50 protein-coding genes (2 of these 50 only partly in view) are annotated in these 57,413 nt (G+C 62.5%); 20 read left to right on the top strand and 30 right to left on the bottom strand.

All coding sequences use genetic code 11. From position 1 onward, the window contains the following. The 3 genes from QTJ18_RS02205 to QTJ18_RS02215 all read left to right on the top strand — a co-directional run. On the top strand, window positions 1-1,204 hold the 3' portion of the coding sequence (locus QTJ18_RS02205) for an alpha-ketoacid dehydrogenase subunit alpha/beta (protein WP_252752255.1). The gene continues 971 nt to the left of window position 1, outside the view; 1,204 of the gene's 2,175 nt are visible here — the last part of the coding sequence; its start codon lies beyond the left edge, outside the window; the stop codon is at window positions 1,202-1,204. A 47-nt stretch (window positions 1,205-1,251) separates the two neighbouring features. Further along, on the top strand, window positions 1,252-2,853 hold the full coding sequence (locus QTJ18_RS02210; protein ID WP_252752254.1) for an ABC transporter substrate-binding protein: 1,602 nt from the start codon (window positions 1,252-1,254) through the stop codon (window positions 2,851-2,853). A 130-nt stretch (window positions 2,854-2,983) separates the two neighbouring features. Further along, window positions 2,984-3,949 (top strand): aminotransferase class IV, encoded by a 966-nt coding sequence (locus tag QTJ18_RS02215; RefSeq protein WP_252752253.1) that lies wholly within the window; start codon window positions 2,984-2,986, stop codon window positions 3,947-3,949. A gap of 37 nt (window positions 3,950-3,986) precedes the next feature. On the opposite strand, the gene QTJ18_RS02220 is transcribed toward QTJ18_RS02215, so the two are convergent. The 17 genes from QTJ18_RS02220 to QTJ18_RS02300 form a co-directional block, all read right to left on the bottom strand. Beyond that, entirely contained in the window at window positions 3,987-5,291 is a 1,305-nt protein-coding gene (locus QTJ18_RS02220; protein ID WP_252752252.1) for a hypothetical protein, read from the bottom strand. Between the two features lie 80 nt (window positions 5,292-5,371). Further along, complete coding sequence (locus QTJ18_RS02225) at window positions 5,372-6,385, bottom strand: zinc-dependent alcohol dehydrogenase (RefSeq protein ID WP_252752251.1); 1,014 nt, start codon at window positions 6,383-6,385, stop codon at window positions 5,372-5,374. A 3-nt stretch (window positions 6,386-6,388) separates the two neighbouring features. Beyond that, on the bottom strand, window positions 6,389-7,717 hold the full coding sequence (hisD, locus tag QTJ18_RS02230; RefSeq protein ID WP_252752250.1) for a histidinol dehydrogenase: 1,329 nt from the start codon (window positions 7,715-7,717) through the stop codon (window positions 6,389-6,391). Window positions 7,718-7,765: 48 nt separating this feature from the next. Then, on the bottom strand, window positions 7,766-8,566 hold the full coding sequence (locus QTJ18_RS02235; RefSeq protein ID WP_252752249.1) for an ABC transporter permease: 801 nt from the start codon (window positions 8,564-8,566) through the stop codon (window positions 7,766-7,768). Next, window positions 8,563-9,507, bottom strand: coding sequence for an ABC transporter permease (locus tag QTJ18_RS02240; protein WP_252752248.1), 945 nt, complete (start codon window positions 9,505-9,507; stop codon window positions 8,563-8,565). The genes QTJ18_RS02235 and QTJ18_RS02240 overlap by 4 nt, the downstream gene beginning before the upstream one ends. A gap of 124 nt (window positions 9,508-9,631) precedes the next feature. Then, a complete protein-coding gene (locus QTJ18_RS02245) occupies window positions 9,632-10,747 on the bottom strand; it encodes an ABC transporter substrate-binding protein (protein WP_252752247.1) in 1,116 nt (371 codons plus the stop codon). A gap of 104 nt (window positions 10,748-10,851) precedes the next feature. Then, window positions 10,852-11,988 (bottom strand): ABC transporter ATP-binding protein, encoded by a 1,137-nt coding sequence (locus tag QTJ18_RS02250; RefSeq protein WP_252752246.1) that lies wholly within the window; start codon window positions 11,986-11,988, stop codon window positions 10,852-10,854. A 295-nt stretch (window positions 11,989-12,283) separates the two neighbouring features. Then, complete coding sequence (locus QTJ18_RS02255; protein ID WP_252752430.1) at window positions 12,284-13,051, bottom strand: SDR family NAD(P)-dependent oxidoreductase; 768 nt, start codon at window positions 13,049-13,051, stop codon at window positions 12,284-12,286. Window positions 13,052-13,257: 206 nt separating this feature from the next. Continuing rightward, window positions 13,258-16,734, bottom strand: coding sequence for a putative Ig domain-containing protein (locus tag QTJ18_RS02260; RefSeq protein ID WP_252752245.1), 3,477 nt, complete (start codon window positions 16,732-16,734; stop codon window positions 13,258-13,260). 148 nt (window positions 16,735-16,882) lie between these two features. Next, complete coding sequence (locus QTJ18_RS02265; RefSeq protein WP_252752244.1) at window positions 16,883-17,920, bottom strand: helix-turn-helix domain-containing protein; 1,038 nt, start codon at window positions 17,918-17,920, stop codon at window positions 16,883-16,885. Between the two features lie 256 nt (window positions 17,921-18,176). Then, window positions 18,177-18,725, bottom strand: coding sequence for a carboxymuconolactone decarboxylase family protein (locus QTJ18_RS02270; RefSeq protein WP_252752243.1), 549 nt, complete (start codon window positions 18,723-18,725; stop codon window positions 18,177-18,179). Window positions 18,726-18,832: 107 nt separating this feature from the next. After that, window positions 18,833-19,549 (bottom strand): hypothetical protein, encoded by a 717-nt coding sequence (locus tag QTJ18_RS02275; protein WP_252752242.1) that lies wholly within the window; start codon window positions 19,547-19,549, stop codon window positions 18,833-18,835. A 44-nt stretch (window positions 19,550-19,593) separates the two neighbouring features. Then, on the bottom strand, window positions 19,594-20,253 hold the full coding sequence (locus tag QTJ18_RS02280; RefSeq protein ID WP_252752241.1) for a MarR family winged helix-turn-helix transcriptional regulator: 660 nt from the start codon (window positions 20,251-20,253) through the stop codon (window positions 19,594-19,596). 391 nt (window positions 20,254-20,644) lie between these two features. Beyond that, window positions 20,645-22,009, bottom strand: coding sequence for an FAD-containing oxidoreductase (locus QTJ18_RS02285; RefSeq protein ID WP_252752240.1), 1,365 nt, complete (start codon window positions 22,007-22,009; stop codon window positions 20,645-20,647). Next, window positions 22,006-22,467, bottom strand: coding sequence for a DUF4126 domain-containing protein (locus QTJ18_RS02290; protein WP_252752239.1), 462 nt, complete (start codon window positions 22,465-22,467; stop codon window positions 22,006-22,008). Before QTJ18_RS02290 ends, QTJ18_RS02285 begins: the two co-directional genes overlap by 4 nt. Before the next feature lie 124 nt (window positions 22,468-22,591). Then, window positions 22,592-22,726, bottom strand: a complete 135-nt coding sequence (locus tag QTJ18_RS02295) for a hypothetical protein (RefSeq protein WP_489667191.1) — start codon at window positions 22,724-22,726, stop codon at window positions 22,592-22,594. 135 nt (window positions 22,727-22,861) lie between these two features. Beyond that, window positions 22,862-23,809, bottom strand: a complete 948-nt coding sequence (locus tag QTJ18_RS02300; protein ID WP_252752238.1) for a LysR family transcriptional regulator — start codon at window positions 23,807-23,809, stop codon at window positions 22,862-22,864. A 98-nt stretch (window positions 23,810-23,907) separates the two neighbouring features. On the opposite strand from QTJ18_RS02300, the gene QTJ18_RS02305 reads away from it, so the two are divergent. Next, window positions 23,908-24,228, top strand: coding sequence for a nuclear transport factor 2 family protein (locus QTJ18_RS02305; protein ID WP_252752237.1), 321 nt, complete (start codon window positions 23,908-23,910; stop codon window positions 24,226-24,228). Continuing rightward, window positions 24,228-25,007: an SDR family oxidoreductase gene (locus tag QTJ18_RS02310; protein WP_252752236.1), complete on the top strand. Its 780-nt coding sequence runs from the start codon at window positions 24,228-24,230 to the stop codon at window positions 25,005-25,007. Before QTJ18_RS02305 ends, QTJ18_RS02310 begins: the two co-directional genes overlap by 1 nt. Before the next feature lie 43 nt (window positions 25,008-25,050). On the opposite strand, the gene QTJ18_RS02315 is transcribed toward QTJ18_RS02310, so the two are convergent. Beyond that, entirely contained in the window at window positions 25,051-25,518 is a 468-nt protein-coding gene (locus QTJ18_RS02315) for a MarR family winged helix-turn-helix transcriptional regulator (RefSeq protein ID WP_252752235.1), read from the bottom strand. A 172-nt stretch (window positions 25,519-25,690) separates the two neighbouring features. Here QTJ18_RS02315 and QTJ18_RS02320 point away from each other — a divergent pair, with 172 nt between their 5' ends. Both QTJ18_RS02320 and QTJ18_RS02325 read left to right on the top strand, forming a co-directional pair. Further along, a complete protein-coding gene (locus QTJ18_RS02320) occupies window positions 25,691-26,500 on the top strand; it encodes an alpha/beta fold hydrolase (RefSeq protein WP_252752234.1) in 810 nt (269 codons plus the stop codon). Window positions 26,501-26,865: 365 nt separating this feature from the next. Continuing rightward, window positions 26,866-28,461 carry a GMC family oxidoreductase gene (locus tag QTJ18_RS02325; protein ID WP_289852031.1) on the top strand — a complete coding sequence of 532 codons (1,596 nt, stop codon included), beginning with the start codon at window positions 26,866-26,868 and terminating at the stop codon, window positions 28,459-28,461. A gap of 58 nt (window positions 28,462-28,519) precedes the next feature. Here QTJ18_RS02325 and QTJ18_RS02330 read toward each other — a convergent pair whose 3' ends face one another. Continuing rightward, the gene (locus QTJ18_RS02330) at window positions 28,520-30,376 is read right to left on the bottom strand and encodes a glycoside hydrolase family 15 protein (protein ID WP_252752232.1); all 1,857 of its coding nucleotides are present in this window, start codon (window positions 30,374-30,376) and stop codon (window positions 28,520-28,522) included. A gap of 110 nt (window positions 30,377-30,486) precedes the next feature. Beyond that, a complete protein-coding gene (locus QTJ18_RS02335; RefSeq protein ID WP_252752231.1) occupies window positions 30,487-31,209 on the bottom strand; it encodes an ROK family protein in 723 nt (240 codons plus the stop codon). 367 nt (window positions 31,210-31,576) lie between these two features. On the opposite strand from QTJ18_RS02335, the gene QTJ18_RS02340 reads away from it, so the two are divergent. The 10 genes from QTJ18_RS02340 (at window position 31,577) to QTJ18_RS02385 (ending at window position 41,357) form a co-directional block, all read left to right on the top strand. Further along, window positions 31,577-32,191, top strand: coding sequence for a cupin domain-containing protein (locus QTJ18_RS02340; protein ID WP_252752230.1), 615 nt, complete (start codon window positions 31,577-31,579; stop codon window positions 32,189-32,191). Between the two features lie 115 nt (window positions 32,192-32,306). Beyond that, on the top strand, window positions 32,307-33,248 hold the full coding sequence (locus tag QTJ18_RS02345) for an ABC transporter substrate-binding protein (protein WP_252752229.1): 942 nt from the start codon (window positions 32,307-32,309) through the stop codon (window positions 33,246-33,248). Window positions 33,249-33,320: 72 nt separating this feature from the next. After that, entirely contained in the window at window positions 33,321-34,118 is a 798-nt protein-coding gene (locus QTJ18_RS02350) for an ATP-binding cassette domain-containing protein (RefSeq protein WP_252752228.1), read from the top strand. A 38-nt stretch (window positions 34,119-34,156) separates the two neighbouring features. After that, complete coding sequence (locus QTJ18_RS02355; protein ID WP_252752429.1) at window positions 34,157-35,125, top strand: ABC transporter permease; 969 nt, start codon at window positions 34,157-34,159, stop codon at window positions 35,123-35,125. Between the two features lies 1 nt (window position 35,126). After that, a complete protein-coding gene (locus tag QTJ18_RS02360) occupies window positions 35,127-36,218 on the top strand; it encodes a phosphotriesterase family protein (protein ID WP_252752227.1) in 1,092 nt (363 codons plus the stop codon). 26 nt (window positions 36,219-36,244) lie between these two features. Continuing rightward, window positions 36,245-37,009 (top strand): glutamine amidotransferase, encoded by a 765-nt coding sequence (locus QTJ18_RS02365; protein WP_252752226.1) that lies wholly within the window; start codon window positions 36,245-36,247, stop codon window positions 37,007-37,009. Between the two features lie 9 nt (window positions 37,010-37,018). Next, the gene (locus tag QTJ18_RS02370) at window positions 37,019-37,960 is read left to right on the top strand and encodes a PfkB family carbohydrate kinase (protein ID WP_252752225.1); all 942 of its coding nucleotides are present in this window, start codon (window positions 37,019-37,021) and stop codon (window positions 37,958-37,960) included. A gap of 5 nt (window positions 37,961-37,965) precedes the next feature. After that, the gene (locus QTJ18_RS02375; protein ID WP_252752224.1) at window positions 37,966-38,799 is read left to right on the top strand and encodes a BtpA/SgcQ family protein; all 834 of its coding nucleotides are present in this window, start codon (window positions 37,966-37,968) and stop codon (window positions 38,797-38,799) included. Then, a complete protein-coding gene (locus QTJ18_RS02380; protein WP_252752223.1) occupies window positions 38,796-40,070 on the top strand; it encodes a Zn-dependent hydrolase in 1,275 nt (424 codons plus the stop codon). Before QTJ18_RS02375 ends, QTJ18_RS02380 begins: the two co-directional genes overlap by 4 nt. 171 nt (window positions 40,071-40,241) lie before the next feature. Then, entirely contained in the window at window positions 40,242-41,357 is a 1,116-nt protein-coding gene (locus QTJ18_RS02385; RefSeq protein WP_252752222.1) for an extracellular catalytic domain type 1 short-chain-length polyhydroxyalkanoate depolymerase, read from the top strand. Window positions 41,358-41,397: 40 nt separating this feature from the next. On the opposite strand, the gene mnhG is transcribed toward QTJ18_RS02385, so the two are convergent. Genes mnhG through QTJ18_RS02415 form a run of 6 tightly spaced genes read right to left on the bottom strand, consistent with a single transcriptional unit; the run spans window position 41,398 to window position 47,398 of the window. Continuing rightward, on the bottom strand, window positions 41,398-41,751 hold the full coding sequence (gene mnhG / locus QTJ18_RS02390; RefSeq protein ID WP_489667190.1) for a monovalent cation/H(+) antiporter subunit G: 354 nt from the start codon (window positions 41,749-41,751) through the stop codon (window positions 41,398-41,400). Next, window positions 41,748-42,029 (bottom strand): K+/H+ antiporter subunit F, encoded by a 282-nt coding sequence (locus QTJ18_RS02395; RefSeq protein WP_252752221.1) that lies wholly within the window; start codon window positions 42,027-42,029, stop codon window positions 41,748-41,750. Before QTJ18_RS02395 ends, mnhG begins: the two co-directional genes overlap by 4 nt. Beyond that, a complete protein-coding gene (locus QTJ18_RS02400) occupies window positions 42,026-42,502 on the bottom strand; it encodes a Na+/H+ antiporter subunit E (protein WP_252752427.1) in 477 nt (158 codons plus the stop codon). Before QTJ18_RS02400 ends, QTJ18_RS02395 begins: the two co-directional genes overlap by 4 nt. A 2-nt stretch (window positions 42,503-42,504) precedes the next feature. Beyond that, window positions 42,505-44,142, bottom strand: a complete 1,638-nt coding sequence (locus QTJ18_RS02405) for a monovalent cation/H+ antiporter subunit D (protein WP_252752220.1) — start codon at window positions 44,140-44,142, stop codon at window positions 42,505-42,507. Beyond that, the gene (locus tag QTJ18_RS02410; protein ID WP_252752219.1) at window positions 44,139-44,477 is read right to left on the bottom strand and encodes a Na+/H+ antiporter subunit C; all 339 of its coding nucleotides are present in this window, start codon (window positions 44,475-44,477) and stop codon (window positions 44,139-44,141) included. Before QTJ18_RS02410 ends, QTJ18_RS02405 begins: the two co-directional genes overlap by 4 nt. After that, window positions 44,477-47,398 carry a monovalent cation/H+ antiporter subunit A gene (locus tag QTJ18_RS02415; protein ID WP_252752426.1) on the bottom strand — a complete coding sequence of 974 codons (2,922 nt, stop codon included), beginning with the start codon at window positions 47,396-47,398 and terminating at the stop codon, window positions 44,477-44,479. The genes QTJ18_RS02410 and QTJ18_RS02415 overlap by 1 nt, the downstream gene beginning before the upstream one ends. Before the next feature lie 90 nt (window positions 47,399-47,488). Here QTJ18_RS02415 and QTJ18_RS02420 point away from each other — a divergent pair, with 90 nt between their 5' ends. Beyond that, window positions 47,489-47,788, top strand: a complete 300-nt coding sequence (locus tag QTJ18_RS02420) for a helix-turn-helix transcriptional regulator (RefSeq protein ID WP_252752218.1) — start codon at window positions 47,489-47,491, stop codon at window positions 47,786-47,788. A gap of 98 nt (window positions 47,789-47,886) precedes the next feature. Here the strand turns inward: QTJ18_RS02420 and secD are convergent, their stop codons facing one another. The 3 genes from secD to QTJ18_RS02435 all read right to left on the bottom strand — a co-directional run bounded on the left by secD (window position 47,887) and on the right by QTJ18_RS02435 (window position 51,596). After that, a complete protein-coding gene (secD, locus tag QTJ18_RS02425) occupies window positions 47,887-50,415 on the bottom strand; it encodes a protein translocase subunit SecD (protein ID WP_252752217.1) in 2,529 nt (842 codons plus the stop codon). A gap of 93 nt (window positions 50,416-50,508) precedes the next feature. Next, window positions 50,509-50,895, bottom strand: coding sequence for a hypothetical protein (locus QTJ18_RS02430; RefSeq protein ID WP_301557757.1), 387 nt, complete (start codon window positions 50,893-50,895; stop codon window positions 50,509-50,511). A 161-nt stretch (window positions 50,896-51,056) separates the two neighbouring features. Continuing rightward, on the bottom strand, window positions 51,057-51,596 hold the full coding sequence (locus QTJ18_RS02435) for a Pycsar system effector family protein (protein WP_489667196.1): 540 nt from the start codon (window positions 51,594-51,596) through the stop codon (window positions 51,057-51,059). A gap of 134 nt (window positions 51,597-51,730) precedes the next feature. Between QTJ18_RS02435 and QTJ18_RS02440 the strand changes: the two genes are divergently transcribed. Further along, complete coding sequence (locus tag QTJ18_RS02440) at window positions 51,731-55,411, top strand: FecR domain-containing protein (protein ID WP_252752214.1); 3,681 nt, start codon at window positions 51,731-51,733, stop codon at window positions 55,409-55,411. Then, window positions 55,411-57,222, top strand: a complete 1,812-nt coding sequence (locus QTJ18_RS02445; protein WP_289852016.1) for a CHASE2 domain-containing protein — start codon at window positions 55,411-55,413, stop codon at window positions 57,220-57,222. Before QTJ18_RS02440 ends, QTJ18_RS02445 begins: the two co-directional genes overlap by 1 nt. A gap of 66 nt (window positions 57,223-57,288) precedes the next feature. Here QTJ18_RS02445 and atzF read toward each other — a convergent pair whose 3' ends face one another. Continuing rightward, window positions 57,289-57,413: the end of an allophanate hydrolase gene (atzF, locus tag QTJ18_RS02450; protein ID WP_252752213.1), read on the bottom strand. The gene runs 1,696 nt beyond the window's last position; the window shows 125 of its 1,821 coding nt (coding positions 1,697-1,821); its start codon lies beyond the right edge, outside the window; its stop codon occupies window positions 57,289-57,291.

The following is a 57,413-nucleotide window of genomic DNA, read 5'->3' on the forward strand; positions in this document are numbered from 1 at the left end:
GCATCTCTCGCCGGAGGATTTTGACCGCATCGATGAGGTCGTGACGGATAGAGTGGCAGCAGCGGCCGCCCGGCTGACGGAAACCACGCCCGGCGGAAACGCGCTGCGCATTCCCGACCGCCTCTGGCCCGATCCGGCAAGCCGCGACGAAGGTATTCTGGGCGATCTGTCCGAATTGAGCGGCAGGCGGATGCTGGACCATGACCGGCTTGACGGGCGGGAAATGGAAAAGGTGAAATTCGTCCAGGCCGCGTCCGATGTGCTGGCGGCGGCCATGGAGCGCGATCCGACCATCATCGTGATGGGCGAGGACGTTCACCAGATGCGCGGGGGCGTCAGCGGCTTTACCAAGGGCGCGCTCGAGCGTTGGCCGGACCGCGTCCTGCCGATGCCGATTGCTGAAAACGGCTTTACCGGAGTGGCGCTGGGCGCGGCTCTGAACGGGCTGCGTCCGGTGGTGGAGATCATGTTCGGCGATTTCTGCTTCACCGCCGCAGATCAGATCGCCCATGGCGTGGGCAAGGTGCGTCACATGTTCGGCGGCGATTTTCCGGTTCCGCTCGTGATGCGGGTGCGCGTGTCGCCGCATACCGGATACGGATCCCAGCATTCCGGCGATCCGTCATCGCTGTTTGCCCTCTTCCCGGGTTGGCGCATCGTCACACCCTCCACCGCATTCGATTATATCGGTCTCATGAACTCGGCGCTGGCCTGCAATGATCCGGTGGTGGTGATCGAGCATACCGAGCTTTACCAGCGGGACTTCGAGGTGCCGAAGGGTGACCGCGATTACTGCATTCCTTTCGGCAAGGCGCACCCGGTTCGCGCCGGCGAGGCCTGCACCGTGCTTGCCACCTCGGTCATGGTGCAGCACGCCATCAAGGCAGCGGAAGAAACGGGCATCGATGCCGAGATCATCGATCTGCGCAATATCGACCGCCATGGCATGGATTGGGAGTTGATCGGTACCTCCATCGACAAGACCGGACGGGTCATCATCGCCGAGCAGACAGCCCGCAGCCTTTCGATGGGCGGCGCCTGGGCGGGTGAGATTCAGGAACGGTTCTTCGACAGTCTCGACCATGAAATTCTGCACGTGACCGGCGGGCTTGCAGCCCCCACGGTCTCGGCGGTGCTCAATCGCGCGGCGCTGGCGTCGCAGAGCGATGTACGTGAAGCCCTAATGAGAATTGCGGAAACATAGCGGAACGCGGGCATCCGCAGCCCGGACCAAAAACTGGAGGCATGACCATGAAGAAAGCCATTCTTGAGACATCGCAGTTTGCCCTCTTATCCCTTGCGCTTGCGACGACCGCATTCGGGGGTCTGGCGGGCCCGGCCTCGGCGCAGGAGCGGGCGCTGGTGATCGCCCGTGACATGGACGTCAACTCGCTCGATCCGGCGCGCGCCTGGTGCGATACCTGCCAGATCTACAACACATCCGTCTATGAGCAGCTTGTCACGCTCGACAAGGACAACAAGATCGTGCCGCTCCTCGCTTCAAGCTTCGAAGCGAACAAGGAACAGACGAAGTTCACGTTCAAACTGGATCCGGCCGCCAAATTTTCCGACGGATCGGCGGTGGAGGCGAAGGACGTGAAGTGGTCCTTCGAACGTCTGAAGAACATCAAGGGCAATGGTGCCTTCCTCGCCGATCCGATCACATCCATCGAGACGCCGGATGACAAGACCATCATCGTCACCCTATCGGCGCCGAATTCCGAATTCCTCAACCAGGTCTCGGCTGGCTTCCTCGGCATCATCAACAGCGATGTCGCCACCGAAAACGGCGCGCTGGCCGATGCGACGGCCGCCGACAAGGATAAATCGGAGAACTGGTTTCTCACCCAGTCTGCCGGCAGCGGACCCTTTGTTCTTGCATCCTACGAGCCCAATTCGGAACTGCGTCTGAAGCGCAATCCGGCTTACTGGCGCAAGGCACCGGCTGTGCCGGAAATCGTCTTCCGTCAGGTCAAGGATGCCGTGGCGCAGGCACAGATGCTGCAATCGGGATCGGCCGACATCGCCATGCAGATCGATCCTGAGACCGCCAAGACCCTGACCGGCCCGGATGTCGTGGTCGAGCAGGTTCCTTCGTTCAACTTCGTCTATATTGCCCTGTCTCCCGGCGCCAAGGCCAATACAGTGAAGCTCACGCCGGAGGTACGCGAGGCAATCTCCATTGCCATCGATCGCACCTCGCTGATCGACTTCACGCTTGGCGGCGCTGGCCGTCCGCTCGCCTCGCCGGTGCCGCTTGGCTTCCCCGGCGGCGATGGTCATGAGATTCCTGCCTATGACGTGACGAAGGCTAAGGAATTGCTGCAGAAGGCCGGTCATGAAAACGGCTTCACCTTGACGTCGATCTATCCCGACATGAATGTCTATGGCGTGGATTTCTCGCTGATGATGCAGAAAATCCAGCAGGATCTTTCGAAGGTCGGCATCAAGGTCGAGCTCTCGCCGGTGCCCTTTGCCAACTGGCGCGAAGCGGCCAATGGCGACCACATCCCGCTGACCGCAGTGTTCTTCGCGCCCGACTTCTTCGGCACGTCCCAGTATGTCGATGTCTTCGGTCTTTCGTCCGGCTCTGTCTGGGCCAAGCGTGCAGGCGAAGCGACCGACCCTTCCCTGGTGAACACCAAGACCGCGCCTCTGGCCAAACAGGCACTGGCCGCCTCGACGCCGGAGGAAGCCAACAAGCTCTGGTTCCAGGCCGCGCAGGAAATGGCGAAGGATCGCATCATCATTCCGATGGTCAGCCCGAACCTGATCCTGGCGCATTCAAAGGATGTCAAAGGCCTGCGCTACAGCGCTTGCTGCAACCTGCCGCTGGCGGAGCTGTCCAACTGAGCTGAGAGAGGAGGGGGGCTTCGGCCTCCCTCCGGCGACGCAGAGCCAAGTTGACTGCACGTCTCCCGGGCCGCCGCGACACGGGGGCCGTCACCTCCCATTTTATCCGGTCAGAACCAAGGGGCTCGCTATGTCCTATACAGATCATATCTTCAACGCCTATCGCCAACGCGTCGAGGCTCTGCAGGCCAGCAACAATCCGTTTGCCGACGGCATTGCCTATATCGACGGCGATTATGTTCCCTTGAAAGAGGCCCGGATCCCGATCCTGGACCAGGGTTTCCTGCATTCGGACCTCACCTATGACGTGCCGGCGATCTGGGATGGCCGCTTTTTCCGGCTGGACGATCATCTCGACCGGTTTGAGCGCAGCTGCGAGAAATTGCGTCTGAAAAGTCCGCTGCCGCGCTCGGAAATCCGCGACCGCCTTGTCGAAATGACGGCCAGAAGCGGCATCCGCGATGCCTATGTCATGATGATCGTCACGCGCGGTCTGCGCTTCATCCGTCAATACGCCCCGGAAGAGTGCGAAAACGTCTGCTATCTGATGGTCATGCCCTATCTCTGGGTGATGAATGAGGAGACGCAAAAGACCGGCGGCTCGGCCATTATCGCCCGCTCCGTACGGCGCGTCCCGCCCGGTGCCATCGATCCCACCGTCAAGAACCTGCAATGGGGAGATTTCACCCGGGGTTTGCTGGAGGCGCGTGATCGCGGCGCAATGTATCCCATCCTGACCGATGGCGACGCCAATCTTACCGAGGGCTCGGGCTTCAACATCATCCTTGTCAAGGACGGCAAGCTCTACACGCCAAAGCGGGGCGTGCTGGAGGGCGTGACCCGGAAGGCGGTTCTTGCCGCTGCCGAACAGCTTGGCTACCCCTATGTCATCGACGATGTGCCAGTGCAGCTCGCCTATAGCTGCGATGAGCTTCTCTTCGTCACCACGGCAGGCGGCGTGATGCCGATCACCACGCTTGACGGTCAGCCCATCGGCAATGGTGAGGTCGGCCCGATCAGCAAGGCGCTGTGGAAGGGCTATTGGGATGCCCATTACGACCCCGCCGTCAGCTTCGCGATCGAATATCGAGCCTGAAACGGTCGGATCTTCCGGCTCAGCTGATCCTTATCCATCAATCCCGATCGGGATCGATGCCGTCGAAGAAGCGGGACAGGGTGTCATCGGAGCCGACCGGCTCGCTGCCCGCCATGACGGCATTGGAAAAGCCGATCAGCGATGAGACCGGATTGTGCGTGGTCGCGCCGGCTCGAAGGTTCATGACGAGCGTCGGGCAGAGAAACAGGCCGAGGCGTATCACCCGGCGCCAATCGGCAGGCAGCATGCCGCGGGCTTTCAACTCGGCAAGGAGCGGACGCCATATCGCCTCGCCCTTGACGGCCAGCATGTCGCGACGGACTTGGCTCAGGGCATGGTTGCTGGTGATCCGCAGCATGTCGCCATCGAGAACGGCGCTTGCGGTATAGCGCCTTGCGGCCTCCGAGGGGTCATAAAGCCAGAGCGGATGCGCAAGGATATTGTGGAAGGTGGCCTTCACCTCTGCCAGCAAGGCCGGGATGTTTTCCCCGGCGAAGGCGGGATCGAAGAAGGAGAGACGGGCAGCATCGCCGCGCTCTTCGTACCAGACATTGGCATTATGCGCGTCGCCATGGGCTGTGGTTCCGCCTGCATCCGCCAGACGGCCAGGCGTCAACCGGTGATACGCTTCATCGAAAAGGGCACCCAGGCTGTCGCGGTAGTCGATGCCGTTGATCGAAAAGCGAAGTCCCGAGAGCGTCGGCCAATCCAGCCTCAAGTCCAGGCTCGGGCCCGGAAAGTCGAACTGCTGGTCGACATAGAAGTTTTTCAGGCGTCCGCCGGGATAGGTGCCGGCCGGCGGGTCTATCAACCGCTCGTAGAAAAGCCGATGGATCGGCTCTGCGGCAACCTCAGGCGGGGTGACCGGGTGCAGTGTGCTGCGATAGACCGCCAGAATGGTTTCGCTCAGCGCGCGTTCGGCTTGCACGGCCCTTGCGCGGGCGGCAGGATCGTCGTTCAGGTCAAGCGCTAGAAGCACGTCCGCGAAGCGCGGATCGGTGCGCCGGCGATAGACCAGGATCTGCTCGCCCGGCAGAACGGACATCAGCAGCGGCTGGTCGACCGGCAGGCCGGCCCGGGCAAGAATGTCGGCGCGATAATATTCGCCGCTCATTGCCTCTTCGCCCTCCTCCTGGTGAAACTTGAAGAAGAACTGGCCGTCATCGGTCTCGAAGAAACCGTTCAACGAATTCAGGCTGTACTGGTCGTGGTTGATGGCGACATTCCTCGCCTCGATCCTGAAAAGATCGCGAAGCAGGTCGGCAAGCACCCGCTCGGCCGCTCCGTCCTTGGCCTTGGCGATCTTTCGGATTTCCGCCGTGCGGCTCGTAGCCTGGGTCATTGCATGGGTTCCGTATTGGCTCTTCATCGGCCGCTGCCGAGATGGTGGCTGTCGAAGTCGGACAGCGTGGTGACAGGACCCTAATCCGCCACGTCGATAATGGTCTTGAGCGCCTTGCTCTCGCCGCGCAGCAACCGCTCATAGGCTTCGGGCACCATGTCGAGCGATGGCAGAACCTCCATGAACCTTTGCAGTGACGGCGCAAGCTTGGTCAGCAGGCTGACGGCTTCAGGCAGTTCACCGGCGAAGGCATGACAGCCGATCAGCGCGATTTCACGCTCGACGAGGCTATTCGGGTCGAGGTCGAGCCTGCCGTGACTGATGCCGACGAGAGCCAGGCCGCCGCCTCCGGAAAGGAGGTCGAGGGCGCGCCCGATTGCCTGGACACTGCCGGTCGCGTCGAGGCAATAGCGGAGACGGCTGCCGGAAAGCGCTTTTTCAATCTCGTCCTTGTCGAGCGAGACGACCTTGCCGCCGGAAACCTCTGCGACCAGCGCCGCCTTCGCGGCATTCAGGTCAAAGAGCAGCAGCGGGCCATCATGCAGGCGCGACAGGAGGAGGGCACACAGGCCGCCGATCGTCCCGCAACCGATGACCAGGACCGGCTCGCCCGCTGGAAGGGCCAGGCGACGCACGGCATGCAGTGCCACCGCCAGCGGCTCCGCCATGGCGGCGACATGCGGTGAAAGCTCGGGGTCGTGGCGAAGCAGAAGGCGTGCCGGAACCTGAACCGCACCGGCAAAGCCGCCATCGCAGACCTCGCCGACAAAGCCGAGATCTTCGCATACATTGGTGCGGCCGCTCTTGCAGGCCGGGCAGGTGCCGCACCAGACGCGGGAATCGCAGGATACGACATCCCCTATGGCAAGATCGCCGACACCCTCGCCGATTGCCGTGACGCGGCCGCAGAATTCATGGCCGGCGGTCGACGGACGGCGGGTTATCCATTGACCCGTGCGATAATTATGAAGGTCCGAGCCGCAAATGCCTGCGGCCCTCACCTGAAGATTGACGAAGCCGGCGGGTGGCGCCGATGGCGCCGCCACGTCTTCCACCCGCAAATCCTTCGCATCATGAAGCCGCACAGCCTTCATGGATCAGGCATCCTTCTTCAGGTAGGCGTCGCGCACAGGCGAAACGGCAAGCGCGTGCGAGGAAAAGCCCTCATAGATCGCCAGGTTGTGGGCGTGCCTGGCAAATTCCGGATAGGCCGGCGCCGTCACATAGCCGATCGAACTGCGCTTCACGAAATCCGCGACGGAAAGCGGACCGAACGTGCGCGCCCAGCGGCTCGTCGGCAGCACTGCATTCGGTCCCAGGGTGAAGTTGGCGATGCTGACCGGCGTATGGGTCCCCATCAGGATTTCGGCGGCTTCCGTAATATGACCCAGATGAAGGAAGGGCTCTTGCGACAGCAATTCCAGGTGTTCGGGAGCATAGGCGTTGACGAAGTCGTAGCTCTCCTGGATCGAGGAGGTCAGCACGATCCCGCCATTCTTGCCGGTGAGCACGGTCCTTGAAAAATCCACCCGCTGCTCGGTCATCTTGGCCCAGTGCTCGGGGAGAGCGGCGATGGCTTCTTCGACAACCCTGCGGCTATGCGTGACGAGATAGGCGGATGAATCCGGCCCATGCTCGGCCTCGATAAGCAGGTCCAGCGCAGCAAGCCCGCCATGCACCGTGTCATCGGCCAGGATCATCACTTCGGACGGACCGGCGGGCAGGCCGGTGTCGATCACGCCGGACAGCATTCGCTTGGCCGCAACGACCCATGGGCTGCCGGGCCCGACGATCTTCAGTGCCGGCTTCACGGTCTCCGTGCCATAGGCCACCGCCGCAACCGCCTGCGCTCCGCCGACCTTGTAGACGGTTTCCAGGCCTGCAAGCCGTGCGGCAACGAGGGTCGCCGCATCGACGGAGCCATCCGGAGCCGGCGGCGTGACGATGGCGAGGTTGGGAACACCGGCGACGACGGCCGGAACCGAGGTCATCATGGTGACGGATGGAAACGAGCCCTTGCCGCGCGGCACGTAGAGCGCCACCGACTGGATCGGGGTAAACCGGTCGCCGGCGAAGGCGCCAGGCCGGATTTCCTTGAGCCACATGGGTTCAGGCTTCTGTTCCTCGTGGAAATGGCGGATATTGTCGATACCGAAGCGTATGGACTCGATGACGCTCGGATCGACCAGCTTGAAGGCGGCGTCGAACTCGGCTTCGGTGACCTTGAGGTTGCTCTCCGTCACGTCCGCTTTGTCGAAGTCGCGGCCAAAACGGGCCAGCGCCCTGTCGCCTTCGGTGCGCACCGCCTCCAGGATGGGCGCGACCTTTTCGATGAAGGTCGAGATATCGGTTTCCGAGCGGCGCAGGAGCGCGGCCTTCTCATCGGCGTTCAACGTGGAATAGTCGTAGAAAGACACTGATGTCATCGTCTTGTCCTTGATGTCGCCCCGCGATGCGTGCTCCGGGGCCGCGGGTCACTTCGATTTGAGGAAGATGTCGAGACCGACGAGGCGATCGAGCAGCGCGATCGCAATCCCGGCGCAGAGGATGAAGACCACGGAAATCGCCGCCAGGTCCGGCGTTATGATCGAACGGATGGAATTGTAGATCTGCACCGGCAGCGTCACGCTTCGCGCATCCACCAGCAGCAGGCTGACCAGGAACTCGTTGAGCGCCAGGATGAACATCAGCAGCGAGCCGGTGATGACGCCGGGCAGCACGGCCGGCAGCGTGATGTAGAGAAAGCGCTGAAGCGGCGGTGCCCCGCAATTGGCGGCGGCGAGCTCGAGGTCCGGCGAAAGATTGCTGGCGCTCGCCGTCACCGCCCAGATCATGAAAGGCAGGTTGATGACGGAGCAGGCAATGCCGACCGGCCAGAGCTTGCCCGCCACGCCCATCTGGCCGAAGACGAGCATCATGCCGATACCGGAGCCGATCAGCGGGATTGTGAAGGGCAGGAGCAGGTAGATCTGGATCGACCGGGCAAAGCGGACACGGTATTTGGCCAGCGCGATGCCGGCCAGCGTTCCCACGGGGATCGAGACAAGCGTGCAGATCGCTGCGACGATCAGCGAGCGCAGGAAGGCCTGGCGCAGATCCGTCGCCTGGGCAATCTTGCCGTACCATTGCAGTGAGAAACCGTCCGGCGGGAAGGTGATGATATTGCCGGAGGTGAAGGAGGCGCCCAGCACGACGATCGTGGGCGCCGAGAGCATCACCAGCGAGGCTATGACAAAGGTCCAGATGACGATGGATTTGCTGCGGCTTCCGGTCATTCGCGATCGCCTCCCATGGCGAGTGTACCGGCCCCGAAAAGCATGAAGATGATGCCGACCAGGATCGAGCCGACGGCGACCAGCAGCAGCGACAGCGTTGCGCCGAGGCCCTGATCGGAGGTGCGGAAGAACTGGTCGTATATGGCGTTGGCAATGAAATCCTGGGTTCCGCCGCCGAGAATGGCGGGAATGGCGAAATCGGTGAGCGAGAGGGTTACCACCACCAAGCCGGCGCCAACCAGGCCGGGGCGCGAAAGCGGCAGGACAATGTAGCGGAACGTATGCACCCAGCTTGCGCCGAGCGAGGCGGACGCCGCCTCCAATTCGCCGGGAATGGCGGTCAGCGCCGGCGCCAGCATCAGTACCGCAAAAGGCAGCATGTATTGCACGAGGCCGAACAGGACGGCAGGATAATTGTAAAGCAGGCGCATGGGCGACACGCCGACGAGGCCCAGCGCCTCGTTCACCATGCCCTGATTGCCAAGGATGATGAGCCACCCATAGGCGCGCACCACCTGGCCAATGAAGAATGGCAGGAACAGCGCCACCAGCAGGAACTTGCGCAGCGCCGAGGAGGGGGTGCGCACCATGAGATAGGCATAGGGGAAAGCGAGGATCAGCGTGATGATGGTCACGATCAGCGCGCCCATGAGGCTGCGCCCGGCAACGGTCGCGAAGAATTTCTCCGTCAGTGCGCGCTGGTAATTGGCCAGCGTGTAGTTTTCCGACATCAGGAAGGTATTGGTATCCAGCGTTCTAAGACTGGTGTCGCCGATCTGGAGGAGACCAAGCACAAGCAGGCCGACCAGAACGACCGCCGGCAGCAGCATCAGATAGGGCAGGCCTTTCTGGAAGCTGGATGGCCATAAAGCCGCTGCAAGGCGTTCGAGCATATCCATGACGCGCCACGTCCAGGGATATGCGACACGGGAAGCGCGCATGGTCTTCTATCCTCGATCGGTTCCGGCAGAGCCACAACGCTCATTGGCCGGCACCGCTGAAATGCTGTGCCACGAAAGGGTTTGCCCGCCGCCGGATTAGGCTGCGGCGGGCGAGACAGGGCCGTCAGCCCTGCATGATTTCCTTGAACTTGGCGAACCACTGGCTCTCGTTCTCGACCTGGATGCGGGAGGAGATGCGGATCAGGTGTTTGAACTCTTCCTCCGTCGTCGGGTAGGAAGGATCCTTCACCAGGTCGGCCGGCGGGTTGACGCCAGGAATGACGCCGGGCAGGCCGAGCCCGTCGAGCCAGATCTGCTGCGCCTCCTTCGTCAGGGCGTGGTTGATGTATTGCTTGGCCCAGTAGAGTTCGTTCTCCGGCAGGCCCTTCGGAATCCAGAGGCCATCGGTGTCGAACTTGGCGCCTTCTTCCGGAACCACCCAGGCGATGTCGATGCCGTTCTTCTTGGCCTCGCGCGCATTGGTCGAGATGGTGCAGGCAGCGTCGATTTCGCCTTTCTGGAACCAGGTGGTGAAGTCCGGATCTTCGCCGAGCAGCGGCTGCTGCTCCTTGATCTTGGCGATGAAATCCCAGGCCGGCTGCATATTGGCGGGAATGTCTTCCAGCTTGCCGCCACCGGCAACCTGTGCCGGGAAATGGAAGCCGATGCCGTCATTATACAGCGCGATGCGGCCCTTCAGCTTCGGGTCGAGCAGGTCTTTCCAGGATTTCGGCGCACCGTTCGGAAAAGCCGAGGGACGATAGGCGAGCACGTAGACATAGCCGTAGGTGTTGACGATCGGATAGCCATCCAGACCGAGCGGCTTGGCAAGATCGGTGGCATTCTTCAGGTTCGGCAGGTCTGACAAGTCCTCGGTCACACCACGCAGCGCTGATTTGGTGGCATTTGTGGTGGTGTCCCAGTTGATATGGATCGGCGGAACGCGCTTCTGCGCAACGGCTGCCCATACTTTGGGTTGGATCTCATTGTCCTCCGTCAGGTCGTGACGGACCGCGATGCCGGTTGCCTCGGTGAAGCTGTCGGAGACGCCGGCCTTCAGGGCCTCGACCCAACTTCCGCCCCAGGCGCGGACGATGATTTCCGCAGGCTTCTCCGGCTCCTGTGCAAAGGCCCGGCTTACGCCGAGCGTCGACAGTCCGGCCGATGCGCCGGCTGCGGTCAGGGATGCCAGCAGCGTACGACGACGAAGCTGCGCGCTCAGAACTTTATCCTGTGACATGTATCATTCTCCTCTGGCTCGACCTTTTGGCGGTCTGGTTTTGACATTGGATCCTCGAGGTCGCCGCAGATGCGGAGCAAATGTCAAATCCAACCCGCTTATGGTCATTTTTGAAAGACATGCAGATCCCGGGCATTCCAGCCAAGGAGGACACCGTCGCCCGGGCTGAACTGCAGATGCGATTCAGGGTCATGATCGAACACGCGCATGAGCGCGCCGCCCAGCGCCGGAACCCGCACGGCGTAAACCACGCGCTCGCCCTCGAAGATACAGTCTTCGACCTGGCCGGTGACCAGGGTCGAAAGCCCATCCAGGCGGCTGTTCGCCGGGGCGATGCGGATCTGTTCTGCCCGGATGGCGCAGGCACAGGCGGCGCCGAGGGCCAGGTTTTCCGACGCCACGGTGCCGGCAAGGCGCGTGCCATTGGTTTCGACGGTAACCTGTCTCGTCTCGACCGCGACCGCTCTGCCTTCTATGAAGTTGGTGACGCCGATGAAGTTGGCGACGAAAGCATTGGACGGCGCACGATAGGCATCGACCGGCCGCGCCTTTTGCTGGATCTCGCCGCCATTCATCACGATGACCTCGTCCGAGACAACCAAAGCCTCGCGCTGGTCATGGGTGACGTTGATGGTCGTGACCCCAAGTTCTTTCTGGATCCGGCGAAATTCGAGCTGCATTTCCTCACGCAGTTTGCGGTCCAGCGCCGCGAGCGGCTCGTCGAGCAGGAGAAGGTCCGGTTCGAACACCAGGGCGCGCGCGATCGCCACGCGCTGCTGCTGCCCGCCGGAAAGCTCGTTGATGCGGCGATTGCCGTAGCCGCCAAGGCGGACGAGGTCCAGATAGCGCTCGACCTTTTCGGGAATGGTCCGGGCATCGTGGCGGCGCATCTTCAACGGAAAAGCGACATTTTCCGCGGCACTCATATGCGGGAAGAGGGCGAGCTTCTGGAACACCATTCCGATGGCGCGCTGATGCGGAGGGACGGCACTTACCGGCTGGCCATTGATGAAGATCTCGCCGCTGGTCGGGCGGTCAAACCCCGCGATCATGCGCAGGAGTGTCGTCTTGCCCGAGCCCGAGGGACCGAGAATGGTGAGAAAGCGGCCTTTGGGCAGTTCGAAGGAGGCGCTCCGGACGGCATGCACCTTGCCGAAGGTCATGCCGACATCCTTCACGCGGACGGCGATCCGGCCGAGGGTCGTGTCGGCCAAAGGGAGTTCGGCTGCAGCGGCGCCCATCACGTTTCCCCAATCTCGCCCCGTCGGCGGCAAGCCGCTGCAAGGCTTCCTTCTCTCACCTCGACGGACAAGATACCGATCGAGCCTCATTATGTTGTCTATACATATTCACACAAGAAGCGTCAACCAAATGTGCGTATTTTTTGCGCTGCAACCATGAGTGATCAATAATTGTGCGAATGCAAAGACAGGTGCTTTAGCGCCGCCTGTTTTGCCGGTCACGGATCGAAAAGGCAATCGCTCAAACGGGATATCCGGTACTGTTTCGCAAGGGCTGCCGGTTTTGGCTGGAACGTCAGATGGAGGCGAGATAGCCGCCATCGACAGGGATGCAGTGCCCGGTAATATAGGCTGCGGCGTCGCTGCAGAGAAAAACGGCCACGCCGCCAATATCGCTTTCCTGCCCGAAACGGCGCTGCGGGATCTTGTCCAGCATGCGCGACTGCCACTCCTCGTCCTGGTAGAAGACTTCGGTCATGGCAGTGCGGAAATAGCCGGGAGCAATGGCGTTGACGCGAATTTTGTGCGGCGCCCATTCCGCCGCAAGGGCGTGGGTCACGCCGAGAAGGCCGGATTTCGAGGCGCCGTAGGGAACGGCCGTGGGTATGCCGACATAGGAGGTGAGCGAGCAGAGGTTGACGATGGCGCCGCCACCTGTCGCGGCCATGATGCGGCCGGCGGCCTGGGCACAGAAGAAGGCGCCTTTCAGGTTCGTCGAGAGAATGGTCTCCCACAATGCCTCGTCCACCTCGAACGAAGACCGGACGTTTTCGAAGCCCGCGTTGTTGATGAGGATGTCGAGCCCGCCGAGCCCTTCTGCCGCACGCACCGAGACGCTGGCGCAGGCTTGGACGTCCCGGACGTCCTGCGCAAACATCAAGCAGCGGCGTCCGGCCTTTTCGACGAGGGCCTGTGTTTCTGCCAGTGCCTCGAGCGTGCGCGCCGTGATGGCCAGATCGGCGCCGGCTTCGGCGAGCGAAACGGCAATGGCCTGGCCAATGCCACGGCTGGCGCCGGTGACGAGCGCGCGGCGGCCGGACAGGTCGAAATTGGGGCGGGTCATCATGGCTCCTTGCTGCATCTCCTGATCATGTCTCTTCTTTCCGTCTCCCTCACGCCTGCTGTGCCAGTGCCTCGGCGGTGCCGCGGCCGGAGGGGATAGACAACGGATCGATGGAACATGCCGGACCTGTCAAGGGCCGGCATGTCCCGGAGGGCAAAGACAGCATGTTCGCCACCTTGCGTCCAGACATGGATGGGAGCGGCGGCTCAGAACTGTTTGCTGAGCGAGGTGCGCAGGCCGAAGGATGTATGTCCGCCTGCCTCCCTGCCGAGCTGCAGACCGAGGTCGAGGGTCCAGGATGTTGGCGTCGTCACGGAAAGCCCGGCGGCAAGCTCGGCAAACAGACCCTGACCGCCGAGGCCAGAAAAGCCCGCAGTGGCGCCGATCTTTGGCGAAAGCAGCGTCTCTTCGGCAAGCGGCAATTGCCAGGCGATCTCCGATCCGAGGCTGATGCGGAGTTGGTCTTGCTGCGAGGCGCCGATCGAGACTGCCTTTCCGGCGCTGTTGTAGACGGTGATCTGCCCGATGCGTTCCGACAGGTAGGCCGCCCGCAGTTTCGGTGTCAGAATGGTGGTTTCATCCAGCGCCCATTCGCCGGTCACGGCCGAATCGAGCATCAGACGCCTTGTCGTGAAGTCGCCGTCCCACAGGCCGGTATCGATCCTGTTCTGCGAAGCGCCGTAAAGCAGGCTCGTATCCCAGAAGACACCCTGGCCGATTTCCAGCGAGGCATAGGGTCCGGCCAGCCAGCCGTGACCGCTCGCAACGGCATCGCTGCGCAAGGGATCGATCATGCGGTCGTAATGGACGGAGAGACCGATCAGGACGCGATCGGTCAGGAGATAATCCATGCCGGCGGAGAACAGGCCGAACTTGCCCCAGGCATCGGCCTCCCGGCTCGCCTTGTGGAGCATGAAGCTACCGTCGAACCAGAGATCGAAGTGCGAGGGGGAGATAGTCTCGTCGCTTGCGCCTCTGATCTGTCCGAGGCTCGTCGAGATGGTGACCGTGGCGCCCTCGGAGGAGGGAAGAAACCGGGTCGAAACCGCTCGTCCTGCGCGCGCGGCCTGTCGGCGCTCCAGGAGGCCCGGAAGCCTGAGGGACTGGGACAGGAGGCTCTGCCGGGCGCGGACAAAATCCTGCACCAGCCCGCCCATGTCGGCGGCGACGAAGGCGGCATCATGGGAAAGCCGGTAGCTGACGGTGCCGATATTTGAGCGTCCCAGGGCGCTGGTAAGCCGGTAGCCGACGCGCGCCTGACCCGAAAAGGCGGGATTGGGCGTAAACTGAAGATACCATCCCGCCGGTGCGCTGCCGCCCACTTGGGCCAGTTGACCGCGGATGACGCGCGCCGTGCCGGAAATGGCGGGCTCGACAGAAACGACGTCTGCCGAAACGAAGGGTCCCCCCGTGGCATTCCTGTTGAGGTAGACGTCACGCGGCGTCGACCCTTCAGGCACATCCTGGATCACGTCCGCGACCGTCACGGCCCGGTCCCGGACCGTCAGGGTATAGGTCGCAGAGCCTGAGGCATTGGTGGCATCCTTAACCGAGACGGTGAAGGCATAGTCGCCCTTCGCCTCCCTGGCGAGCGGCCCGGTGAGCTCCCCGGTCGACACATTCAGCACCAGGCCTGCCGGAAGAGTGCCGGAGGAGAGACTGAAGAGCCGCGGCTCCTGCCCGCCCGTAACGGTGATCTTCTGTCTGTAATCCTCACCGGCCATCGCGTCCGGCAGGGCTCCCTGCGGCGAGAGGGTCATGGCAACGGCAATGGCGGGAGGGGCGGAGATCTCAATCGAATAGGATGCGGATGCGCTGGCGGTATTGGGAGGGCTTGCGCTGTCGCTGACGGTGATCGTGAAGGCATTGCGCCCGAGCGTCGTTGGCGTCCCGCTGATCGTACCCGCCGATGCGTCGAGCGACAGGCCGGCGGGGAGGGCGCCCGCAGTCACGGAATAGCGATAGGGAGCGGAGCCGCCGGTCGCGGACAGGTTGACCGCCTTATATGGCTTGCCCACCAGGCCGCCCTCCAGGCCACCTCCTGCCGGTGACAGAAGAAGCGGCGTCAAGGGCGGCGGGGGAGCGGACGGCGCCGAAATGGTGACCGTCACGGCATTGGATTGTGCCATGGCGTTGCTGTTGTCCCCGCTATAGCGAGCGACAAGGTCATAGCTGCCGACCGGCAGGCTGGTGGTCGAGAGACTTGCGGCGGACCCGGTCAGCGGCGAGGTGTTCAATACCGTCGAACCGGCACGGAACTCGATGCTGCCTGTCGGGGACTTGCCGCCGGACAGGCTCGCGATCAGGGTGATCTTCGTCCCAAAAACGGCCTGTGCCGGTTCCACGGATAGAGACAGAGCAGGTGTTGCGACGCCCACGCCGACGATCTGCTGGATGCGCGGCGCCGGCAGGTAAGTGGCATTGCCCGGCTGATCGGCATTGATGACACAGGAGCCTTTGGCAGTGAAGGTGACCGTGCTGCCGGAGACGTTGCCGGAGAGAGAGCAGACGGAGGCGCTTGCAGCATCGACCGCCAATGCCGGGGCAAGGCCCGATGTGGATGTGGCGGCAGGTGTGTAGGTTTCGCCGACCAGCGCGTTGGAGGGCGCCTTTGAGGTGAAGCTCAAGGATTGCGAAAGCCGACTGACGGCTAGCGTCTGCTGGGCGCGCGGCGCCGGCAGGTAGGTCGCATCGCCGGCCTGGTCGGCATTGATGACGCAAGCGCCTTCGGCGTTGAACTGAATTGTGCTGCCGGAGGCGTTGCCGGAGAGAGAGCAGACGGAGGCGCTTGCAGCATCGACCGCCAATGTCGGGGCAAGGCCGGACGTGGAGGTGGCGGCAACCGTATAGGACCCGTCAATGACCGGGGCCGCAGGCGGCTGGGAAGTGAAGCTGATGGTTTGCGCCATCCGCTCCCGCGTGACCGTGATCGCGTAGGTCTTGCGCGTCACGTCATCCTGGGCCGTCACGGCGACGGTGAGGGTGTTTGTGCCGATCGCGAGCGGGATCCGAATCGTATTGAAGGCGCCCCACGTCGACTGGCCGTTGAGCGAAAGCGTTGCATGGCTGTCCTTGGGAAGCGCGCTCACGTTTATCGATGAGACCGAGCCCGGCACGGTCGCTGTGTAGCTCGTCACATCGGGTGCAAAGGCAGGGGTGAGCGGCACGCCGGAGATGGCGAGAGTGGAAAGACTCGCATCCTTGGAATCGCTCGATGTCACGCAGGAGATTTTGATGATCCACGGCGCGTTTCCGTAACTTGCCGAGACGTAGAGCATCTTGTCGCCCAAGAAGTCCGAGCCCCTGATGACGGTAGACGGGCTGCCTCTGAGATAGGTACCGTCATCTTTGACATACAGCATGCTCTTTTTCATGGAACCGAACGTGAAATAGGCCCAAACTCCCTGGGCGGGCGCTTTGACGTTGAACGAAATCTCGTCGGCTGGATTGAAGAATCCGACGTGATACGACTTTTCCTTGGCGTTGATAGACCCGTTCCAATCGGCCATAAGGTTCCGGCATCCCTGTGACAGCGCAAAGGCCGGCTGGGTGAGGCCGTAGAGGACGATCAGGCAAGCAAGCGAGAGGATTGTCGTGATGCGTGAGAGGAAGGCCTTGGGGAATGCAGACACACCCTTGTCGAGACCGACTGATCCAACACAGAAGCCTTTTACACCCGTCATGCGATGATCCCTGCCAGTTTCCGTCTCTGCGACGTCTGGCCGATGCTTACGCAAAGGATCAAGCTGGCTTCAATGACATGCGGTGGCGCGGATGCAAACCGGTGGCTAAGTGCCAATCACTTGACCGATTGTGCCAGATTGCTGCCGGTCAGCGGCCGATCATGAGGATCCAGTTCGACCAGGCGGAGTTGTCCGAAGCCGAAGGCAGCAGGGCTCTGACATCCGAGGCGAGAGCCAGGTGGCGCAGCTCGCGCGGCGAAAGGCCGAATTCCCGACGAAAGGCGCGGCTGAAATTTTCCGGATTGGAAAATCCGTGCGCCACGGCGATCTCGGAAATAGTGAGATGCTGGAATTGCGAGGATCGCAGGCACGAAAAGGCGCGCTGCAGACGGCGGTGGTTTACATAGGACGAAAAGCCGCCAAGCGGTTCGAAGAGACGATAGAGGGTTCGGCGCGAAAGTCCGAATTCCCGCATGGCCCGATCCGCCGACAACTCGTCCGACAAAAGGTTCGCGTCGATGAAGCGACGCACCCGATCCCGCTGGGCGAGATTGACGCTTGGCGCGCGCTCATCGTCCATCCGGCCGTCCAGTGCCGCCGCCGCCAGGTTCAACAGGTTGGGAATGACGGCATCCGCCTGCCGCCTGTTCATCTGGCGCAGGTTCTGATGGAAGCTCATCAGGCTATCCCGGAACAGCGATTCAAGGGGCGATTGTGCCGGAAGAACCTGCAAATGCAGGTCGTCGGGGTTCTTGATGCGGCTGGACAGCATCTGCCTGGGGACGAGGAGGCTGATCTGCTCGTGATCCGTCGTTGCGGTGGCCAATGGCCGGGACATGTCGACGATGTACAAATCGCCCGGTCCAGCCACGCTTTCGCCGCTCCGGCTCGCACTCTTGCCGCTCAGATAGTATTGCAGAATGAAGCCGTCCATCCCGTCTCGGGCGATCTTGAAGCGCGACCGATCGAAATCCTGCGCCGTCAGCCGCAAATGGCCCATCGCCACATCACCAAGCAGGACCGCGTCGACTTTCGCGTAAAAGCCCTCATCAACCGGCCGGTGCAGCCTCGACTGGAAGACGACATTGATCGACTCGGTCCAGGTGGCATAAGCATGGTCCGGCGCCAGACGCGAGGTATCGAAGGTAGAACTTATCAGCGCGTCCGGAGATGTGTCTCCGCTCATTCGTGAAACCTTATCAATACATCAAGAGCCATAATATTGTTTCCATGGCGCCGATGATCGCGGAAAGCAATACATGAAATGCCGCGGCATTACTACCAAGGCTGGCGGTTGAGGCGAGCCGTTCAGTCTTCGATCTCGCCGATTGCCAGCCGCCGTCAGGCGTGGCTGCGCCAGCCCGAGCACGGCGGAGCAAGGGACGAGCCCTTTGTCAGCAGTCCGGGAGCGAACCGGGTTCCCCCGGTTCGCCCTGCTCGGGTCACGCTGCGCTGCGGGTCAGTTTGACGCCTGGAAAATCGACCGGGACATCGAGCGCGACGTTCACGTAATTGGTGAACAGGTTGAGTGCGATATGCGCCAGGATCTCGACGATCTCTCCATCGTCGAAGCCGTGCTGGCGCAACGCATCGACATCGGCCTGCGACACATGACCGCGCAAATCCACAAGCTTGACCGCAAAGGCCAGAGCTGCCGCCGTGCGTGGATCGCTTGAGCGGCCGGCCTGCGCCTCTGCCATTTCCTCAGATGTTGCGCCTGCCTTGCGCCCGAGGCCGGTATGGGCTGCGAGGCAGTAATGGCAGTTGTTGCGGTCGGCAATGGCGACAGCGATCTGCTCGCCAAGCTTTGCCCCGAGCCTTCCGCCGCCAAGGGCGCCAAACGAACCCCACATGCTGGCCAGCGCGGCGGGCGACGCCGCCACGGCCTTGAACATGTTCGGCACCATGCCGAAGGCGTTGCGGATCTCCGTGATCGGACCGGCCGTCTCGCCTGTTGCATTGGCGGGGTCGGTAAGTGTAACTCTTGTCATGTTCTTTCTCTCTATTAGCCTGGAGGGGAGAATATGCGGGTTCGACGATGGCTGTCGGCGAACCCGCGCCTTTGCATCATTGCTTTATCGAGACACGGGTTTTTGCATCACTTGGCGGGAACGACAGTGCCCGGCAGGCTCAGATCACCGGATGCGACCTTGAAGACATTGCTGACGCACAGGAGCGGTGCGTGCAGATTGCCGTTCACCTTCAGGCCGGCCGTCACGCCGTCGAACTTCGCCCCGGCAATTCCCGAGATCAGCGCAAGCGGGATCTCCACATCCACCGCTTCACCGGTGAAGCGCGTGGCATAGTCGGGACTGTCGATCAGCAGCGGCACGCCGGGCCAGGTCTTCGGCACCTTCGGCCTGGCCCCCTGCGGGATGTCGATGACCTTCAGGCCGCCGCCGCAGGCATCGTCCTTTGCCAGAACGACCCAGTGGGGATGCCATACATCCCGGTTCTTGGCGCCATAGGCCGCATCGTCGAAATCGGGATGGAAGGTCACGGCGAGCGCCAGGATACCCTGATCGCGATCGAAGCCCACATCACCGGAGTTCAACGATGTCGGCCAGACATAGGCATAGACATCCGAGCCTTCGAACTTGCCCGTCGCGGCCGGCTTTTCCGAACCTGCCTTGCCGCGCACGCGGGTGGTGAATATGGCCTTGTCGCCTTTCGTGACAATGGTCGTCTCGATAATGTCGAAGGCCGCCTGTACGGGCTCTGCGGGCTGTGCCTTCACCGGATGGGAAAGGCCTGCCGTTGCCCATAGAGATACCGTTCCGGCAAGAGCTGCGCCGGCCCATAATCTGCATGTCATGAGAGAAGTCTCCTTCTTGTTTCCGTAGCCTGGAGGGTTGCTGTTTATCCTTTGGCGAAAACTTCCCAGGTGGCTGCCCGGGAAGCAGGATCGGCGGTGTCGTGATCGCGGCATTCGATGCGGATGTCCCGCTGGCCAAAAGCTGCGTCGACGAAATGACAGTGATGCGGTCGCTCCGCATCCTGATGCGCGAACGGCGCGAAGTAGCGGCAGGTGGCGCACATGCGCTGGATCGGGATCGCGTCGATATCCTGCAGGCGCCGGATTATCTTGACGATGGAGATCAACAGCGCTTCCTGCTCGTCCTGCGCAAGACAATCGACCGCTTGCCGGGCAGCCCTGGCATCTGCCTGGTCCGGCGCGGCCAGGAGTGCGCGTCCTGCATCGGTGAGAAAGACAGTCACGGCCCGCTTGTCGGAACCCGCTCGCTTCTCGATCAATCCCTTGCGCTCAAGCGCATTGAGGGAATCCGTAGCACTCGGCTGCGAGACGGCGAGATAGGCAGCGATCGCCTTCACGCTCATGCCCTCCGGTCCGCCCTCCAGCGCCTCCAGGATCGAAAGCTGGGCGGGATTCACCCCGGCGCCTTTTGCCCGGCTCCAGTCATCGCTGCGCATGGCCACCGCAAGCCGCGCAAGCCCTTCGCGGATCCGGTGATTGAGTGAGGTGGGGTTCTTCGGCGTTTCCATATCCACAACATACATAGGACTCCTATGTAATACAAGTGGTCTTTTGTTTTTTCGAGATGCAGTGCAGAGACGCGAGGCGCGCAAGCGGGACGAACGCGCCTATCCCCTTGGAGACTGAAGCGCGCCTCACATCCTCATGTCTTTGCCGTCACGCCGTCTCGACCGGCAGATAGCGGGCAGCCGGTCTGTCACGGGAAAGATGCGGCGCAAGCGCATTGCGCAATAGGTCTGTTCATGGGAGGCTCCTGTTTCTGCGGCTGGGTTGACGATAGAGGTCGAGGGGCGGAGGCCTCGAGGATCAAGCCCGGTCCGCAGGAGCGGGGCCTCAGCCCGGTGTGCCTCGTTGATGTGCCTCGTCGGTATGCCTCGTCGGTGTGCCTCGTTAATGTGCTTGGCGGGCATGCCTTCACGGGACGATCGCTAGATCGCCAATCAGCGTCGGCACCAGTTCGGATACGGTAGGATGAATGGGAACGGCCCATTTCAGCTCCCGCGTCGTCGCCCGCAGGTTCATCGCGGTGAGGATGCTGTGGATCGCCTCGTCCGCGCCGACGCCGAGAATTGCCGCGCCCAGGATCTCATCGGAATCGGCATCGACGACGAGCTTCATGGATCCCTGGGTTTCGCCCTTTTCCACCGCACGGCCCACACGGCTCATCGGTCGGGTCGAGACCTTGATCCGGTGGCCCGCCTCCTTTGCCTGACGCTCGCTCATCCCGACGCGCCCGAGAGGCGGGTCGATGTAGAGCCCGTAGCCGAGGATCCGGTCGGAAAGGCTGCGATCGTCGCCATCGAGCAGGTTTGCGGCGGCAATCTCGAAATCATTGTAGGAGGTGTGGGTGAAGGCGCCACGCCCGTTGCAGTCGCCGAGCGCGAAAATCCCCTCGACATTGGTCTGCAGACGGTCGTCGACGGTAATGTAGCCACGGCGGTCCGTCTCGATCCCGGCCAGGTCTAGGCCGAGATCATCCGTATTGGGCTGGCGCCCGACGGCGACGAGGACATGGCTGCCGCGGATCTCGGTCTTGTCCGTCTGCACGGTGATATCGGAGCCCGACCTGGCGATGGACGACACCTGATGTCCCAGGAGGGACTGGATGCCATCATTCTCGAGAATGTCGGCAATGGCTTCCGATATGTCATTGTCTTCGCGCGAGGCCAGATGCTCTCCCCGCTCGATGATGGTGACATCCGACCCGAAACGCCGGTACATCTGGGCGAATTCCAACCCTATATAGCTGCCACCCAGAACGACCAGATGCCGCGGCAATTGCTCGAGCGCAATGATCGTCGTGCTGGTCAGATACGGAACCTTCGAAAGGCCTGGAATCTCGGGGATGAAGGGCCGGGCGCCGACATTGATGAAGATCTGCGGGGCGGTCAGGCGCAGTCCGTCGACGGATATGGTCTTTGCGGCGATAAAACGCGCATGACCGTAGATCACATCCAGGGTCTCAAGTCCGTCAAGCCATGAGGCAAGGCCGCTTCGCGCATCCAGCGTGACCTTGCGGGCACGGGCGGCAATCGTAGCCATATCGACGCTGACCGGACCGCCGCACTCTACGCCGAAGTCCGCAGCCCGCCGGGCGACCGCTGCCGTCCTGGCGCTGGCAACCAGCGTCTTGGTCGGCATGCAGCCGGCATTGACGCAGGTGCCGCCGAGGAATTTCCGTTCGATGAGCGCCACTTTGCGGCCCATCGCTGCCATCCGTGCGGCGAGGAAGGGACCAGCCTGACCGGCGCCGATGAAGATTGCGTCATACTCCCTCATGACACGGCCGCCACGGTCAGAAGGGCGACGGCGATGGCTAGCGCATCCTCGATGAGGGCGGCCGGAAGATCGCGACCGAACCGGCTTGCGAGATCGCGGCGAAAGGCCGAGCCGCCGAGAGTGCCGATCACGGCGCCGATTACCCCTGCCGCAAGGCCGGCTGCCAGCATGTCTCCGGCTGCGCCGATCGTCGCTCCGCTGAGGCCGCCGAGCACGATGCGCGCGGTAAATTGCATGGGCACCTTGCGTGATGGCGTTGCGGGAAGCTGGTCCGTGATCAGTTCGACGACCGCCAGGACGGTGAAGATCGTCACGGTCCAGACAGACGCCATGAAGGCGAGACTGCTTTGTGAAACATCGAACCAGGCGAGATAGGCACCCCAGGCAACGGCGGCAGGCGCCGTCATGGCGCGCAGGCCGGTAACGATGCCGATGATAGTGGCGAGAAGGACAAGCATGCGATTTCCCCCTTGGACTGTGATGCCCGAAGCCCGGGCCTTGCTTGCCGCAGACGGCGAAAGCAGCAGCAATGCATGCTATCGCACGTCGGCTCGTGGCACATCCTTTGACCTTGATGACAGATCAGGCCTCAATAAACGCCAGCAGATCGGCGTTGACCACCTCGGAATTGATCGTGCACAGGCCATGCCCCAGGCCAGTATAGGTCTTGAGCGTGCCGTATGTGAGCAGTTTGGCCGAAAGCGCGGAACCCGTCAAAGGCCGTGATCGGCCATTCGCCCGTATTTTTCTTCCGACTTCAGAGTGCCGGCGGAACCGCCCATGATGACGGCTTTGCGCTCCCGCCCCACTTCACCGCCCCGAACCAGCCTCCATTGATCCGCCACGCTGCCTTCAGGACGAGCCTTGCGCCGGCGGATGTGAAAGCGAGTGTGCAGAATTGGCATCGCGCCGGGACATCTCGCGCGCCAGCGCGAGAAAGGCCTGGAGGCCGGCGGAAAGATTGCGGCGCCCGGCATAATAAAGGCACAGGCCGGGATAGGGTGGTGTCCAGTCCTCCAGCACCCGCACGACCCGACCTGAGGCGAGATCCGGCTCTATATCCTGCTCGAAAATGTAGCCGAGGCCGATGCCGCTTCGTATGGCCGTCCGCGTAAGGCTTGCCTCGTCCAGCGTTATCGGACCCTCCACATCGATCCGAACCTGTTCCCCGTCCTTCTCGAACCGCCAGCTGAACAGCGACCCGTCCGGCAGGCGCACGCGAATGCACCTGTGCTGGAGAAGGTCGGTCGGAACCAGGGGCTTGCCGTGGCGCTCGAAATATTCGGGAGAGCCGATGACGGCGTGGCGCTGGGGGCGGCCAAGGGAGACGGCAATCATATCGCTCGGCACCAGGCCGGCAACCCGCACGCCCAGATCGAACCCGTCTTTCACAATATCCACCATCCGGCCCTCGGTGACGATATCGACCTGCATATCGGGATAGCGGCGCAAAAATTCGAGGACCAGGGGCGACAGGATCGCGCGTGCCGCAAAGGGTGCCGCATTGATGCGGATGGTTCCGGACGGCGTCTCACGCTGTGCCCGTACCTGCTCCAAAGCGGCCTTGAGATCCTGCAGCGAAGGGGCCACCTGCTGCATGAAGAGCCTGCCTGCATCCGTCAAAGACACGCTTCGCGTCGTGCGGTGAAACAGCCGCACCCCAAGATCGGCTTCCAGCCTGCCGATCGTATGGCTGAGCGCCGTTGTCGACATGCCGAGATCGATGGCCGCCGCCCGAAAGGTTCCCCGCTTGGCAATGGCAATGACGGCCGTCAACTCCTTCAGGTTTGCCTGATCCATTGTCCCGATTCCTTCAACACCACATGCCTGTTTATCCCACTTATGAGCGGAGTGGTCGAGGGGTAGAGTGGGATAACGCATCAACAAGGAGACGCGCGATGAATGTACCAAGGGTGATCAATACCTATTTCGATGCCGACACCCGGCAGGATGCCGAGGCGATGATGGCGAGCTTTTCAGACAATCCCGTCGTCGAGGACGACGCCGCTCGCCATCAGGGCGCAGATGCCATTCGCAGCTGGTGGATGGCGGCCAAGCGTGAGACGCAGTATCTCGCGGAACCGCTGGAGGGTCGCGTGGACGGCCCGAGCACCACGATCCGCGCCAGGGTCAGCGGACAATTTCCCGGCAGCCCGATCATCCTGACCTACACCTTCCTCGTCGAGAACGACAGGATTGCCCGGCTGGAGATCAAGTGATGACCGATTTCCTGCAACTCCAAGGCAAGCATGTCCTAATCACCGCCGGCACCAAGGGCGCTGGCGCTGCAACCGTCCGTCTGTTCCGCGACCTGGGGGCCAAAGTGCTGACCACGGCACGGACGCGTCCGGCGGACCTGCCACAGGATCTCTTCGTCGAGGCGGACCTGACCACCGAGGCCGGCTGTTCGCTCGTCGCGGATGCAGCGCGCCGACGTCTGGGCGAGGTGGATATCATCGTCCATATGCTGGGTGGCTCTTCGGCACCCGCCGGTGGGTTCGCTGCCCTGTCGGAGGAGGACTGGCAGAGGGAAATGTCGCTGAACTTCCTGCCTGCCGTAAGACTGGATCGTCATCTCGTTCCCGGCATGATTGCTGCGGGAAAGGGTGTGGTCATTCACGTCACCTCCATTCAGCGGGTCATGCCACTGCCGCAATCCACCACAGCCTATGCCGCGGCGAAGGCCGCGCTATCGACCTACAGCAAGGCATTGTCTAAGGAAGTCTCGCCGAAAGGCGTTCGTGTGGTGCGGGTTTCACCCGGCTGGATCGAGACCGAGGCGTCCCTCCATCTGGCCGAACGACTGGCGAAAGAGGCGGGAACCGATATCGAGGGCGGCAAGAGGATCATCATGGAGGGACTGGGGGGCATTCCGCTTGGTCGACCGGCGAGGCCGGAGGAGGTCGCCAATCTGATCGCTTTCCTCGCCTCGGACCGCGCCGGATCCATGACCGGCACGGAGGTTACGATCGATGGCGGGACTGTGCCTACCGCTTAAGGGCATCGCAGGCCGGGAACGGCCCCCGCGGCTCTCGTGGCCGTCAGGCGGGTGGGTCCCACCCGCCGATCTGCGAATAGATCGCATCCCGGAGCTCGCGCACATCCTGGTTCAGCTCTGCCAGCACCGGCGGCGTCTTGGTGGAGGCCGCAAGCAGGGTATCGCTGAGGCAACCTGCTTTGTGCTGCAAGGCGCGGCCTTCCTCTGTGAGGCCGATCACCACCTGCCGCTCATTGCTCAGATTGCGCGTCCTGTGCAGGAGCCCCGCCGCTTCCAGGCGCTTCAGGAGAGGCGTCAGCGTGCTGGATTCGAGCGCCAGCGCATGGGCAATGGCGCCCACGGTCTGCTCGTCCTTACTCCATAAGACGTTCAGCACGAGATACTGAGGATAGGTGAGGCCCAGTTCGTCGAGGAGGGGCTTGTAAGCCCTCTGGATGGCAATGCCGGCGGAATAGATCGCGTAGCATAGCTGCTGATGGAGGGGCGGCGGATCATTGGGACGGTCTGTCATGTCGAACTCCTGATGGAGGCAATATAACGATCGCGACAGCACAAACCAATATCGCGATAAAAAATATCTTGACGGAAATTCGAGAAGGTGCAATCAGTGAGTTATCGCAATAACGATTATTGCAATAACGATCATCGCAACACAGAATATCGCAACACAAGAGGAGATCATCATGACCAACACGACCCGTTCCACGCTTGCCACCCTTGCCGCAGCAGCCATCCTGTCCGGGGGAGCGAGCCTCTCGACCGCCGCGACAGCTTCGGCCGCCGGTCCCGCTGCAAAGGATCAGGCCATCCGCAACGTTGTCCTCGTGCATGGCGCCTTCGCCGACGGCTCCGGCTGGAAGGGCGTGCATGACGCGCTGACCAAGCGCGGCTACCGCGTCACGATCGTTCAGAACCCGCTGACCTCGCTGGCCGACGACGTTGCCGCCACCAGACGCGCGCTGGAGCGGCAGGATGGTCCGGTCATTCTCGTCGGCCATTCCTGGGGCGGCACCGTCATCACCGAAGCCGGCACGGATCCCAAGGTCAAGGGGCTGGTCTATGTCTCGGCTCTGTCCCCCGATGCGGGCGAGACGACCGCGCAGCAATATGAGGGTTTCGCGCCGGCATCCGAATTCGTCATCGAGACCACCAGTGATGGCTTCGGCTATGTCAGCCCGGAGAAGTTCAAGGCTGGCTTTGCGCATGATGTGAGCGATGCCGATCTTCCCTTCCTGCGGGATGCGCAGGTGCCGATCAATATGGCCTCCTTTTCGACGAAGCTGCAGAACGCCGCCTGGCGGACGCGGCCCAGCTGGGCCGTCATCGCCACAGAAGACAAGGCATTCGACCAGGCGATGCTGATCCATATGGCCGAGCGCATCAAGGCGAAGATCACCAAGGTCTCTGCAAGCCACGCCCTGTTCATCACCCAGCCCACGGTGATCGCCGATACCATTGATGAGGCTGCCAGAACCGTGGCCGCACAGAAGTAACGGTCAAGACAGCTGCGCATCGGGGCGACGCGAAAGCGGCCCCGATGCCTCCCAAGTCAATGGGCAGGCATGTCCGCGGCATGCCCGACAATCCGTCCTTTTTGCACAAGCCCCTGTCTCTGCGCCTGTCTCTGCGCCTGTCTCTGCGCCCGTTTCTGTCCCTGTCTCTGCCTTGGGCGCGGCGCCTTCAGTCCCGCCCGATTACCATTAGGAACCCGGTCGCCATCAGGATACCCACCGCCCGGATTCCGCCGGATCCCGCCGGATCGCTTTTCCGATCTTGCTCACCTTCATCATGTTCCAGCAACCCACGCACGGAGGATCACCACGTGAAGCCGAAAACCTATGACCATAGCTCAAACAGGATGCCGCCAAACCCGGAGCGCGAGGTTGAGCGCGTATTCGATTTCATCGTGTGCGGTGCCGGGTCCAGCGGCTCCGTCATCGCTGCCAGACTGGCGCAGGACGGCAAGGCCAGCGTGCTGCTGATCGAAGCGGGTGGAACCGATGCAGCCGAAACGGTTTCCGACCCGCAACAATGGCCGCTCAATCTTGGGTCGAGCCGTGACTGGGGCTTTGTCGGTGAACCGGCAGCGGGGCTGAATGGCCGCCGTCTGCCGCTGAGTATGGGAAAAGGGCTTGGCGGCGGATCGAGCATCAACGTCATGGTCTGGGCCCGCGGCCACAAGGCGGATTGGGATTATTTCGCCGCTGAAGCCGGCGATGAGGCCTGGGGCTACCAATCCGTCCTTGGCTATTACCGGCGCATCGAAAACTGGCAAGGCAGGCCGGATCCTCTCCGCCGGGGGGTGAACGGACCGGCCTATGTCGCGCAGCCGCACGCTCCGCAGCCTGTTGCGCAGGCCCTGCTGCGCGCTGCCTCCATGCTCGGCATACCTGTCTATGACACGCCCAATGGCGAGATGATGGAGGGGCCGGGCGGCGCATCCATCGCCGAGCTGCGCATTCGGGACGGCAAGCGCGAATCCCTCTTCGACTCGTATATGCGACCGCTTTTGTCGCAGCCCAATCTGACCGTTCTGACGGAAACGCTGGTGTCGCGGCTTGTCTTTGACGGCAAGCGGGTGACAGGGGTCGAGGTCCTGTCCGGCAACGGGGTTGATCGCTTCGCTGCTCGCTGCGAGACAATCCTCTCCATGGGTGCGATCCAGACGCCGAAGGTCCTGATGCAATCGGGGATAGGGCCGGAAGAGGAGCTTCGGGCGCATGCTATTCCCGTTGTGCAGCACCTGCCGGGCGTGGGGCGCAACCACCAGGATCACCTCGCCTTTGGCTGCACTTGGGCCTACCGCCAGCCGGAAGCCATAGGGGGCAGCGGCTGCGAGGCGAAGCTTTACTGGAGGAGCCATTCTCATCTGGAGCAGCCGGATATTCTGCAGTGCCAGCTGGAATTTCCCGTTCCATCGCCGCTCGAGACGGGACTTTCAGTGCCGGATCATGGCTGGACGATGTTCAATGGCCTCGCCCAGCCGAAGAGCCGCGGACGGCTGCGGCTCTCCGGTGCCGATCCGGCAGACCGCATCCTGATCGAGCCGAACGCCTTGAGCGAGCCGGAAGATATGGCTGCGGCCCTTGCCGCGGTGGAACTGTGCCGGGATCTCGGAAACAGCAATGCGTTTTCCGCATTGGTGTCCGGTGAGACGGCGCCGGGACCGGGCGACAAGACCGCCCTGCAGGCCTTCATCCGGAATTCTGCCGTCACCTATTGGCATCAGTCCTGCACCGCGAAAATGGGCCGCGACGCCATGTCGGTGGTGGATGGCGAACTCCGGGTCTACGGGATCGACGGCCTGCGCATCGCCGACTCCTCCATCATGCCGCGCATTACCACCGGCAATTCGATGGCGCCCTGCGTCGTCATTGGCGAAAGGGCGGCCGACTTGTTGCTGGCCCGTCATGGTCTGGCAGAGGTCGGAGAGCCCGTCTCCCGGTCCGGCTGATCGGAAGCAGGAAGAATGCGAGGCGGGCGATTGCTCGCGGGGGATGACCGGCCGTCGTCTAAGGGCGCCATTGCTGCGGGCTTCTCCCGTCAAGCTCCCGATCAAGGTAGAAGGCGGCGCTGATCAGGGCCAGATGCGTGAAGGCCTGCGGGAAATTGCCCAACAGGTGCGATTGCGAGTCGAATTCCTCGGCATAGAGGCCGAGATGATTGGAATAGTTGAGCACTGCTTCGAACACCGCGCGCGCCCTCTGAACATCGCCAGCGCGCGCAAGGCATTCCGCATACCAGAATGAGCAGGCGGAAAAGGATCCTTCCTCACCGCTCAGTCCGTCCTCGCTCCTGTAGCGGTAGACCAGTCCGTCATCGGCCAGGGTCCTGCCGATGGCATCGAGGGTCGCGAGCCAGCGCGGGTCCGTCGCGCTGACGAACCGGACAAGCGGCATCAGGAGCAGGGAAGCGTCCAGGCTCGTGCCCCCCTTCGTCTGGACGAAATGCCCTTTCTCCTCGTTCCAGAAATTGGCCCAGATATCCTCGTAGAGCTGGTTGCGGACCTCAATCCAGCGACCGAAGGGCGCCGCAAGCGAGCGTTTGCTGGCGAGCCGGATGGCGCGGTCCACCGCCACCCAGCACATCAGGCGCGAGTGCAGGAAATGCTGGGGCTCGCGCCGCATTTCCCAGATGCCGGCATCCGGCTCTTCCCAATGCTCGCACACATAGTCGATGACATCCCGGACGCCGTTCCAGCCATCATGCGAAATGGCATGGCCGTATTTGTTGCTGAGATAGACCGCGTCCATGAGCTCGCCATAGATGTCCAGCTGGATCTGATCCACGGCATCATTGCCGATGCGCACCGGCCGGGCGCCGCCATAGCCGCGCAAATGATCGAGAAAGGTTTCATTTGGCACCGGTCCGCCGTCAACGGCATACATGATGTCCAATTTGCCGCTGGCTTCGCATTTGGTTGCGCGCTTGCCGATCCAGCTTGTAAAGGCCTGGGCCTCCTGCTGGTAACCGAGCCGCATGAGCGCATAGACGGTGAAGGACGCATCGCGGATCCAGGTCGCGCGGTAATCCCAATTGCGCACGCCGCCGGGTGTTTCCGGCAGGCCGAACGTGCCCGCTGCAATGATCGATCCGTGCCGGCGGGAGGTCATGAGCTTCAGTGTCAGCGCAGACCGCGTGACCATTTCCCGCCAGCGCCCGCGATAGGAGGATTGTGCGGCCCAGTTCTGCCAGTAGGTGATCGTGGCATCCTCGAATTCCTGAACGCCGGACATATCGATCCGGTCCTCATCGACGCTGGCAAGGAGGAATTCGGCCGTCTCGCCTGCGCGCAAACGGCCGCTGCTGGCAATATCGTCGCTTGCGCGTACCAGCGTCCTGTTGGAGACGAGCCGGATGCCATGACCCGTCTTCGGGCGCCAGACAGCCATGGTATCATCCAGCTCGGGTACGACCTGTTCGCGCGCATAGTCGAAACGCGGCGCGCATCGCATGGTGAAGCCAACTTCGCCGCGGGTCACTTTCAGCCGCCGCGCCAGGGTGGTGCGGCTGTCGAAGGCGCCCTCCTTCACGGCCATGAAATCCGTCAGTTCAACACTCGAATCCTTGCCCATCCAGCGGGTTACCAGCACATTCGTATCCGGCAGATAGTGCTGGACGACCCGCGCGTCGGGCATGTCGGGCGAGAGCTCGAAAAGTCCGCCCCGGTCGGGATCGAGAAGGGCCGCGAAAATCGTCGGGCTGTCGAAATTGGGCCAGCACATGAAATCAATGGCACCGTCTTTGGCAATCAGAGCCAGGGTGGCGAGATCGCCGACGATGCCGTGATCGGCGATCGGCCGGGGAATCCTGTCGCCTGTGGTCGCTTCACCGTTCACCTTGGCACCGGCGTCTGTTCGGAAATCCATCTGCTACTCCGCATTGCAACGTCTCTGTTTGATCGGCGAAAGCCACAGGCCTCGGACCGATCGATGATAGGGGGCGCAGGGATTGGCCGCCGGGCGGTGAATGGCAGCGGTCAGCTCACCACAAAGGTTCCATCCCACAGTCTGAACCCACCCCTGAAGGCAAACGCGTTATCGCCGCGTCGGCAATTCGCGGGCAGGGTTTCAAGTTCATCGACATTGCCGCCGCCGATGACGATGTAGTCGGGCAGGAGCGCCGCCATCAGCCGTTCGGCGACGTCGTTAACGCTCTTGCGCCATTTCTTCTTTCCGCGACGCTTGATGCCGCGTTCGCCCACGTAATCCTCGATGGTCTTCTTGTGGCGATAGGGAAGATGCGCGATCTCGAGCGGATGGGCCACATGGTCCAGGATCAGGGCAGCGCCCAGGCCGGTGCCGAGGCCGAGAAACAGCATGCGGCCGCCGTCATAGCTGCCGATCGCCTGCATCAGCGCATCATTGACAACCTTCACCGGCTTTCCGAATTGCAGCGAAAAATCGGCGCCGGACCAGCCTTTGCCAAGGTTCATCGGCTCCTGGAGAATCCGGTCGGCACGCACCGGACCCGGATAGCCGATCGACATGACATCGTAGGACAGGTCCTGCGTCAGAACCTTGACCGCAGCCACCATTTCCTTGGCCGTCATGGTCGAGCCGGACGAAATGCGACGGAGCTTGTCGCCCGGCCGGTTCGTCAGGACCTTCACGTGCGAACCGCCGACATCGACGCTCAGCACCACCGGCGTCTCGCTCTGTCGCCCATGCTCCGGCAGCGCGTGCGGGGCAGCATCACGCATGGGTCATGCCCGGTCGCGCTGCAGGGCAGCGCCTGACAAGATCTGTCTGAACCATGATGCGTTCCTGCCTCCTCCAAAGGCCTGCGCCGGCTGTCCTGCCGGCCGGCCAAAGCGCCTTCATCCATGACATAGTCCCGACAACGTGATGACAACCCGGGGTGTTCCTCGCATCGCACAGGCTGAGGCAACATTTCCGTGAGCGGGAGGCGGCCAGCCGCTCAACCCTTGCGAACCCGGCCGTGGGAAAGGCGCCCGTCTGCTCTCTCGGAGCGTCCTGCAGGCGGGCGTCAGGTGCCCTTGCTGGACAGGCTTGCGGCGAAGCCCCTATAGTGGCCGGACGAACCAATGCGATACAGCAAACATGAATATGGCTAATCCGACTCTCGCATCCGAAAATGCTCGAGAGGATAAGATACACTCGAATCCGCAAAGGCTGGGCGCCCGTCTCAGGCTTGCCCGCCAGACGCGAGGGCTGACCCTGAAGGCGCTTGCCCTTTCCGCCGACTGTTCGGAGAGCCTGCTCTCGAAGATCGAGAACGGCAAGGCCTCGCCCTCTTTGCCGATGCTGCATCGGCTGGTGCAGGCGCTGGATTGCAATATCGGCTGGATGTTCGAGGAGACGGATACGGATGAAGGCGTCGTGTTCCGCGCCGGCAAGCGCCCGCTGATGTCGCTCGATCCGCTCAGGCGCGGGGAGGGGATCTCGCTCGAGCGTGTGATACCCTATTCTCCGGGCCATCTCCTCCAGTGCAATATTCACCATATCGAGGTGGGCGGAGAAAGCGCGGGTCCCATTCAGCATGTCGGTGAGGAGGTCGGCTATGTGCTCGTCGGCGAGATCGAGTTGATGATCGCCGACAAGACCTTCCGGCTCGCATCCGGCGACAGCTTCGTCTTCAATTCCGAACTGCCGCACTGGTACCGCAATATCGGCGGGGAACGCGCATCCATCTTCTGGGTCAACACGCCGCCGACCTTCTGAGCTCGACACCCGACCGATTTCAAATTCAAGTTGCTTGACAAGAGTTCAAGTAGCTTGAATATTTCTTCCCGTCAGATCGGTGCCGGAACACGGCGCCATACAAGGGGAACCAAAAATGGGTCGGACTCGCTTTCTCTTCAGCTGCGCTGCCGCAGCTGCCATGACGCTTTCCATGGGCGTAACGCAGGCGCTCGCAGAAACCTTCGCGCTCGTCACCATCAACCAGCAGGCGCTGTTCTTCAACCAGATCAACGACGGCGCCACCGCGGCGGCCAAGGCGGCCGGTGCCGAACTGGTGATCTTCAATGCCAATAATGTGCCCTCCGCACAGAATGACGCCATCGAGAATTACATCACCCAGAAGGTCGACGGCATCATTCTCGTTGCCATCGATGTCAACGGCGTAAAGCCGGCGATCACGGCGGCCAAGAATGCCGGCATCCCGGTCATCGCCATCGATGCGCAGATCCCGGACGGCGACAATATCGCCTTCGTTGGCGTGGACAATACGGCCGCCGGCCGCGAGATCGGCAAGTTCTTCTCCGACTATGTCAAGAGCGACATGGCAGGCGCTGCCAAGGTCGGCGTCGTCGGTGCGCTGAATTCCTTCATCCAGAACCAGCGTCTCGACGGCTTCAAGGCAGCCGTTGCGGAGAGCGGACAGAAAGTCGAATTCCTCAACACGGTCGACGGACAGAATGTCCAGGATGTCGCCTTGTCGGCGGCTGAGAACCTGATGACGGCCAATCCGGACATGACCGCCCTTTACGCGACCGGCGAGCCGGCGCTGCTCGGCGCAGTATCGGCCGTTGTCAGCCAGGGCAGGACGGATTCCATCAAGGTCTTTGGCTGGGACCTGACCAAATCCGCCATTGACGGCATAGATCAGGGCTTCGTCACCGCCGTCATCCAGCAGGATCCGGCCGGTGAGGGCAAGGCCGCGGTGGAGGCGCTCATGAAGGTGAAGAAGGGCGAAACCATCGACAAAATCATCAACGTCCCCGTTACCATCGTGACGAAGGCGAATGTCGATCAGTATCGCGACATGTTCAAATAAGCCGGACTGCCGCCGGCTGCCCGATCTCCGGTACGGGATGGGCAGCCGTCTTCAACGCAAGGGCTATCGAACATGAGCGAAACGCATGTCAGCCGCGTCCGCATGACCGGCATTACCAAGCGCTATGGCGCACTCCAATCGCTTGACAATGCTTCCCTGGAGCTGAAGCCGGGAGAGGTTCTCGGCCTGGTCGGCGACAATGGGGCGGGCAAGTCCACCCTCAGCAAGGTGCTGTCGGGTGCGGTCATTCCCGATAGCGGCACGATCGAAATCGATGGAAAACCGGTCTCCTTCACCTCGCCCGCCGATGCGCGCGCCGCCCATATCGAAATGGTCTATCAGGATCTTGCCCTCTGCGACACAATCGATGTCGCCGGCAATCTTTTTCTGGGGCGTGAGCCCAAGCGTCGCCTGGCCGGTTTTCCCATGCTGGACAAGCGGCTGATGCATGCGCGCGCCCGCGACATGCTCTCCAATCTCGGCATTGTCATCCCCGACACCTGGATGAAAGTGGAGAACCTTTCGGGTGGCCAGCGACAATCCATCGCCATCGGGCGGGCTGCCTCCTTCGATCCCTCCGTGCTGATCATGGACGAACCGACAGCCGCGCTGGCGGTTGCGGAAGTGGAAGCCGTTCTGGAACTGATCCGCACGGTCTCGCGGCGCGGCGTCTCGGTGATCCTGATCACCCATCGCCTGCAGGATCTCTTCCTCGTTTGCGACAGGATCCAGGTCATGTACGAGGGACGCAATGTCGCCGAGCGGCGGATCGAAGAGACCAATATCGAAGAGGTCGTCAATCTCATCGTCGGGCGCAAATTTGCCGCCCGTTCTGCGGGCCATCATGCCGAAAGGAACCTCTCCGCATGAGTTCCGAACCGAATGCCTATGCCGGCCACGCGCCGCGGATGCGCCAGGCGACCCTTCTCGACAAGATTATCGCCAATGGCGGCGTGATGTCGATCGCGCTGTTCTTCGTCGTCTGCTGCCTGTTCTTCTCGGTCACGACCAGCGCCTTTTTCTCGACGCCGAACCTGCTCAACATCATTCGACAGTCCGCGCCGCTGTTGATCGTTGCCGCCGCCATGACCTTCGTGATCACAACGGGAGGCATCGATCTTTCCGTCGGCTCCGTGCTGGCGCTGACGGCAACCCTGTCCGCTGCGGCCCTGCAGGCCGGCATACCCTGGCCGGCGGCGATCCTCCTGATGCTGCTGCTCGGCGCCCTGGTCGGTGCCATCCAGGGCTATTTCATCGCCTATGAGCGCATTCCGGCCTTCATCGTCACGCTCGCCGGATTGTCCGTCATACGCGGCTTCGCTCTCCTGATCACCGGCGGATATTCCATTCCCATCGAACCGACCAATCCCTTCGTATCGATCGGTCGCGCCTGGGTCTTCGGTGTTCCGGCGCCGGCACTGATCGCAATCGTGGTTCTGGTCATCGCCTATATCGTGTTCAACGAAACGCATCTCGGCCGCTATGTCACGGGCGTGGGTGCCAACAATGAAGCGACGCGCCGCGCCGGCGTCGATACGAGGCGCATCATCCTGTGGGTCTATGTCCTCTCCGGCACCTCGGCGGCCGCGGCCGGGATCATCCTCGCGGCCCGCCTCGGCTCCGGCTCCTCCAATGCCGGGCAAGGTTTCGAACTGGATGTCATTGCGGCCGTGGTTCTGGGCGGCACCAGCCTATTCGGCGGCCGTGGATCGCTGACGGGCACAATTCTCGGGGCGCTCACCGTCGCTGTGCTGGCGAATGGATTGATCCTCTCGCATCTGTCGCCATTCTTCACGCCGATCGTGACCGGTCTGATCATCCTGGTGGCCATCTGGCTCAACTTCCGCCTCTTCCGGGGCGGCGCGAGAGGTCGCTGAAATGCTCGATCATCTGTTTGCCGACAAGCCCCGGCAGCGCCAGCCGATCGGCGTTCGATCGGGATGCGCCATGACCGTGACGGGTCCGGTTGCGGTGGATGATCTCGGCGTGACGCTGATGCACGAGCATATCTTCCTCGACGGCGCCAGCAGCTGGATCTGCCCCTGCCATCCGGACGAGAAGGCTATTGCCGAGCAGAAGGTGACGATCGACATCATCGGCGAGCTGCGCATGAACCCTTACATGAACCACGACAATGTCTCACTGGACGATGGCGATCTTGCGCTCAGCGAGCTCAGCCGGTTCCAGGCGCTTGGCGGCTGCACCGTGGTGGAAACGACCAATTTCGGCATCGGCCGCGATGCCGAGGGTCTGGCCCGGATCGCGCGAATGTCCGGACTTCGCATCGTCATGGGCACGGGCTTCTATCTTGAGCACACCCATCCCGATTGGCTGAAGGCGATGGATGTCGATGCTGTGACGGAATTCATCGTCAACGATGTCGGCGGGGGCGATACGCAGCCCGAAATCATGGTCGGCATTATCGGCGAGGTGGGTGTCAGCCGGCATTTCACTGCGGAAGAGGAAAAATCGCTTCGGGCCTCGGCGCGCGCTTCGCGCCTGACCGGGCTGCCGCTCTCCATCCATCTGCCGGGCTGGGAGCGGCTGGCGCATCGTGTGCTCGATGTCGTCGAAGAGGAGGGGGCGGATCTGCGCCACACCGTTCTCTGCCACATGAACCCCAGCCATAACGACCTCGACTACCAGACAGCGCTCGCACGTCGTGGCGCCTTCCTCGAATATGACATGATCGGCATGGACTATTACTATGCCGATCAGGATGCACAGTCGCCTTCCGACGAAGAGAATGCCCGGGCCATTGCGGCGCTTGTCGAGCGCGGCTTCGCCGACCGGCTGCTTTTGTCGCAGGACGTGTTCCTGAAGATCATGCTCACGCGCTATGGCGGCTTCGGCTACGGCTATATCCTCAAGCATTTCCTGCCGCGCCTGAAGCGTCACGGCGTCGAACAGGCCGCCATCGACCAGATGCTGGTCGACAATCCAAAATCCGTCTTTTCCGCCGGCTGCTGAGCACCGGTATCCTTCAAGGAGTTTCCATGACCAAGAAGAAAGTGCTGCTGGCCGGGGAATCCTGGGTTTCCACGGCAACCCATATCAAGGGTTTCGACCAGTTTCCCACTGTCACCTATCACACCGGCGCCGATGAACTTCTAAGGGCGCTGAAGGACAGCCCCTTCGACGTGACCTTCATGCCGGCCCATGAGGCGCAGCGGGATTTCCCCTCGACCCTGGAAGGCCTGCAGGCCTATGACGCTGTCATCCTGTCGGATATCGGCGCCAACACGCTCCTCCTGCATCCGGACACCTGGATCCATTCGCGCAGGACCCCAAACCGGCTGAAGCTCATCAAGGACTACGTCGAAAAGGGCGGCGCACTCCTGATGTTCGGCGGCTATTATTCCTTCCAGGGCATCAATGGCGGCGCGCGGTACCGCAACACGCCTGTCGAGGAGGTCTTGCCCGTTTCCTGCCTGCCGGTGGACGACCGCGTCGAGGTTCCGGAGGGATTCACGCCCGTCATCACCGGCAATGCAGGCCATCCGATCCTGAGCGGTCTGCCGGGCGAGTTTCCGTACCTGCTCGGCTTCAACGAGGTGACGCTGAAAGACGGCGCGGAACTGCTGATGAGCGTCTCGACCGAGTATCGCTCCCTGCCGCTCCTGGTGACCGGCACCTACGGCAAAGGCCGCACCGTGGTGTGGACCTCGGATGTCGGCCCGCACTGGCTGCCGCCGGAATTCATCGCCTGGCATGGTTACGGCCCGCTGTTTCAACAAATGCTCACCTGGGCCACGGACTGATTGTCATCCATGACCGTTCACGTTGTCGGCAATGTCTGCGTTGACACCGCTTTTCGCCTGGAGCGCCTGCCGTGTCCGGGGGAAACCCTGAATGCCATCGCCACCACCGAAGGTCTGGGCGGCAAAGGCGCAAATCAGGCGGTGGCCGCCGCGCGCGCCGGTGCCAGCGTCACCTTCTGGGGAGCGGTTGGCAAAGATGCGGCCGCCGACAGGATGCTGGCGCTTCTGTCGGCGGAGCTTTCCGATGTGAAGCTGTCGCGGTTCGACCTGCCGAGCGACCATTCCGTGATCCTGGTCGATGGCAAGGGAGAAAATCTCATCGTGACCGCAGCGGCCTGCGCCTTCGCCTTCCATCCGTCCGCCGAAGGCGTGCTGGCGAGAACGTGGAAGAGCGGTGACTGCCTTCTGATGCAGGGGAATCTCTGCGTCGAAGAGACAGCCTCCTGCCTGCTGCAGGCGCGGGCAGCGGGGCTGTTTACCATCCTCAATCCGAGCCCGCTGCCGCCATCCACTCTGGACCTTTCGGCGGTCTCTCTGCTGATCGCCAACCGGCTGGAGGCGGAAGCCCTGGCCGGCACGAGCGATCCGGCTGCGGCGGCCGAGCGGCTCTCTGCCATGGGCGCGGGCCAGGTCGTGATCACCCTTGGCGGAGAGGGCGCGCTGGTGCATGACGGTGAACGCTGCTTTGCGGTGGACGCTTCCAGGGTTGACGTGATCGACACCAGCGGAGCCGGCGACTGTTTTGCCGGCGTACTTTCTGGTGCATTGGCCGGTACATTGGCCGGTACATTAGCCGGTCAGCACCGCGGCGCCATGCCGCTCGAACGGGCGGTACGACTTGCAACAGCGGCGGCAGGTCTTTCTGTCGGCCGTCTCGGCACGCTTGCCGCCATTCCCACCGGGGCGGAAATCTCCGCCCTTGCCCTATCCCAGACATCGGACACTGCGTGAACGCCATGAGCAAACCCATCGGACGCCAGGATAATGCGATCTTGAAGACCCTCTTCGGCCGGGACAAACCCATCATCGGCGTCGTGCATCTCATGCCTCTGCCGGGTGCACCGCGCTATGACGATGAAGGCGTGGCAGCCATCTACGATCGTGGTCTGTCGGACGCCAAGGCCTATCTATCGGGCGGCTGCGATGCGGTGATCATTGAAAACCATGGGGACGTTCCCTTTTCAAAGCCGGACGATATCGGCCACGAAACCACCGCCCATATGGCGGTTATCGCCGATCGCATCCGCCGTGAACTGGGCCGGCCCATCGGCATCAATGTGCTCGCCAATGCCGCCATTCCCGCTCTGGCGATCGCCTCCGCCGCCTCCGCCGCCTTCATCCGCGTCAATCAATGGGCCAATGCCTATGTCGCCAATGAAGGCATTGTCGAGGGCGAATCGGCCCGCGCCATGCGCTACCGCGCCCATCTGCGGGCCAGGGGGATCCGCATCTTCGCCGACGCACATGTCAAGCACGGCGCCCATGCGATCGTCGGCGACCGGCCGGTCGAGGAACAGGTGAAGGATCTCGTCTTCTTCGACGCCAATGTCGTCATCGCCACCGGCCAGCGAACCGGACATGCGGCCGATCTGGAATATATCCGGATGATCAAGGAGGCGGCGTCGCTGCCCACCCTCGTCGGCAGCGGCGTGACTGACGAGAATGCAAACGACATCCTGTCCGTCGCGGACGGCGTCATCATTGCAAGCGCGCTGAAATATGACGGGGTCTGGTGGAATGCCGTCGAGCCGGAGCGGGTCACGCGTTTCATTGCAGGCCTTGATCGATGAGCCGCGCGCCGCAGGTTGACGGCGCCCGCCTGCTGCGGTCTCTGGCGGAGTTCGCGAAGATCGGCGCCACGCCTGCCGGTGGGGTGAACCGCCAGGCCCTGACGCCGGAGGATCGGGCGGCACGGCGACTTCTGGCTGAACGGGCGCTGGCCCGCGGTTTCTCGCTCCATCAGGACGCGGCGGCCAATCTTTTCATTCGGCGCGAGGGGTATGATGCGAGCTTGTCGCCGGTGCTGATCGGCAGCCATCTTGACAGCCAGCCGACGGGCGGGCGCTTCGATGGTGCGCTCGGCACGCTCAGCGCCTTTGAGGCATTGGAGGCGCTGGCGGATGCGCAGCACCCCACGCGGCGCGCGGTGGAAGTGGTGGCCTTCACCAATGAAGAGGGCAGCCGCTTTGCGCCGGGCTGCATGGGGTCCATGGCCTTTGCCGGCGCCGGTTCGGTCAGCGATTGGCGCTCGGCATCGGCCCCCGACGGCAAGCGTCTGGAAAATGAGCTCGCCGCGACATTGTCGGCGCTGCCCGAGGCCCGGTTACGGGAGCGGCAGCCGCCCCTCTTCGCCTTCGTCGAGCTGCATATCGAGCAAGGCCCGATCCTCGAACGCGAAGCTGTGCCGATCGGGGTGGTGACGGGCGTGCAGGGAACGAGATGGCTCGAAGTCGCCTTTACCGGCGATGCGGCCCATGCCGGCACGACGCCGCGAGAGTTCCGCAAGGATGCCATGGCCGCCGCCGCCTCTGCTATCGCCGTCCTGCAGGCTGAAATCATGCCGGTCGATCCACAGGCGCGGCTGACGGTCGGGCGTCTCGCGGTCGAACCGGGTTCGATCAATGTCGTCGCAAGCCATGTCACTTTCACGGTCGATATCCGCCATCCGGATCCGATGGCCCTGGCAGAGCTGGAAAGCCGCGTCCGGCGCGTCTGCGCCCAGTCAGGCGAGACATGGGGATGCGGCCTTGCAATCGAGCGGCGTCTCGATATGGCTCCCGGCCAGTTCGCTCCATCCATCACCCGGACAATCGAGGCCGCCTGTGACCGGCTGGGCATTGCCAGCCGCAGGATGATTTCCGGTGCCTTTCACGATGCTTTGTTCATCAGCCGTGTCGCGCCGAGCGCCATGATCTTCGTGCCGTGCCTCAACGGCATCAGTCATAACGAGGCGGAATTCGTGTCTGACGAGCATGTCGTCCTGGGCGCCCGCGCAATGCTGCAGGTGGTTCTCGATCTGGCCGATCGGCGGGAAGTGTCGCTCGCCGACCACCAAGGCTGAAGGCCGGACCACGCGTCGAAATCTGCAGCCAGAATGGGCGCCTGCCAGGTTCCGGAAGGCTTGCACCTTGCAAGCGCAGGCCCGACCCTCCACATTGTTTGTGCAGTGCAGCAACATATCGGCCCACCGGCGCGTTAATGTGTGCGGCGCGGCAATTCAAAGGATAATGCGATGCGATCGATGTCTGATACCCTGGCGCGCCTGTCGAAGTTGCGCGGCATGCACGGCAATAGCTGGCCGTCATCATCGACACCCTCATCGACACAATCGTCGCTTGCCGAGCTTGCCGACTTCGGCTCCAATCCCGCAGGCCTGGAGGCAAGGCTATTTGTGCCGACGCAACGGCAGCAAAGAGCCGGTCTGGTGGTCGTGCTTCACGGCTGCACGCAAAATGCGGCGGCCTATGACCACGGCTCGGGCTGGTCAAAGCTCGCGGAAGATTATGGTTTCGTCGTTCTCTATCCCCAGCAGACACGGCAGAACAATGCCAATACGTGCTTCAACTGGTTCGTTCCCGGCCAGATACGCCGCGATGAGGGCGAAGCCTTGTCGATCCGCCAGATGATCGATGCCGCGGTGAAGCGGCACGATATTGATCCGTCGCGGATTTTCGTGACCGGCCTCTCGGCTGGCGGCGCCATGGCCAATGTCATGCTCGCGACCTATCCGGAAGTTTTTGCCGGCGGCTCGATCATTGCGGGCCTCCCCTATGGCTGTGCCGGAACGGTGCCGGAAGCCTTTGACCGGATGCGCGGCCATGGCCTGCCAAAGCCGGCAAGTCTGCAGGCGCAGCTTCGCCAGGCCTCCCGGCACAAGGGCCCCTGGCCGACCATTTCGGTCTTTCATGGAGCGGACGACAAGACGGTCGTGCCGGCAAACGGCGATTCGATCGTGACGCAGTGGCAGGGCGTGCATGAGATCCGGCCGGGCGAGGCCACCGTCGAGCTGCGGGATGGCCACCGCATGTCCTCATGGAAGAACAGTGACGGCATGGTGGTCGTCGAACAGATCGTCGTCGCCGGCATGGGGCATGGAACGCCGATCGATCCCGCCGAAGGTTACGGACACAGCGCCCCTTACATGCTCGATGTCGGACTGTCCTCCACGCTCCATTGCGCGCGATCCTGGGGCTTGATGCCGTCTTTCGACAAGCGCAGCCGCAAATCTCCCGACAGGGCGCCGGATGTGCATGCGTCGGCTGCGACAGACGATTTGCCGCCTGCACAAGGCAACGGGATCCAGAAAATCATCGAGGATGCGCTGCGGTCGGCGGGGTTGATGAAGTGACCGCCCGGATCGAACGGATGAAAATGTGGAAAGCGAACCACTAGTCGCTCGCCTTCTCCGGCACATCGGGATTCTGCTCCGCCCTGTCGCGGTGTAGTGCTGCACGCGCCAGCAGCATGAAAGTCACCGGCGTGGTCACCGTCACGAAAAGGCCGATAAGGATTTCGTGCAGCACCAGACGGTCGGCGGTGACCGAGAAATACAGGATGGAGGCGAGCATGATGGCGCCGACACCCCAGCTGGTGCCGAGCGTGGGGGCATGCAGCCGCTCATAGAAGCTTGGCAGCCGCAGAAAGCCGATCGTCCCGATCAGGTTCAGGGCGGCGCCCAGCAGCAGGAAGATCGACACTACGATGGCCGCCCAGAGCGGCATGTCGGAAACAGGCTGCATCATTCGATCACCTCGCCACGCATCAGGAATTTTGCCAAGGCGACCGTCGCTACGAAGCCCAGCAGGCCAATCACCAGCGCCGCCTCGAAATAGATGGTGCGGCCCGTGCCGATGCCGAACGTCACCAGCAGAAGCATGGCGCAGATATAGATCGTGTCGAGAGCGATGATGCGGTCCTGCGCCCGCGGGCCGATGAAGATCCGCACGGATGCCAGGGCCATGGCCAGCGCCAGCATGAGCTGGGCCAGCGAGATGGCGGTGAACAGAATGATCGCACTCATGCGAAGATCTCCATCAACAAGACCTCGTAACGTTGCTTGATGGTCGCGGTCCATTGCTCCTGGTCAACGAGATCGAGGACATGGATCAGCACTGTCTTGTCGCGGCTGTCATATTCGAGCCAGGCGGAGCCGGGCGTGCTGGTGAGGATGACCGCGAGAATGGCGAGTGCCGTCGGATCCTCGATCTTCAAGGGCAAAAGCAGGAAACCGGATGTATGGCGGCGGCGCTTCCCCTTCAGGATCAGGACGGCGACGGCAAGATTGGACCGGGCGATGTCGAGGAAGACGATCACGAAAAGCTTGGGCAGAAGATACCATTTCTTCAGCCTGGGCTTGTCTGGCCTCAGGGCCGCCTGCGCCCAGCCGGCGAAGACGGCCACCATGGAGCCGAGGACGACATGGCCGAGGCTGATGCCGCTGAGCAGCAGCCACAGGATCAGCAGGCAGGCGGAGAGGATGGGATAAGGCAGCATCATCAGCTTCCTCTTCCGGCGGTGTCAGGCGTCTCGGCCGGCGTCCAGCCTTCGACGATCGTCGCGTTGCGGACGGCATCGATATAGGTAGCAGGCGAGGACAAGGTGCGGATGGTGGTATCCATGTAGCGCATGGCGGGTCCTGCCTGGATGGTGAGCGCAAGCGTCAACAGCAGGAGGAACATGATCGGTACGAGCTCGATGACCAGCACCCGTGGAACGGTGCCCTCCAGCGAACTCCAGAAGGTGCGGATGCCTGCGCGCGTCATGGCGATCAGCGCCGCGACCCCGGACAGGATGACCAGCACGATCAGCGTCCAGGTCGCCGCATCGGGCGGCGTGCCGATCGCGCCGGTGCCCATCATGGCCGACAGCATTGCGAACTTGCTGATAAAACCGGAAAGCGGTGGCAGGCCGGAGAGAAGAATGCCGCAGGCGGCAAAGCAGGCACCGAGAACGGCCATAGTGCCGGGCATCGTCACGCCATCCTCCTGTTCGAGCGGCTCATCCTCGCCCTCGCCATAGGCTTCCATGGTGACGGCAATGACATTGGCGCCGGCATCCTGGCCGCGCTCGACAAGCTCGATCAGCATGAAGAATGCGCTGAGCGTCAGCGTCGAGCTGACGAGATAGAGAAGCGCGCCCGAGGAGATGACACCCTGATTGATGCCCAGCACCATCAGCATGGTTCCCGAGGAGACGAGCACCGAATAGCCGGCGAGCCGCCCCAGCGCCTGCGAGGCAAGAACGCCGACGGTGCCGAAGACAAGCGTGACGATGCCGCCGAAGAGGAGCACTGTTGAGCCGAAGCCGGCCAGCGTGCCTTCGCCGAAAAGGAGCATTGTCAGGCGCAGGATCACATAGATGCCGAGCTTGCTCAGAAGCGCGAATATGCCGGCAACCGGCGCGGCGGCAACGCTGTAGGCGGTCGGCAGCCAGAAACACAGGGGCCACATGCCGGCCTTGATCAGGAAGGCGACGCCGAGAACGCCGAAGCCGGCCTCCATCAGCATGCTGCGGTCCGGCTCGATCTGCGGTATGCGCGCCGCAAGATCGGCCATGTTGAGCGTGCCGGCCGTGCCGTAGATCAGGCTCACGCCAATCAGGAAGAACAAGGCCGCCACGAGGTTGATCGCGATGTAATGCATCCCCGCCTTGACGCGCGCCGGGCCGGAGCCGTGCAGCATGAGGCCGTAGGAGGCCGCCAGCATGACCTCGAAGAAGACGAAGAGATTGAAGAGGTCGCCGGTGAGGAAGGCCCCGTTGAGGCCGACCAGCAGCAGCTGGAACATGCTGTGGAAATGGGCGCCGACGGCATGCCAGCGCGCCAGAGAAAAGATCAATGTCGCAATGGCCAGCAGGCCCGCCAGCAGTAGCATCAGCGCCGAAAGCGGATCGAGCACCAGCACGATGCCGAAGGGCGCCGCCCAGTTGCCGAGCAGGTAGACGCCATCGAAGCTGTTGGGCGCGCTTTCGATGCGAAACAGCACGATTGCGATCGCAAGCAGGATCAGGCTCGAGAACAGGCTGATCAGCGCCTTCAGCGTGCGCTTGCGCTCGTCGAAGAAGAGCAGCAGCGCGGCTGTCGCCATCGGCAGCAGGATGGGCGCGATGATGAGATGATGGCTCCATTCGATCATGTGGTTTCGTTCCTCCCGTCCACATGATCGTTGCCGGTCAGGCCGCGCGAGGCCAGGAGCACGACGAGGAAGAGCGCCGTCGTGGCAAAGCCGATGACGATGGCGGTCAGCACCAGCGCCTGCGGCACAGGATCGGAGAGGGTCGATGGGTCGATCCCATCTTCGAGGATCGGCGGCCTGTTGCTCTTGACGCCGCCGACCCCGAAGATGAACAGGTTGACGGCGTAGGAGAGGAGCGACAATCCGACGATGACCTGATAGGTGCGCGGACGCAGGACCAGCCAGACGCCGCAGCTGGTCATAATGCCGATGGCAATGGACAGAACGAGTTCCATCAGCCTTCCTCCGCTCGTGAGGCATCAATGGCGCGCAGCCGGTTGATGCGGATAGACTGGTGGGCAAGCGCCACCAGGATGAGGACGGTCGATCCGACCACCAGGAGGAAGACGCCCAGATCGAAGAGAAGTGCCGTGGCAGCCGGGACCTTGCCGATCAATGGCAGATCGAGATAGCGCGTGTGCGAGGTGAGGAAGGGATAGCCCAGGACCCAGGCGCCGATACCGGTCGCCGTTGCCACCAAAAGCCCCGCGCCCATCCAGCGCAGCGGCAGGATGCGGATCCGGTCCTCCGCCCAGCGGGTGCCGCCGGCGAGATATTGCAGGAGAAATGCGATCGACAGGGTCAGGCCGGCCGAGAAGCCGCCGCCGGGCATGTCATGGCCGCGCATGAAGAGATAGACCGAAACGGTGAGGATGACGGGAAACAGCCATTGCATGATGACCGAGGGGATCAGGAGATAGTCCTTCACCGTATCGCCCGGCCGGCGTTCCGGCTGTTCCTCGTCGAAGCGGTTCTGGATCCGTTGCTGCTCCGGCATGTCAACGCTATCCGGCGCCGGGCGGAAGCGGCGCAGAAGGGCATAGACCGTGAGGGCCACCACGCCCAGCACGGCAATTTCGCCAAGCGTGTCGAAGCCGCGGAAATCGACCAGAATGACATTGACGACATTGCGCCCGCCGCCCTCCTGATAGGCATTGTCGAGGAAATAGGTGGCGATGGCATCGGGAACCGGCATGGTCATCACGGCAAAGGCGATGAAGGACATGCCGATACCGCAGGCGATCGCCAGAAGCAGGTCGCGAAACCGGCGGAACCGGCTGCGCAGCGTAATCACCGCGCCCAGATCCACATTGCGCTTGGGCAGCCAGCGGAGGCCGAGAAGGATGAGTACGGTGGTGACGATCTCGACCAGCAATTGCGTGATCGCAAGATCCGGCGCCGACAGCCAGACGAAGGTGACGCAGACGACCAGTCCGACGCCGCCCAGCATCACCAGGGCCGCCAGCCTGTGATATTTGGCGTAGAATGCGGCGCCGAGCGCAAGGCTTGCGCCGATGACCCACAGGACCGCAAAGGCCGGATCGACCCCGGAAAAGGCAAAGGGCCGCGGCTCGAACCCGGACAGATAGAGCGGCATCAGGCCGGCGAAGAAGCCGGATGCCACAACCCAGCGCAATTGCGGCTGAAGATTGCGGGTGCCGATGCGGCTTTCGGCAAGGCGCGCCCAGCGCCATGACACGACCACCAGCACGCGCTCGAAGATGCGCTGCCCGCGCAGCCGGCGGAAGATGGGCGGACCGTCCTCGCAGCGCGAAAGATAGCCGCGCAACATGATGTAGAGAATGATGCCGCCGACAAGCGCGATCAGGCTCATCAGCAAGGGCAGGTTGAAACCATGCCAGACGGCGAGGCTGTATTCCGGCGTATCGGCGCCGAGAACGCTTTCGACCGCGACGCTCAGGAAAGGCGCGATCGACAGCGAGGGCACGATGCCGACAATGAGACAGACCACCACCAGGAATTCGATCGGAAAGCGCATCCAGTGCGGCGGTTCATGCGGGTTTGGCTGAGGCAGGCCGACGGGCGGCGGACCAAAGAAGACGGTGTGGATGAAGCGCAGGGAATAGGTGACGCTGAAGGCGCCGGCCAGGGTCGCGACATAGGGCAGGATCGTGTCGAGCACGGAATCGGCATGCGTCTCCACCGCCTCGGCAAAGAACATCTCCTTTGACAGGAAGCCGTTCAGCAGCGGCACGCCCGCCATGGCGGCGCTGGCGACCATGGCAAGCGTGGCGGTAAAGGGCAGGTAGCGGAACAGGCCGCTCAGCTTGTGCATGTCGCGCGTGCCGGTTTCGTGGTCGATAATGCCGGCGGCCATGAACAGCGAGGCCTTGAACGTGGCGTGATTGAGCATGTGGAAGATGGCGGCCACCGTTGCCAGCGGGCTGCCCAGGCTCAAAAGTGTGGTGATGAGGCCGAGATGGCTGATCGTCGAATAGGCGAGCAGGCCTTTCAGATCGCGCTGGAACATGGCGAAATAGGCGCCGAGCAGCAGGGTCAGCATGCCGGCCAGCCCCACCAGGAAGAACCATTCATAGGTGCCCGACAAAGCCGGCCACAGGCGCACGAGAAGGAAGACCCCGGCCTTCACCATGGTGGCCGAATGCAGAAAGGCCGAGACCGGCGTGGGAGCCGCCATGGCATTGGGCAGCCAGAAATGAAAGGGAAACTGCGCGCTCTTGGTCAAGGCGCCGAGGAGGATGAAGACGAGCGCTGGCAGATAGAGCTCGTGGCTCTTGATCAGCTCGCCCGAGGCCAGAACCTTGTCGAGATCGTAGCTGCCGACGATATTGCCGAGGAGGAGCATGCCGATCAGGAGACAGAAGCCGCCAATGCCGGTGATCGTCAGCGCCATGCGTGCGCCGTCGCGCGCTGCCGGGCTGTGGTGCCAGTAGCTGATCAGCAGGAAGGAGAAGATGCTGGTCAACTCCCAGAAGATCGACAGAAGGATGAGGTTGCCCGAAACGATGATGCCGATCATCGCTCCCATGAAGGCGAGCAGGAAAGAGAAGAAGCGCGGGATGGGATCGTCGTCGCCCATGTAATAGCGGGCATAGAGCACGACCAGAAAGCCGATCGACGTCACCAGCATGGAAAAGATCCAGGCAAAGCCATCCATGCGCAAGGTGAAATTCAGGCCGAACTGGGGAAGCCATTCCGCCTCGAAGCGGATCACATTGCCGCCGGTGACGGAGAAGTAGGCAAGCGTCGTCAGCGCCAGCGTCATAAGCGTGACGGCACCGGCCACCAGGACCGGCAGATCCCTTGATGTCGTATTGAGGATCAACCCCGAAAGCAGGCTGCCCAGGAAGGGCAGCGCGGGCAGACCCACGAGAAGATAGGGTTCAAACGTTATCCCAACACCCGTATTCCTTTTAGACTCGGCACGAGAGTGCTTCTCGCGACTGAAAAACAGTCCCTAGAAATTCCCGCAGAAACCACATATATGATCAATATCGACCAATATGGGCAGCTTCGACCGATGGGTCAACCCGAGAACTCAACATTATTGACGCCGGCGCTCTGTCGCGCCGCACGCGGTTTTCTTGATTGGACGCAAGCCGATCTGGCGGACCGATCCGGCGTGTCGCGCAGCACCATTCGCGATTACGAAGGCAGCAGGCACGGTGTCCATCGGGCAACGGAAGCGCAGCTCCGTCTCGCCTTCGAACGCGCCGGCCTCGACTTTATCCGCAGCGAGGCCGACACGATCGGCGTTTATCCGGTCCGGCAGCAAGATCTGTAGAGCCGATCTCATCCCATTGGCGCTCCGTCTGCCGGTCCTGACTTCGCCACCACTGTTCGGCGACCAGATCCGACGCCCTTATGTCCCAGAGCGGGTTGTCACAGACTCTGGGAAGGCGAAGCGGCGGCCGCATTCTCTGTGCCGCGGCTAAGACGGCGGCGATTTCGCCAGTCGCCGAGGAACAGCAGGATCGGTGCGGCGATGAAGACCGAGGACGAAGCTGCGATGAAGATGCCGAACACCATCGGCACCGCAAAGCTTTCCACGGCGCTGCCGCCCCAGATCGCCATTGGCAGCATTGCCAGGAAGGCTGTGGCGGAGGTGTAGAGGCTGCGGGCCAGTGTCTCGTTGATCGACAGGTTGATCAGATCGCGGAATGGCATGGCCTTGTAGAGGCGCATGTTTTCGCGCATGCGGTCATAGACCACCACCTTGTCGTTCACCGAATAGCCCACGAGCGTCAGCAGGGCCGCGATGGCGGTGAGGTTGAAGTCCAGTCCCGTCACCGCAAAGAAACCAACAGTCTTGGTCACGTCCAGGATGAGGGTCACGATGGCGCCCACGGCGAAGGGCCACTCGAACCGCCACCAGATATAGATGAGCATTGCGAGACTGGCGAGAACCACGGACGTTATGCCGGCCGTGGCGAGCTCGCCGCTCACCTTCGGCCCCACCACTTCCGTCCGCTCGATGGTCGAGCTGGGATCGATCCGGACGATTTCGCTGCGCAGCCTCTCCACCGCCTGGGTCTGGGCGCTTTCCGGTCCCGGTTGCCGCTCGAGGCGCAGGAGGAGATGATTGCTGTCGCCGAACTCTTGCAGCGACACTTCGCCCAGGCCAAGGCCCTCCAGACCCGTCCTGAACCGGGAAAGATCCGCCGGCGCGGCGGTCGAGATCTCGATCTGTATGCCGCCCTTGAAGTCGACGCCGTAATTGAGGCCGGGCGTGACGAAGAGGATGATGGACGAGATGGAGAGTACGGCCGATATGCCGATGCCGACCAGTCTTGCCTTCATGAAATCGATCCTGGTGCCGTCGCGGATGATGTGAAGCGGCACGAGAGGTCGGATATTGATCGTCTTGAGCTTGCGCCGTCCGGCAATGGCCACCATCGCCACCCGCACGACCGAGACGGCGGTGAACATGGAAATCGCAATGCCGAGGCCCATCGTCACGGCAAAACCGCGCACCGGGCCGGAGCCGAACCAGAAGAGAAGAACGGTGGCGATGAGTGCGGTGACATTGCTGTCGATGATCGTCGAATAGGCCTTGCTGAAGCCGAGATCGATGGCGGCGAAGGCACTTCGTCCTTTGCGGCTCTCTTCGCGAATGCGCTCGTTGATGAGGACATTGGCATCCACGGCCAGTCCAATGCCGAGGACAATGCCGGCAATGCCGGGCAAGGTCAGCGTTGCACCCACCAGGCTGAGCCCCGCAAATGTCAGAACCACGTTCAGCGTCAGCGCAATCACGGCCAATATGCCCCATGCGCCGTAGAGCAGCAGAATGAAGCCGACAACCAGTGCAAAGCCGACGAGGCCGGAGGTTATCCCTCTTTCGATGGCGTCGCTGCCGAGATCGGCGCCGACGGTCCGCTCCTCGATGACCGTCAGCTTGGCCGGCAGGGCGCCGGCACGCAGCAATGCCGAGAGCGTATTGGCCTCGGAAACCGTGAATGAACCCGAGATCTGGCCGGCGCCGCCGGTGATCGGCTCCCGGATAACCGGCGCGCTGAGTACCTTGCCGTCCAGGACGATGGCAAAGGGCTTGCCGACATTCTGCTGCGTGACTGTGGCAAAGCGCGCAGCGCCTGTCTGGTCGAAGCGGAAACTGACAACCGGCTGGTTGGTCTGCGGCTCGAACGCCACCCGCGCATCGGTCAGGCGATCTCCGGAAAGAAGCACGCGATCCTCGATCGGATAGGCGCGCCCTTCGTCATCTTGCATCATCCGAACCCCCGGATCGCCCTCGCGGCCAAGCAGGTGGAAGCTCATTTTAGCGGTGGAGCCAAGCAGCGCGCGCAGGTTGGACGGATCCTGCTCACCGGGCAATTGAACAAGGACGCGATCGGCGCCGACGCGCTGGATCGTCGGCTCCGCGACGCCCACCTGGTCGACACGCTGGCGGATGATTTCGAGGCTCTGTTCCACTGCATTGCTCATGCGATAGGTGATGCCGGCCGGGGTGGGAGACAGGAGAATCTTGTCACTGCCGCTTGTGGTGACAGCAAGTTCGGCCGTGCCGGCGCCGAGGCCGGCCGGAATGGGCCCGCCAAGCTTGTTCAGCACCTCCTGGGCAGCGCCGCGCTGCGCCGGATCCGCCAGCGTGACGGTAACGGCATCTGCCTGCCGCTGAACGGCGCGCGTCTCCACGGAAGCCTCGCGCAGGCTGGTTCGTGCCTCCTGAACGAGGTTCTGCAGCCACTCGCTTTCGAGCGATGAGCGGTCCACTTCCAGGACGAGATGTGAGCCGCCGCGAAGATCAAGGCCGAGCGAGACTCTGTGGCTCGGCAGGAATGACGGCCACTGCGAAAGGGTCTTGTCGGAGAGCATGTTGGGCAGGGCCACAAGCACGCCGATGATGATGACGAGCAGATAGCTCGCCACCTTGAAGGGGGAGTTTTTCAAAATCAGGTTCCAGCATAGGGGCAGGCCGGCCTGTCGAGGGAGAGGCGGCTGCCGCGCAATTCGTCTCACCGAGCGAGGTTCGGCGTCGAGCGTTCAGACAAACGCGCGGGGCGGTGCCCGCGGCTGGAAGGCGCAGCAATCGGAAGAGGCAGAACCCTCGGCCAGACCCGCAGCGGGTCTATCGCCGGAGCCAGTGGGCAGTGGCATGCAGGATGAGGCGCAGGCCGCCAGATCGGGCGGATCGAGCGAGCGCGCCTTGCGCCTTTCGCCCGGATCGGAGGCCAGGATCTGGCGCAAACCGTCCTGCTTACTGGTGGCGCCTGCCGGAACCGCAAGGCTCGCCTGCGCAAGGGCAAGCCGGCGCTCGCCGGCCGGTTCACGCGCGCCGTCATAGGCCGACAGCAGAAGCAGCATGGCAAGGCAAAGGCTCTGCATCGCCGCGGCGACCGCAACCATCATGGCACCTTTGCCTGTATGCATCCTGTCGTTCTGCGTCACAGTCTTTCCTTCGCGAGCGAAAGGCTTACAGGAAATTCATCGCCGGGCCAAGGCAAGCCGGTGCGGCAAGCTCCACCGCTTCGGGACAGGGGCTCCGGGAAGACCTCGTCACGAGCGCGCATTTTCCATCGCCGAAGGTGCCGTCACTTGGTCATCAGCACCAGGACATAGCTGATCAATGTCAGAAACAGGCATTTGAAGGAGATGGAGACGAACTTATACTTGCGCCGCGCAATGTCGGAGAGAATGTCCGCATTTTCCAGGTACTGGTTGAAGAGATAGTTCGAATCGGACGCCTTCACCGCCTTGAGGAGAAGGGGACGGTGCCTTGGCCACGATCCCCAGAACAAAGTGGTCGAGCGGCCCATGCTCCTGGGAAGAACGACCATGATGGCGCAGATGAGCGCGGCCAGTGACGAGCCTGCAAGCAAAGCCGAGCTGATATTCATGAAAATCGTGCCCGTCAGGTACCGGCCGGGGGAAAACACGTCGCGTCCATCGCTCGAGGAAACGATGAAGGCAATCAGAAAGGTGAAGATGTAGGCTGCCTTCTGATCGGAAATCTTGATCTGATCATAGAATATGTCGTTCACTTTTTTGACGTGAGAAAAATACTCTTTCTCTACATCGTCTATGACATGATTATCTTCGATCAAGGCCGTCGTTTCGGCGGTCAAATCCATCATTCTCGAGCCCCCTCGCTCCGACTGTGCTTCCTGCGTAATACAGCGCAATAGAAAATAAGGATACATGCACAAGCCGGTCTTGACACCAAGTTGTGAATTATACAATGCAATGTCAGGTTGGGGGAACGATCTTGAAGAGGCAAGCATTCCTGATTCTGCCGCTGGTGCTGGCCGGCCTCGTTCCAGATGCCCTGGCCGAGCCGCGCCCAAGGGCAGCGGCCGCCGCTGGCGCCGTGATCGCCCGCAAGGCCGGCGAGGAGATTCGTTTCATCGACATCTCGGCCTGGGAAGTCGTCGACCTGAAGCAGGATCTGCTGTCGGGTGATGTCCTTCGCACCAATGCCAATGGCCAGCTCGCCATCCTCTTTTCGGATCGGACCCAGGTCCGCCTCGGCCGCAATTCGTCCCTCCTTGTAAGACAGGTCGCCGGCGGTCGTGATGCCGAGCTCGAACTGCAGTCGGGAACCATCTGGGCGAGAGCCGAGCGCGGCGGGCCCGGCGTTTCCGTCCAGACGCCGGCGGCGACGGCCGCCATCAGGGGCACCGACTGGACGATGACGGTGGAGGGGGACCGCACGACGCTGACGGTTCTCGAGGGCAAAGTGGAGCTCAGCAATTCCCTCGGACGGGTCGAACTGTCGCGGGGCGAGGCGGCCGTCGCCTCCATCGGGCAGGCGCCGCGCAAGATCGCCATCGTCGAATCGGATGATCGCGAGCAGATGCTGTTCTATCTGCCGCCGCGCGAAGCCTTTGAGCGCATGCCTCCCTCCGCCTTGCCGGTGGCCGATATGCGGCGGCAGGCGGATCGCATCCGGGCCATACCGGAGGCCGAGCGCAGCGCTGAGGACAGAGTCCTGCTGGCTGAGGTCGCGCTCTCCCTGGAAGGTCGCGCGAAAGCCAAGGCGGCACTGGCTGCCGCACAGCGATACCCGCTCTCGCGGGAATTGCGCGCCCGCGTGCTTCTGATAGAAGCCGTGATCTCGGCGACAGAGAACAGGCATGCGCAAGCCGCCTCTCTGTTTCAACGCGCCGCACCCGGGCTGGACAAGAAGCGTCGCGCCATTGCGCTTTACGGCGGCTATTATGCGCGCGCGCTCGCCGATCCGGACAGGGTGGAAACCCTGCCGCCGCAAGGTGGGGGCTCGGATGCCGCTTTCCTCAGGGCCTATGCCATCGGCTTCCTGCAGGATCTTCCCGCGGCCATCAACGTCTTGAAACAGGCCGAAGCGCAGTTTCCCGATGATCCGGAACTGCCGGCCTATCGGGCCTGGCTGGCTCTTCTGCTGAATGACCGCGACCAGACGCAGGAGGCGATGTCACGCTCTCTCGCCCTCGATCCGCAGGAGCCGACGGCGCTCGAAGTGCGCGCCCATGTCCGCTCGGGGCTTCAGGGCGATCTCGACGGGGCGCTTGCCGATCTTGAGGCCGCCGTCTCGGTGGCTCCGGCTTCCTCCACGGCGTGGAACGGGATCGGCAATGTCCAGTCGGCACGCGGGGCCGTCCGAGAGGCGGAGGCCGCTTTTCTAAAAGCGATCGATCTCGATCCGCAGGACCCGGTCAGCCACGCCAATCTGGCGATCTTCTATTTGGACAATTCCAGGGTCGAGGATGCGCGCCGGCACATTGATCTTGCGCTTGCTGCCGACCCGGCTTTCGATATCGCCCTTGTTGCCCGCGGTCGCTATCATCTGCAAACAGGCGAACTCGACAGTGCCCTCGACGACCTGCTGGCCGGCACCGTATCGAACCCTGCTTATGCGCAGGGCCAGGTCCTGCTGGCAGCCGCACATTACGAACGCGGCGATCGATTGCCCGCCGAACAGGCCCTCGACAATGCGCAGCGGCTGGATGCCAACGACCCGGTCATTTACTCGTTCCGGGCGGCGGCGGCCATTGACGACTATGACTCGGTCGCCGCAATCCGCAATGCGCAGGAATTCGTTCGTCGATCGCGCGACCAGGGCGGCAATTTCGCCTCTCTCGGCGCCAACCACCTTGCCGGCTCCGCCCTCAACAGTGCGTTTCGCCTGCAAGGGATGAATGCCTGGGGTGAATATTACGGCGATGTTGTCTTCAACCCGCTGGTCGCGACCTCGTATATCGACCAGAGCCTTCGCGGCAGTGCCGATCCCTTCGCCAATGACGAGACCTTCGGCGGCGATCCGATCAACAATGCCCCGAACGGCGAGGCCTTCTCCTCGCTTCTCCAAGGCCTCATGCTCGATCCGCACATTATCTCCGGCCGTTCCCGCTCCGCCAATCTGTTGCGCCGCCCCTTTCTGGAATCCGCGATCGGCGGCGGGTTCATCCGCAGTGACGGGGAGACCGGCTATGTCGGCGAAGGCGAGATCCAAGGCTATACGAACCTGCCAATTCCGATGAGCCTGTTCGGCAATCTGCAATGGAGCAAGGCGCCGGACCGGCGCGACATCGGCGCGCTGAGCCCGCTCGACAGCGAGCTCGAAATCCTCGGGGGCAATGGCTACGTGACGGCAAGCCCGACGCTTTATGATCGCGTCGTCCTCTATGCCAATCACGGGAAGAACGAGCTGGAGCGCAGCTTCGGCGTGGAAGCCAATTTCGCGCCCTTCGTGGATCCGACGGATCTTTCCGTTCTCCCGCTTCCTCTGAATACCGAGCAGGAGGTTCATTCCAGAGCCACGAATGCCGGGATCGGCTGGAGCCATACGCTCGGCTATCGCAATGTGCTCAGTGCCGCCCTCTTGTATAGCGGCGTGCGGCGCGAGGATGAGACTTATTTCGAATTCGACGTCTTCGGCCTGCCGCTTGCCACGGCGCAAACGCGCAGCGTCTTTGAGGAGGAGACCTATGTTGCCGCCGTCAACCACACGATCGGCGACGGCGATCTGACATGGCGATACGGGATGGAGGGCGGCTGGGTGAAGGCGCGCCAGTCGCAATCCTATCAGAATCTTCTGGTTCCTCCCCTCGATCTTGTGCCCTCCACATTTGAAGAGGCCGGCGACACCAGCACCGTCGGCCGCGTCTATGTCGATCTGCTGCAGGAGGTGACCAACGATCTGCGTCTGGAATATGCCCTGTTCGGCAGCTTTATCGATGGCGATAGCGCAGACAAGGCGCGGCTGGAGCCGCGCGCCGGTCTGGCATGGTCACCTGCGGATGGCCACTGGCTGCGCGCCGCCTTCAGCCGGTCGAGCCTGGACCTGAATACGCCAACCCTGTCGCCGATCGGCGTGCTTGGGCTGCAGACCAACCAGGTGTCGCTGGCGGCAACCGGCTATGTCGATACCTATGCCCTGCGCTGGGATGCCGAATGGACATCCGACTTCTTTACCGCGGTTGAATATCAGCATCAGGAGATGCATGATCTGAGGATCGCGGTACCGTTGACGTCCATTCCCTTCACCACCGCCGAAGGACAGCTCGACAGGGCAAGCCTGACGAGCAACCTCCTGCTTGGCTACGGGTTCGGCTTGTCCTCGACGCTTGCCCTTGCGCAGTCGCAGGACGAGGATCCACGCTCGCCGATCTCCGGCGAGGCGCTGCCCTTCCTCCCGAAGCTTGCCGGCCAAGTGGCCGTGACCTGGGTCAATCAGGCGAATGTCAAGGCGACGCTTGCAGCCAATTATGTCGGAGAGCGCCAGAATGAAGCGGGTCTTGAGCTTGACGATTATTGGACGCTCGATGCGTCGCTGACATGGGAGCCGCTTGACCAAAGGCTCGAGCTCAGCCTGGCGGCTTACAACCTCCTTGATGAGGAGATCGAGCTCAATGCCGGCGTTCCCGGCTGGGGGCGGTCGTTCAGGGGCGTCTTGAAGGCACGGTTCTGATGCGCATCGCCGCCGCAGCTTTTTCCGTTTCGCCGATACTGGCGGCGAGCCGGACCAGGCAGGTTCTCGTTCTGGCGCTGACTGTGCTGGTTCTGACCATCGTGATGCAGCGCCTGCCCGCCTGGGCGCTGATCGATTACCGGAGCTTCGATTACCTCTCGACATTCAGGCCGCCCGCTCTGCCGGACAAAGGCCCGGTCATCGTCGCCATCGACGAGCCTTCGCTTGCCGAGATCAACCGCCAATGGCCATGGCCGCGCAGCCTGCACGGCGACCTCGTCAAAGCCTTGCGTGCCGCCGGCGCGCGCGTGATCGCTCTCGATATCATTTTTTCGGAACCCTCGACCGCTTCGGAAGATGCAGCGCTCGCCGCTGCCGTAAGACAGGATGTCGTCCTCGCGGGGGATGAATCTGTCATCTCCTCTCCGCAAGCGGAGCAGCATTTACGCACCCTGCCGCTCGCCCTGTTCACCGATAGCGGCGCCAGCGCCGGAATTGCCTCCGTCTCGCTTCACGAGGATGGGGTGTTGCGGGCAATTCCCGGCGGCAAGGACAGTTTCGCAGCGTCGATCATGCGCGCTGCAAGCCTGCCGCCCCCGCCGCGCTCGCAAGGCCTGCTCCTGCAAACCTATGGCGGTCCAAGAACCTATCCGACCGTATCCTATTATCAGGCACTGCGGCCCGATGAATTCCTTCCCGAGGGGTTCTTTCGCGACCGCCTGGTGATCGTCGGCCTCAGCCTTCAGAATGCGCCGACCGTCAGCAGCGGCGGCTTCGATTCCTTCGCCACGCCGGCCACCATCCAGAACGGCCTGCTGACGGCCGGGGCAGAAGTGCAGGCGACCATTCTCGACAATCTGCGGGCCGGCCACGGCATTGCAAAGGCCTCGGCCGGCGTCGGTCTGCTGGTGCTCTTTTTCGCGGCAGCGCTGTCGGTGCTCCTTGTCTGGCGCGGCACGACCTGGTTCACCTGGAGCGGCGCAATCCTCGTCGTGATCCTGGGGGTGATCGGCAGCTATGCGCTTTTGCGCCTCGCCGGTCTTTTCATTTCGCCTGCAGCGCCCTCTGCGCTGGTCGCGGCCACCGTGCTCTTGCAAGGCGGGTTTGATTACGCGACCGAGCGGCGCAGTCGCCGGCAGATCACCGAGGCCTTTTCCAAATATCTCTCTCACAGCCTGGTCGAAAAGCTTGCCAGCAATCCCGACCAGCTCAAGCTCGGCGGCGAGAAGCGTGAGCTGACCATCCTGTTTTGCGATGTGCGCGGCTTTTCCACGATCGCCGAAGGCATGAAGAATGATCCCGAACAGCTGACCCGGCTTGTGAACCGCCTGCTGACACCGCTTTCGAATGTCATCCTCACCCATGGTGGAACCATCGATAAATATATCGGGGACTGCATCATGGCCTTCTGGAATGCACCCCTGCCCAATCCGGATCATGCAAGACATGCGGTCGCGGCGGCGCGTGACATGCTGCAGGCCCTGGCAGCGCTCAATGCAGAGCTTCGCGCCGAAGCAGAGCGCATGGACCGCGCCCATGTCGATCTCAAGATCGGCATCGGCATCAACACGGGCGAATGCGTCGTGGGCAATATGGGATCGGACCGGAGATTCGATTATTCGGCGCTTGGCGATGCCGTCAACCTCGCCTCTCGCCTTGAAGGTGCCTCCAAGACCTATGGCGTGCCGATCCTTCTGGGAGAAACCACGGCACTGCAGGTCAGCGATGCATTTGCGCTTCGCGAGCTGGAAAGCACGACGGTGAAAGGCCGCAGCGAGGTGTCGCGGGTTTTCACGCTGCTTGAGGAGTGACAGCTCCTGCGACCCTCGCGACGGAGCGAAGGCCGCCGCCGTCATGTCCGCCCATTGCCGCCCGCGTCACGCCAGGACCGCCACGGTCTCTGCCGCTGACCGATAGGCGCGCCATCCCCCATAGCCGGTAATGTCCGCCGCGCCGACAAGAGCCAGAGGTTCGGCGATGAAACCTTTGGCTGTCGTGCCGT

The sequence above is a fragment of the Rhizobium sp. SSA_523 genome (assembly GCF_030435705.1).
Taxonomy (GTDB): domain Bacteria; phylum Pseudomonadota; class Alphaproteobacteria; order Rhizobiales; family Rhizobiaceae; genus Neorhizobium.

What these genes read in the sequence shown, in the direction of transcription:
- QTJ18_RS02210 (WP_252752254.1), top strand. Translation starts at nt 1,252, where the DNA reads ATGAAGAAAGCCATTCTTGAGACATCGCAGTTTGCCCTCTTATCCCTT.
- QTJ18_RS02215 (WP_252752253.1), top strand. Translation starts at nt 2,984, where the DNA reads ATGTCCTATACAGATCATATCTTCAACGCCTATCGCCAACGCGTCGAG.
- QTJ18_RS02220 (WP_252752252.1), bottom strand. Translation starts at nt 5,291, where the DNA reads ATGACCCAGGCTACGAGCCGCACGGCGGAAATCCGAAAGATCGCCAAG.
- QTJ18_RS02225 (WP_252752251.1), bottom strand. Translation starts at nt 6,385, where the DNA reads ATGAAGGCTGTGCGGCTTCATGATGCGAAGGATTTGCGGGTGGAAGAC.
- hisD (WP_252752250.1), bottom strand. Translation starts at nt 7,717, where the DNA reads ATGACATCAGTGTCTTTCTACGACTATTCCACGTTGAACGCCGATGAG.
- QTJ18_RS02235 (WP_252752249.1), bottom strand. Translation starts at nt 8,566, where the DNA reads ATGACCGGAAGCCGCAGCAAATCCATCGTCATCTGGACCTTTGTCATA.
- QTJ18_RS02240 (WP_252752248.1), bottom strand. Translation starts at nt 9,507, where the DNA reads ATGCGCGCTTCCCGTGTCGCATATCCCTGGACGTGGCGCGTCATGGAT.
- QTJ18_RS02245 (WP_252752247.1), bottom strand. Translation starts at nt 10,747, where the DNA reads ATGTCACAGGATAAAGTTCTGAGCGCGCAGCTTCGTCGTCGTACGCTG.
- QTJ18_RS02250 (WP_252752246.1), bottom strand. Translation starts at nt 11,988, where the DNA reads ATGGGCGCCGCTGCAGCCGAACTCCCTTTGGCCGACACGACCCTCGGC.
- QTJ18_RS02255 (WP_252752430.1), bottom strand. Translation starts at nt 13,051, where the DNA reads ATGACCCGCCCCAATTTCGACCTGTCCGGCCGCCGCGCGCTCGTCACC.
- QTJ18_RS02260 (WP_252752245.1), bottom strand. Translation starts at nt 16,734, where the DNA reads ATGACGGGTGTAAAAGGCTTCTGTGTTGGATCAGTCGGTCTCGACAAG.
- QTJ18_RS02265 (WP_252752244.1), bottom strand. Translation starts at nt 17,920, where the DNA reads ATGAGCGGAGACACATCTCCGGACGCGCTGATAAGTTCTACCTTCGAT.
- QTJ18_RS02270 (WP_252752243.1), bottom strand. Translation starts at nt 18,725, where the DNA reads ATGACAAGAGTTACACTTACCGACCCCGCCAATGCAACAGGCGAGACG.
- QTJ18_RS02275 (WP_252752242.1), bottom strand. Translation starts at nt 19,549, where the DNA reads ATGACATGCAGATTATGGGCCGGCGCAGCTCTTGCCGGAACGGTATCT.
- QTJ18_RS02280 (WP_252752241.1), bottom strand. Translation starts at nt 20,253, where the DNA reads ATGTATGTTGTGGATATGGAAACGCCGAAGAACCCCACCTCACTCAAT.
- QTJ18_RS02285 (WP_252752240.1), bottom strand. Translation starts at nt 22,009, where the DNA reads ATGAGGGAGTATGACGCAATCTTCATCGGCGCCGGTCAGGCTGGTCCC.
- QTJ18_RS02290 (WP_252752239.1), bottom strand. Translation starts at nt 22,467, where the DNA reads ATGCTTGTCCTTCTCGCCACTATCATCGGCATCGTTACCGGCCTGCGC.
- QTJ18_RS02300 (WP_252752238.1), bottom strand. Translation starts at nt 23,809, where the DNA reads ATGGATCAGGCAAACCTGAAGGAGTTGACGGCCGTCATTGCCATTGCC.
- QTJ18_RS02305 (WP_252752237.1), top strand. Translation starts at nt 23,908, where the DNA reads ATGAATGTACCAAGGGTGATCAATACCTATTTCGATGCCGACACCCGG.
- QTJ18_RS02310 (WP_252752236.1), top strand. Translation starts at nt 24,228, where the DNA reads ATGACCGATTTCCTGCAACTCCAAGGCAAGCATGTCCTAATCACCGCC.
- QTJ18_RS02315 (WP_252752235.1), bottom strand. Translation starts at nt 25,518, where the DNA reads ATGACAGACCGTCCCAATGATCCGCCGCCCCTCCATCAGCAGCTATGC.
- QTJ18_RS02320 (WP_252752234.1), top strand. Translation starts at nt 25,691, where the DNA reads ATGACCAACACGACCCGTTCCACGCTTGCCACCCTTGCCGCAGCAGCC.
- QTJ18_RS02325 (WP_289852031.1), top strand. Translation starts at nt 26,866, where the DNA reads ATGCCGCCAAACCCGGAGCGCGAGGTTGAGCGCGTATTCGATTTCATC.
- QTJ18_RS02330 (WP_252752232.1), bottom strand. Translation starts at nt 30,376, where the DNA reads ATGGATTTCCGAACAGACGCCGGTGCCAAGGTGAACGGTGAAGCGACC.
- QTJ18_RS02335 (WP_252752231.1), bottom strand. Translation starts at nt 31,209, where the DNA reads ATGCGTGATGCTGCCCCGCACGCGCTGCCGGAGCATGGGCGACAGAGC.
- QTJ18_RS02340 (WP_252752230.1), top strand. Translation starts at nt 31,577, where the DNA reads ATGGCTAATCCGACTCTCGCATCCGAAAATGCTCGAGAGGATAAGATA.
- QTJ18_RS02345 (WP_252752229.1), top strand. Translation starts at nt 32,307, where the DNA reads ATGGGTCGGACTCGCTTTCTCTTCAGCTGCGCTGCCGCAGCTGCCATG.
- QTJ18_RS02350 (WP_252752228.1), top strand. Translation starts at nt 33,321, where the DNA reads ATGAGCGAAACGCATGTCAGCCGCGTCCGCATGACCGGCATTACCAAG.
- QTJ18_RS02355 (WP_252752429.1), top strand. Translation starts at nt 34,157, where the DNA reads ATGCGCCAGGCGACCCTTCTCGACAAGATTATCGCCAATGGCGGCGTG.
- QTJ18_RS02360 (WP_252752227.1), top strand. Translation starts at nt 35,127, where the DNA reads ATGCTCGATCATCTGTTTGCCGACAAGCCCCGGCAGCGCCAGCCGATC.
- QTJ18_RS02365 (WP_252752226.1), top strand. Translation starts at nt 36,245, where the DNA reads ATGACCAAGAAGAAAGTGCTGCTGGCCGGGGAATCCTGGGTTTCCACG.
- QTJ18_RS02370 (WP_252752225.1), top strand. Translation starts at nt 37,019, where the DNA reads ATGACCGTTCACGTTGTCGGCAATGTCTGCGTTGACACCGCTTTTCGC.
- QTJ18_RS02375 (WP_252752224.1), top strand. Translation starts at nt 37,966, where the DNA reads ATGAGCAAACCCATCGGACGCCAGGATAATGCGATCTTGAAGACCCTC.
- QTJ18_RS02380 (WP_252752223.1), top strand. Translation starts at nt 38,796, where the DNA reads ATGAGCCGCGCGCCGCAGGTTGACGGCGCCCGCCTGCTGCGGTCTCTG.
- QTJ18_RS02385 (WP_252752222.1), top strand. Translation starts at nt 40,242, where the DNA reads ATGCGATCGATGTCTGATACCCTGGCGCGCCTGTCGAAGTTGCGCGGC.
- mnhG (WP_489667190.1), bottom strand. Translation starts at nt 41,751, where the DNA reads ATGATGCAGCCTGTTTCCGACATGCCGCTCTGGGCGGCCATCGTAGTG.
- QTJ18_RS02395 (WP_252752221.1), bottom strand. Translation starts at nt 42,029, where the DNA reads ATGAGTGCGATCATTCTGTTCACCGCCATCTCGCTGGCCCAGCTCATG.
- QTJ18_RS02400 (WP_252752427.1), bottom strand. Translation starts at nt 42,502, where the DNA reads ATGCTGCCTTATCCCATCCTCTCCGCCTGCCTGCTGATCCTGTGGCTG.
- QTJ18_RS02405 (WP_252752220.1), bottom strand. Translation starts at nt 44,142, where the DNA reads ATGATCGAATGGAGCCATCATCTCATCATCGCGCCCATCCTGCTGCCG.
- QTJ18_RS02410 (WP_252752219.1), bottom strand. Translation starts at nt 44,477, where the DNA reads ATGGAACTCGTTCTGTCCATTGCCATCGGCATTATGACCAGCTGCGGC.
- QTJ18_RS02420 (WP_252752218.1), top strand. Translation starts at nt 47,489, where the DNA reads ATGATCAATATCGACCAATATGGGCAGCTTCGACCGATGGGTCAACCC.
- QTJ18_RS02430 (WP_301557757.1), bottom strand. Translation starts at nt 50,895, where the DNA reads ATGCATACAGGCAAAGGTGCCATGATGGTTGCGGTCGCCGCGGCGATG.
- QTJ18_RS02435 (WP_489667196.1), bottom strand. Translation starts at nt 51,596, where the DNA reads ATGGATTTGACCGCCGAAACGACGGCCTTGATCGAAGATAATCATGTC.
- QTJ18_RS02445 (WP_289852016.1), top strand. Translation starts at nt 55,411, where the DNA reads ATGCGCATCGCCGCCGCAGCTTTTTCCGTTTCGCCGATACTGGCGGCG.